At 72.3% G+C, this 57671-nt stretch carries 36 protein-coding genes; 14 read left to right on the top strand and 22 right to left on the bottom strand.

The features are described from left to right. Positions 1-50 precede the first annotated feature (50 nt). From ACWEPF_RS25630 to ACWEPF_RS25610, 5 genes are all read left to right on the top strand, one after another. Positions 51-1241 (top strand): ROK family protein, encoded by a 1191-nt coding sequence (locus tag ACWEPF_RS25630; protein WP_452174345.1) that lies wholly within the window; start codon positions 51-53, stop codon positions 1239-1241. A gap of 39 nt (positions 1242-1280) precedes the next feature. Then, entirely contained in the window at positions 1281-2306 is a 1026-nt protein-coding gene (locus ACWEPF_RS25625; protein WP_452174344.1) for an enolase C-terminal domain-like protein, read from the top strand. A gap of 14 nt (positions 2307-2320) precedes the next feature. Beyond that, positions 2321-3067: an SDR family NAD(P)-dependent oxidoreductase gene (locus ACWEPF_RS25620; RefSeq protein ID WP_452174343.1), complete on the top strand. Its 747-nt coding sequence runs from the start codon at positions 2321-2323 to the stop codon at positions 3065-3067. Positions 3068-3120: 53 nt separating this feature from the next. Further along, positions 3121-5169: a right-handed parallel beta-helix repeat-containing protein gene (locus tag ACWEPF_RS25615; protein ID WP_452174342.1), complete on the top strand. Its 2049-nt coding sequence runs from the start codon at positions 3121-3123 to the stop codon at positions 5167-5169. 70 nt (positions 5170-5239) lie between these two features. Continuing rightward, positions 5240-6046 carry an SMP-30/gluconolactonase/LRE family protein gene (locus ACWEPF_RS25610; protein ID WP_452174341.1) on the top strand — a complete coding sequence of 269 codons (807 nt, stop codon included), beginning with the start codon at positions 5240-5242 and terminating at the stop codon, positions 6044-6046. Here the strand turns inward: ACWEPF_RS25610 and ACWEPF_RS25605 are convergent. The 4 genes from ACWEPF_RS25605 to ACWEPF_RS25590 form a co-directional block, all read right to left on the bottom strand. After that, positions 6043-6855 carry a hypothetical protein gene (locus ACWEPF_RS25605; RefSeq protein WP_452174340.1) on the bottom strand — a complete coding sequence of 271 codons (813 nt, stop codon included), beginning with the start codon at positions 6853-6855 and terminating at the stop codon, positions 6043-6045. The genes ACWEPF_RS25610 and ACWEPF_RS25605 overlap by 4 nt on opposite strands. Then, complete coding sequence (locus ACWEPF_RS25600) at positions 6852-7346, bottom strand: SigE family RNA polymerase sigma factor (RefSeq protein WP_452174339.1); 495 nt, start codon at positions 7344-7346, stop codon at positions 6852-6854. The genes ACWEPF_RS25605 and ACWEPF_RS25600 overlap by 4 nt, the downstream gene beginning before the upstream one ends. 34 nt (positions 7347-7380) lie before the next feature. Next, positions 7381-8004, bottom strand: a complete 624-nt coding sequence (locus tag ACWEPF_RS25595; RefSeq protein ID WP_452174338.1) for a Pr6Pr family membrane protein — start codon at positions 8002-8004, stop codon at positions 7381-7383. Positions 8005-8104: 100 nt separating this feature from the next. Beyond that, on the bottom strand, positions 8105-8908 hold the full coding sequence (locus tag ACWEPF_RS25590) for an SDR family NAD(P)-dependent oxidoreductase (protein WP_452174337.1): 804 nt from the start codon (positions 8906-8908) through the stop codon (positions 8105-8107). 131 nt (positions 8909-9039) lie between these two features. Between ACWEPF_RS25590 and ACWEPF_RS25585 the strand changes: the two genes are divergently transcribed. After that, positions 9040-9657: a TetR/AcrR family transcriptional regulator gene (locus ACWEPF_RS25585; protein WP_452174336.1), complete on the top strand. Its 618-nt coding sequence runs from the start codon at positions 9040-9042 to the stop codon at positions 9655-9657. Positions 9658-9692: 35 nt separating this feature from the next. On the opposite strand, the gene ACWEPF_RS25580 is transcribed toward ACWEPF_RS25585, so the two are convergent. The 4 genes from ACWEPF_RS25580 to aspT (ACWEPF_RS25565) all read right to left on the bottom strand — a co-directional run bounded on the left by ACWEPF_RS25580 (position 9693) and on the right by aspT (ACWEPF_RS25565) (position 15721). Next, entirely contained in the window at positions 9693-10556 is an 864-nt protein-coding gene (locus tag ACWEPF_RS25580) for a universal stress protein (RefSeq protein ID WP_345286535.1), read from the bottom strand. Between the two features lie 106 nt (positions 10557-10662). Beyond that, entirely contained in the window at positions 10663-12312 is a 1650-nt protein-coding gene (locus ACWEPF_RS25575; RefSeq protein ID WP_452174335.1) for a bifunctional aspartate transaminase/aspartate 4-decarboxylase, read from the bottom strand. Positions 12313-12324: 12 nt separating this feature from the next. Beyond that, entirely contained in the window at positions 12325-14025 is a 1701-nt protein-coding gene (gene aspT / locus ACWEPF_RS25570) for an aspartate-alanine antiporter (protein WP_452174334.1), read from the bottom strand. Positions 14026-14047: 22 nt separating this feature from the next. Continuing rightward, positions 14048-15721, bottom strand: a complete 1674-nt coding sequence (aspT, locus tag ACWEPF_RS25565; RefSeq protein ID WP_452174333.1) for an aspartate-alanine antiporter — start codon at positions 15719-15721, stop codon at positions 14048-14050. Between the two features lie 201 nt (positions 15722-15922). Here aspT (ACWEPF_RS25565) and ACWEPF_RS25560 point away from each other — a divergent pair, with 201 nt between their 5' ends. Then, entirely contained in the window at positions 15923-18073 is a 2151-nt protein-coding gene (locus tag ACWEPF_RS25560; protein ID WP_452174332.1) for an MMPL family transporter, read from the top strand. 655 nt (positions 18074-18728) lie between these two features. Here ACWEPF_RS25560 and ACWEPF_RS25555 read toward each other — a convergent pair. Both ACWEPF_RS25555 and ACWEPF_RS25550 read right to left on the bottom strand, forming a co-directional pair. Beyond that, complete coding sequence (locus ACWEPF_RS25555) at positions 18729-19049, bottom strand: hypothetical protein (RefSeq protein ID WP_452174331.1); 321 nt, start codon at positions 19047-19049, stop codon at positions 18729-18731. A 33-nt stretch (positions 19050-19082) separates the two neighbouring features. Further along, complete coding sequence (locus ACWEPF_RS25550) at positions 19083-26603, bottom strand: ricin-type beta-trefoil lectin domain protein (protein WP_452174330.1); 7521 nt, start codon at positions 26601-26603, stop codon at positions 19083-19085. 533 nt (positions 26604-27136) lie between these two features. Between ACWEPF_RS25550 and ACWEPF_RS25545 the strand changes: the two genes are divergently transcribed. After that, positions 27137-31300 (top strand): LamG-like jellyroll fold domain-containing protein, encoded by a 4164-nt coding sequence (locus ACWEPF_RS25545; RefSeq protein WP_452174329.1) that lies wholly within the window; start codon positions 27137-27139, stop codon positions 31298-31300. A gap of 110 nt (positions 31301-31410) precedes the next feature. Here the strand turns inward: ACWEPF_RS25545 and ACWEPF_RS25540 are convergent, their stop codons facing one another. From ACWEPF_RS25540 to ACWEPF_RS25525, 4 genes are all read right to left on the bottom strand, one after another. Beyond that, entirely contained in the window at positions 31411-32790 is a 1380-nt protein-coding gene (locus ACWEPF_RS25540; RefSeq protein ID WP_452174328.1) for a M1 family metallopeptidase, read from the bottom strand. Positions 32791-32821: 31 nt separating this feature from the next. Further along, positions 32822-36700, bottom strand: coding sequence for a Pls/PosA family non-ribosomal peptide synthetase (locus ACWEPF_RS25535; RefSeq protein WP_452174327.1), 3879 nt, complete (start codon positions 36698-36700; stop codon positions 32822-32824). A 242-nt stretch (positions 36701-36942) separates the two neighbouring features. Then, entirely contained in the window at positions 36943-40635 is a 3693-nt protein-coding gene (locus ACWEPF_RS25530) for a BTAD domain-containing putative transcriptional regulator (protein ID WP_452174326.1), read from the bottom strand. Positions 40636-40671: 36 nt separating this feature from the next. Continuing rightward, positions 40672-41214 (bottom strand): group III truncated hemoglobin, encoded by a 543-nt coding sequence (locus ACWEPF_RS25525; protein ID WP_452174325.1) that lies wholly within the window; start codon positions 41212-41214, stop codon positions 40672-40674. A gap of 80 nt (positions 41215-41294) precedes the next feature. On the opposite strand from ACWEPF_RS25525, the gene ACWEPF_RS25520 reads away from it, so the two are divergent. Continuing rightward, positions 41295-42284: an aldo/keto reductase gene (locus ACWEPF_RS25520; RefSeq protein WP_380150514.1), complete on the top strand. Its 990-nt coding sequence runs from the start codon at positions 41295-41297 to the stop codon at positions 42282-42284. 55 nt (positions 42285-42339) lie between these two features. On the opposite strand, the gene ACWEPF_RS25515 is transcribed toward ACWEPF_RS25520, so the two are convergent. The 5 genes from ACWEPF_RS25515 to ACWEPF_RS25495 all read right to left on the bottom strand — a co-directional run bounded on the left by ACWEPF_RS25515 (position 42340) and on the right by ACWEPF_RS25495 (position 47688). Then, complete coding sequence (locus ACWEPF_RS25515) at positions 42340-42999, bottom strand: winged helix-turn-helix domain-containing protein (RefSeq protein ID WP_452174324.1); 660 nt, start codon at positions 42997-42999, stop codon at positions 42340-42342. A gap of 395 nt (positions 43000-43394) precedes the next feature. After that, positions 43395-43994: a GTP-binding protein gene (locus ACWEPF_RS25510; RefSeq protein ID WP_452174323.1), complete on the bottom strand. Its 600-nt coding sequence runs from the start codon at positions 43992-43994 to the stop codon at positions 43395-43397. Beyond that, entirely contained in the window at positions 43975-44352 is a 378-nt protein-coding gene (locus ACWEPF_RS25505; protein ID WP_452174322.1) for a DUF742 domain-containing protein, read from the bottom strand. The genes ACWEPF_RS25510 and ACWEPF_RS25505 overlap by 20 nt, the downstream gene beginning before the upstream one ends. A 7-nt stretch (positions 44353-44359) precedes the next feature. Continuing rightward, complete coding sequence (locus tag ACWEPF_RS25500; RefSeq protein WP_345283233.1) at positions 44360-44785, bottom strand: roadblock/LC7 domain-containing protein; 426 nt, start codon at positions 44783-44785, stop codon at positions 44360-44362. After that, positions 44782-47688, bottom strand: a complete 2907-nt coding sequence (locus tag ACWEPF_RS25495; RefSeq protein ID WP_452174321.1) for a nitrate- and nitrite sensing domain-containing protein — start codon at positions 47686-47688, stop codon at positions 44782-44784. Before ACWEPF_RS25495 ends, ACWEPF_RS25500 begins: the two co-directional genes overlap by 4 nt. Before the next feature lie 332 nt (positions 47689-48020). On the opposite strand from ACWEPF_RS25495, the gene ACWEPF_RS25490 reads away from it, so the two are divergent. Together ACWEPF_RS25490 and ACWEPF_RS25485 are read left to right on the top strand one after the other, a co-directional pair. Further along, positions 48021-49829 (top strand): AMP-dependent synthetase/ligase, encoded by a 1809-nt coding sequence (locus ACWEPF_RS25490; RefSeq protein ID WP_345289060.1) that lies wholly within the window; start codon positions 48021-48023, stop codon positions 49827-49829. A 244-nt stretch (positions 49830-50073) separates the two neighbouring features. Continuing rightward, positions 50074-51201, top strand: a complete 1128-nt coding sequence (locus ACWEPF_RS25485) for a polysaccharide deacetylase family protein (RefSeq protein WP_452174320.1) — start codon at positions 50074-50076, stop codon at positions 51199-51201. A gap of 84 nt (positions 51202-51285) precedes the next feature. On the opposite strand, the gene ACWEPF_RS25480 is transcribed toward ACWEPF_RS25485, so the two are convergent. From ACWEPF_RS25480 to ACWEPF_RS25470, 3 genes are all read right to left on the bottom strand, one after another. After that, positions 51286-52044, bottom strand: a complete 759-nt coding sequence (locus tag ACWEPF_RS25480) for an SGNH/GDSL hydrolase family protein (RefSeq protein WP_452174360.1) — start codon at positions 52042-52044, stop codon at positions 51286-51288. A gap of 239 nt (positions 52045-52283) precedes the next feature. Next, entirely contained in the window at positions 52284-52880 is a 597-nt protein-coding gene (locus ACWEPF_RS25475; protein WP_452174319.1) for a hypothetical protein, read from the bottom strand. Positions 52881-53037: 157 nt separating this feature from the next. After that, positions 53038-53928 carry a hypothetical protein gene (locus tag ACWEPF_RS25470; protein WP_449794671.1) on the bottom strand — a complete coding sequence of 297 codons (891 nt, stop codon included), beginning with the start codon at positions 53926-53928 and terminating at the stop codon, positions 53038-53040. Positions 53929-54108: 180 nt separating this feature from the next. Between ACWEPF_RS25470 and ACWEPF_RS25465 the strand changes: the two genes are divergently transcribed. The 3 genes from ACWEPF_RS25465 to ACWEPF_RS25455 all read left to right on the top strand — a co-directional run. Continuing rightward, on the top strand, positions 54109-54243 hold the full coding sequence (locus ACWEPF_RS25465; protein ID WP_452174318.1) for a hypothetical protein: 135 nt from the start codon (positions 54109-54111) through the stop codon (positions 54241-54243). 114 nt (positions 54244-54357) lie between these two features. Continuing rightward, positions 54358-55527 carry an exonuclease SbcCD subunit D gene (locus ACWEPF_RS25460; RefSeq protein ID WP_452174317.1) on the top strand — a complete coding sequence of 390 codons (1170 nt, stop codon included), beginning with the start codon at positions 54358-54360 and terminating at the stop codon, positions 55525-55527. Beyond that, positions 55524-57671 (top strand): AAA family ATPase (locus ACWEPF_RS25455; protein WP_452174316.1); only part of this gene is annotated, 2148 nt, incomplete at its 3' end. The genes ACWEPF_RS25460 and ACWEPF_RS25455, both read left to right, overlap by 4 nt.

Here is a 57671-nt window from a genome sequence, read left to right as displayed (position 1 = left end):
GTCGCATTAACTTTCTCAACGAAATTAACTCGAACGGAGGCAGCATCGCGATGACCACCCCCACGACCCGCGCGGTCCCCGCGGAGAGCGCCCGGCACAACGCCGCCGCCGTGGTGCGGACCGTGCTCGCCCACGGCCCGCTCCCCCGCCACCGGATCGCCGAACTCACCGGACTCTCCGCCGGCACCGTCTCCCGGCTGACCGGACGGCTCGCAGACAGCGGCCAACTGGTCGAGATGGAGCCGGAGTTGGGTCCGAGTGCGACCGGGCGGCCGCGGATCCCGCTGGACCTGCCGGTCGAGGAGACCGCCGTGGCCGGGGTGCACATCGGCGTGCTGCGCACCACCCTGGGCCTGGTCGACCTGCGCGGCGGGGTGCTAGCCCAGTGGGCCGTGCCGCGCGGGTCCACCGACCCGCGCGAGCTGGTCGACGAACTGGCGGAGGCCCTCGCCGACCTGACGGCCTGGCAGTCGCACCGGCGGCTGCTCGGCATCGGCGTCTCCACCGGCGGCTGGGTCGACACCGAGTCGGGGACGGTGGTCGAGCACGGCCCGCTCGGCTGGCACGACGTCCCGCTGCACGCCGCACTCGCCGAACGGCTCGACGCGCCCGTCCGGCTCGACGCCCTGGTCCGCGCGCTCGCGCTCGCCGAGGGCTGGTACGGCGCCGGGCAGGAGACCGACAGCCTGCTCGAACTCTTCGTCGGCAACGTGGTCGGCGCCGCCTTCACCGTCGGCCGCCGGATCCACCGCGGCCCGCGCTCGGCGGCCGGCGGCATCGCCCACCTGCGGCTGCCGGGGGTCGAGGGAGTGCTGTGCGGGTGCGGCGCCTCGGACTGTTTACAGGCCGTGCTGGCCGACGGTTCGGTCCTCCAACTGGCGCGCGAGCAGGGCATGGTGGGCCAGGAGGAGTCCTTCGAGGACCTGGTCCGGCTGGCCCGCGACGGCCACCTCGGGGCGATCCGCCTGCTGCGCACCCGCGCCCGCTCGGTCGGCCGCGCGGCGGCCGTCCTGCTCGACCTGGTCAACCCCGAGTTGCTGGTCCTGGCGGGCGGCCCGCTGAAGACCCCGGAGTACCTCCCGGACGTCCGCGCCGAACTGGCCCGCCACAGCTCCCTCGGCCCGGCAGCCGCTGGCCGCCTCGTCCCCTCCGGCCTCGGCGACCACGCCCTGGTCCTGGCCTCCGCCGCCGTCTTCCTCAACGCCTGGTTCTCCGACCCCCTCACCCACCACCTTCCCTGAGAGGCCTCCGTGCTCACCGTCGAACTGTTCCGCGCCCGTGTGTCCTCTCGGACCTCGTGGGACGTGGTGCGGGTCCGCGACGCGGACGGGGCGTTCGGGCTCGGTGAGTGGTCCGATGCCGGGCCCGGGGCCGAAGCCCTGTGGCCGTCGGTCACGGAGCGGCTGGCCGAGGGCGGGTCCGGCGGGGATGCGCTGGCCCTGCTCGATCAACTCGCGCTCCACGGGCAGCGGTTCGCCGCGCGGACGGTCCGCGGCGGGCTGGAGCAGGCCCTCACCGACCTGGCCGCGCGGCGGGCCGGGGTGCCGCTCTGGCGGTGGCTCGGCGGCCGGGCCGCGCGCCCGGTGCGGCGGTACGCCAACCTGAACCGGGCGCTGCGCCGACGCACCCCCGAGGAGTTCGCCGAGGTCGCGGCCGCCGCCGTGGCCGCCGGGTACACCGCGCTCAAGTGCGCGCCGTTCGACGGCCTCCCGGACAGGGAGCGGCTGGGCGGCGGTCTGGCCCGGGCCCGGGCGGTCCGGGCGGCGGCCCCGGACGCCGAGCTGATGGTGGACGCCCACGCGCTGCTCTCCATCGACCAAGTGCTGGAAACCGCGCCCCAGTTGCGTGCCCTCGACCTCCGCTGGCTGGAGGACGCGGCCCCGCTGGACGGGCTCGCCGCCGTCCGCGAGGCGGACATCGCCCCGCTGGCCGGCGGCGAGTTCGCCACCGCCCCGGCCGAGGTGCGCCCCGCCCTGCGGGCCGGACTCGGCTGGCTGCTGCCGGACGTCAAGCACGCCGGTGGCCTCGCCGCCGCCCGCGCCCTCGCCGAGCAGGCGCTGGCCGCCGGGGCCGGGGTCTCGCTGCACAGCCCGTCCGGCCCGGTGGCCACCGCCGCCGGACTGCACCTCGCGGTGGCCCTCGGCCCCTCCGTGGAGAGCGAGTTCGCCTTCGGCGAGGCCTCCTGGCGGCGGCACGCCGTGCACCCCGCCGAGACCCCGGACGGCCCCTGGCTCACCCTCCCCGAGGGCCCCGGCCTCGGCCTGGACCTCACCCCCGGCCACTGGCACCCCCTCACCCCGACCTGACAGGAACCAGCACCGTGCCCCTCCCCCTCGCCGACCGGATCGCCGTCGTCACCGGCGCCGCCCACGGCATCGGCGCCGCCGTCACCGCCGAACTCGCCGATCGCGGCGCCCTGGTGGTCGCCGTCGACCTGGCCCCCGTCCCCGCCGCCGACCGGGTCACCCCCGTCCGGGGCGACGTCACCGACCCAGCCACCCTCACCGCCGCGCTTGCCGCCGCCGACTCCCTCGGCGGCCCCGCCCGCATCCTGGTGCAGGGGGCGTTCTCCGGCACCCCGACCCCGCTCGACCAGCAGGACGACGGGAGTTGGGACGCCATGCTGCACACCGTGCTGACCGCCGCCCGCCGCTTCGACACCGCCTTCCTGCGCGCACTGCCGCCCGGCACCCCGGGCTCGATCGTGCACATCGCCTCGCCGCACGCGCACGGCGCCGTCCCCGGCTTCGCCGCCTACGCCGCCGCCAAGGCCGGGCTGCTGGCGCTCACCCGGGCAGTGGCCGTCGAGTGGGGCGGGCGCGGGGTGCGGTGCAACGCGGTGGCCCCGGGCTTCGTACCGGTGGAGCGGAACCGGCACGTGTGGAGCGATCCGCGGCTGGGCCCGGCCCTGCTGCGCGCCAATCCGCTCGGCCGCCACGGCACCGCCGCCGAAGTCGCCCGCACCGTGGCCTTCCTGGCCGGCGACGAGGCCTCCTTCGTCAACGGCACCTGCCTGGCCGTGGACGGCGGGGCGACCGCCATGCTCCCCGAAGCGCTGCTGCGCTGAGGGTCCGTCACCAACCGAGAAGAGAGCTCCGTGTCCATCACCCAGGAGGGCGAGTGTCCCGCCGCCTCCGGCTGCTCACCGCAGCCCTCGCCGCCGCTCTGCCCCTGACCCTGGCCGTCCCGGCCGCCGCCGAAGCGGCTCCGGTCACCGCCTACCTGGACTGCTCCGCCGCCACCAACGGCACCGGCACCCAGTCCGCCCCGTACAACACCCTCGCTGCCGTCAACTCCCTCACCCTGACGCCCGGCAGCGCCCTCCGCCTCAAGCGCGGCGCCACCTGCCGGGGCACCCTGGCTCCGGTCGGCTCCGGCACCGCCGCCGCGCCGGTCACCGTCGACGCGTACGGCACCGGCCCGCTCCCCGTCGTCAACGCCGACGGCGGCACCGAGGCCCTGCTGCTCGCGGACCTGGCGTACGTCGAGGTCCGCAACCTCGACCTGAGCGCGCCCGGCGACAACCGGTCCACCCGGCGCGGCGTGTACGTCCGGGCCACCGACGCGGGCACCCTGCCCGGGATCGTGCTCCAGGGCCTGGACGTGCACGACGTGCGCGGCAAGCTGCCCGCCGTCACGGGGGCGGGCGCGGGCACCGGCAAGTACGCCGACGCCTCCGGCGGCATCGTGGTGGAGGCCAGGGGCTCCACCACCCCCACCGCCTTCACCGGGCTGAAGATCCTCGACAACCGGATCCACGCGGTCGACCGCCAGGGCATCTACACCTGGTCCAACTGGTGCCGCAACACCCGGCTGGCCGCGTTCTGGAACAGCCTCTGCTCCGCCCCCTGGGCCCCGTCCACCGGCCTCGAGATCCGGGGCAACCGGCTCTGGGACATCGGCGGGGACGGCATCGCCCCGATGACCGGACAGCAGACCCTGGTGGAGCGCAACCTGCTGCAGGGCTTCAACGTCCGCTCCGGCTCCCCCAACGCCGGTATGTGGACCGCGAATTCGGTGGACGTGACCTTCCAGTACAACGACACCTCGGGCGGCCGCACCACCAGTGACGGCATGGCCTACGACGTGGACCACTCCACCGACGGCGTGGTGTTCCAGTACAACTACTCGCACGACAACCAGGGCGGCTTCTTCCTGCTCTGCCCCTACGACACCCCGACCAGCAACTTCACCATCCGCCACAACGTCTCGGTGAACGACCGGGCCCGGGGCTTCCAGGTCTGCCCGGGAGCGCTGAAGAACGGCCGGATCCACCACAACACCATCTACGTGGCCGACGGCATCAGCCAGCAGGTCGTCACCGAGGGCACCAACGCCACCCTGGACGTCCGCTTCACCGACAACATCGTCGCCAAGCACGGCAGCTCGGGAACGGTGGGCTGGACGCTCAACGACCCGGCCTTCACCATTGACCACAACGTGTTCTACGCCGTGCCGACCCCGGCGGGGGCGACCAACACGGTCACCGGCGCCCCGCTGCTCTCCGGCCGCGAGCTGGCCGACCCCTGGGGCTACCGCCTGCTGGCCGGCTCCTCCGCACTGGGCACGGGCGGCGCCAACACCGGCTGGTACCAGGGCCCTTCGGTCACCGCCCCGACCCTGGCCGCCCACCTCAACACCGACCCGGCCGGCTCCGCCCCCGCCGGATGGACCGTCACCGGCCCGGCCGCCGGGGCGGTGGTCGGCGCCGACCCGGGCGGCGGCTACGGGAACTCCCTGCTGCTCACCCGGCAGGCCACCGAGGTCAACGCCATCCGCCCCTTCCCCGCCGTCTCCGGCGAGACCCGGGTGGACCTGCGGGTCCGGGCCGGGCAGACCGGCGCCCCGCTCGGAGTGCACCTGCTGGACGCCGCCGGGGCACCGGCGGCGCAGTTCAGCCTGGCGGCCAACGGCAGTGCCGCCCTGACGGACAACGGGAGTTGGACCGACGCGCCGTTCGCCTACCCGCCGGGGGTCTGGCTCCGGGTCGCCCTCCTGCTGCACCCGGCCACCGGGACGTACGACCTGCTGGTCGACGACGTGCCGCTGGCCACCGCCAGGCTCACCGCCGGGTCGGGCCCGGCCGACCGGCTCCGGCTGCGGGTGCAGCCGGGAACCGGCGCCGCGACCTTCGCAGTTGACGATCCACTGGTCCAACCGCTCGACTGATCCCCACCACCCGGCCGCCCCGCACCGACACCGGTGCGGGGCGGCACCCCGTGCTTCCGAGGAGACCCGCATGCGTGCCGAACCCGCCGACAGCCACCGGCTCACCCTGGGCGAGGGCCCGCGCTGGGACGCCGACGCACAGCGGCTGTACTGGCTCGGCATCCCCGACCACGAGATCCGCTGGCTCGACCCGGCCACCGGCCACACCGACGGCCTGCGCCTGGACGTCACCCCCGGCTGCCTGGCCCCGGCCGGCCCGGACCGCCTGCTGCTGGCCACCGAACGCGGCTTCGAGAACCTCGACCTGGCCACCGGCACACCGGAGTTGGCCACCCCCGTGGAGGCCGAGGACGCCGGCCGCCGGATGAACGACGGCGCCGTCGACCCGTTCGGCCGGATGGTGGCCGGGACCATGCAGCGCGCCGAGCCGCGCACCGACGGACGGCTCTACCGCCGCGAACTCGACGGCACCGTCCGGCAGCTGCTCGGCGGGCTGGCCATCCCCAACGGCCTCGGCTGGCCGGAGCCGGACCGCTTCTGGCACATCGACAGCCCGAGCCACCGGGCCACCCTGTACGAGTACCCCGAGCACGGCCCGCTCGGCGCCACCGTCCGCACCCTGGAGCTGTCGCAGTACCAGGGCGAGCCCGACGGCCTGGCCCTGGACCCGGAGGGCAACCTCTGGATCGCCTTCTGGGGCGGCCACGCCGTGCACTGCTTCTCCCCCACCGGCACCCTGCTGGCCACCGTCGAGGTCCCCGTCCCCCGCGCCACCGCCTGCGCCTTCGACGGCTCCGGCAACCTGTGGATCACCACCGCCGCCACCGCCGACCACCCGGACTCCGGGCGGCTGTTCCGGGCGGACGGGGTGCGCTAGGGCTTCGCCGGGTACGGCGGGCGTGACGGCCGCTCGGTGAGGGTCAGGGCCACCTGCTGCCAGAGCGGGTCGAGGGCCAGCTCGGACAGCTGCTCCCCCGTCAGCAACGGGGCGTTCGGGTGGACCTGGGTGCCCTCGCCCGGGCCGGGGATGTTGCCGGAGGCTGCGGTCACCATGGTGCCGTCGGGGCGGCGCACGGTGGCCCGCCAGTCCTGCTCGCCGCCCACCGCCTTCCCGGGCAGGTAGAGCTGCAGGTGCCCGCCGTCCGGGAGGTCGGTGTCGGTGCAGCCCGGGATCGTGCACCGGACCACGTTGACCGGCCCGGTGGACGGGCGGTTGATGTCGATCCGGACGTTGCCGGTGGCACCGCCGTTGCGGACCTGGAACCCGACGTACTTCTGGTACGGCTGCTGCTCCGGCGCCCACGGGGTGCCGAGGCTGAGACCGGCCGGGATCCGGGTGCGGAGCGCCTCCAGCAGCTCCGGCCCCGTGGTCGGCAGCGGTGCCGGGGAGCTCGCGGCCGGGCTCGGCGTCGCCACCGCGCTCGGCGACACCGCCGGGAGCGCCGGGAGGCCCGGCCCGGTCGCCGCCGGGGCCGGCAGCAGGGCGACCGCCACGGTGAGCGCCGCACCGACGCCGACCGACGCCGCGGCCACCCGGGTGGCGGTGCGCAGTCGGCGGCCGCGGCGGCCCCGGTGCAGCAGCTCGGCCACCGGCACCGGCCCGCTGACCTCCTGACGGGCCGCCAGTTCCCGCAGGCCCTCGGCCACCCGTTCCTCGACCACCCGCTCCTCGTCGTGCACGCTCATCGGGTGGCCTCCTGGTGATCCCGCAGGGTGGTCCGCAGCCGGGCCATCGCCCGGGCGTTCTGGCTCTTCACGGTGCCGACCGAACAGCCCAGCGCGGCGGCGGTGTCCTTCTCCGACAGGTCCTCGACGTGGCGCAGCACCACCACCGTCCGTTGGCCCTCGGGCAGTTCGAGCAGCGCCCGGCGCAGCTCCTCGGTCTCCTCCGGGAGCCGCACCGGGGCGGCGGAGTCCGGGGGCGCGTCGGTGAGCAGTTCGCGGCGCCGGCGGCGCCACCAACTGACGTTGCCGTTCACCAGCATCCGCCGCAGGTAGGCGTGCGGGTCGTCGGTGGCGGCGCGGCGCCAGCGGACGTACAGCTTGACCAGGCAGTCCTGGAGCAGCTCCTCGGCGCGGTGCCGGTCGCCGGTGATCAGCGTCGCGGTGCGCAGGTGCCGGTGCCAGGCGGCCTCGACGAATGCCGCGTAGGCGGCGTCCTCGGATTCTCGACTCACGACGGACAGACGCGGCGGGGCCGGTGAAAGGTTGTCAGCTTGTACGACTCTTCCTGCGAGCGCCGAGCCGGTTGCCGGCCCACACCAGCACGGCGCCGACGCCGAGGAAGGCCACGGTGATCATCGCGGAGGCGACCGCGACCCGGGCGTAGCCGCCGTGGCGGCCGGGGTCGAGGAAGGGGTACGGGTACCAGTCGGTGATGCGGCCCCGGATCAGCGTGTAGGGCAGGTAGAGCAGCGGGAAGAGCAGCCAGCGCAGGGCCCGGTGGTACTCGATCGGGCGGCGCGGCGGGGCGGCCAGCCAGTCGGCCAGGACCACCAGCGGCATGATCCGGTGCAGCACGTCGTTGACCCAGGGCAGGGTGAGGCCGAGGCCCAGGCCCTGGAGGGCGACCAGGTAGACCAGGCCGGTGATGGTCAGGTAGAGCGTGGCGGCTCCGCGCAGCAGGTCGGGCACCGGCCTCCCGCCACGCAGTCCACGCAGGCCGCCGACCAGGAACACCGCCGCCCCCAGCACGTTGCTGAGGATGGTGAAGTAGCTGAAGAAGTTGCCGACGGAACCGCCCTGGACGCCCAGCCGGTACAGCTGGAAACCCAGGGCGGTGACCGTCAGCAGGCCGAAGGCCAACCGCAGTCCGTTGAGCACCCGCTCCGGCACGGGGCACCGCCTCTCGCTCGGGACGGTTCTCATCATCACGGGCGTGACGGTGGATCGGGCGGCAGCCCGAACCGGTGTGTCGGGTGCTCCGCCGGCCGGGTCAGGCGTGGGTGCCGCCGTCCACCCGGACCTCGGTGCCGGTGACGAAGGCGCCGTCGTCGGAGGCCAGCATGGCGATCACGCCGGCCACCGTCTCGGGCCCGGCGAAGTTGTACGCGTTGCCGGACTGCAGCGCGGGGGTGAGCTTGGCGTAGAGCGACATGTCGGCGTCGGCGGGCAGGCCGGGGCCGCGGTTCTGGCCGCTGGCGCCGGAGGCGTCGGTCATGCCGCTGCTGATCGAGCCGGGCGCGACCGAGACGGCGCGCAGGCCCTGCTTGGCGTACTCGACGGCGATGGCGTGGGTGAAGGACTGCACCCCGCCCTTGCTGGCGGCGTAGGCGGACATGTACGGGTGGGCGAAGCTGGCCGAGGTGGAGCTGAAGTTGACCACCACGCCGCGGCCGGAGGCCAGCAGCTCGGGCAGCGCCTCACGGGTCATCAGGAAGGTGCCGGTGAGGTTGACCCGCAGCACCGTGTTCCACAGGTCGAGGCCGGTGCGGTCGGTGTGCTCGGAGCGCAGGATGCCGGCCGCGTTGACCAGCACGTCGAGGCCGCCCAGCAGGCCGGTGGCCCGGGCGACACCCTCGATGACGGAGGCCTCGTCGCCGATGTCCACGGTGAGCGTGGTGAGGCGGTCGGCGGTGCCGTCGGCCTCGGCCAGCTCGCGGGTGGCGGCCAGGCCGGGCTCGGCGATGTCGGCGCCGACCACGGTGCCGCCCTCGGCCAGGACGCGGCGGACGGTGGCCTGGCCGATGCCCGAACCGGCGCCGGTGATCAGTACGCGGCGGCCGTCGAAGCGGTTCATGGTGCTCTCCTGCGGGGTTGTGCCGGATCTCGGACTTCGACTTCACGGTACGCCCGGATGGCACGTTGTGCCAACAACGCACTTCGTGCCATGTCGGCTGGTCGTGCACGGTGACCGACTAGACTCGGAGGGTGTCCGACCACCGCCCTTCCCTCACCGAGCGCCGCAAGGCCGCCACCCAGCAGGAGATCGCCCTCGCGGCCGCCCGGCTGTTCGCCGAGCACGGCGCGGCCGGCTGCACCGCCGAGGCCATCGCCCGGGCGGCCGGGGTCTCACTGCGCACCTTCTACCGCTACTTCCGCACCAAGGAGGACGCCGTCGCCCCGCTGCTGGCCGGCGGCGTCCGGCACTGGATCAGCGAACTTGCCATCAGCCCACCGGAGTTGACGCTCCCCCAGGCGCTGGAACGGTCCGCCCGGCAAGCCATGGCGCCCTCCCCCGAGTTCCCGCCCGAGGTGCTCGGCTGGGTCCGCGGCCTGCTCCGCCAGGCACCGGCCGAGCCCGACCTGCTGGCGGTCTGGCACCGCGTCCACCACGAGTCGGAACTCGCCCTGGTCCCCGTCCTCACCGCCCTGGCGGCGCCCGACACCGATCCGCTGGAGCTGCGCCTGGCGGCCGCCGCCGCCAACACCGCCATGCGGGTCGCCACCGAGACCTGGGCCGCCGAGGACACCCCGCCCGAGCAGGCCGCCGAACTGGCCGCCCGCTGCGTCCGCGAACTGACCGCCGGACTGCGACTCTGGTCCTGAGGCCCTGCTCCTGAGGCTCTGGCCCTGAGGCCCCGTCACACCGGCACGATCGCCACCGGGCAGTGGGCGTGGTGCAGGACGGCGTGCGCCGCCGTGCTCAGGCGCAGGCCCAGCCGCGGGGCCGGGGCGTGACGGGGCATCACCACCAGGGCGGCCTCCGCGGAGGCGTCCACCAGGGTGGCGGCCGCCGGGCCGGAGAAGTCCTCGGCCTCCAGGTCGAGCCCGGGGAACTCGGTGCGGACCGGGTCCACCGTGCGGTGCAGCAGCTGGCGGTGCAGGTCGGACTCCTCGCCGAGCTCGTCCAGCATCGGGGCGGCGTTGGTCACGTCGGCCACCACCGGGGACCAGACGTGCAGCACCCGGAGCGGGAGCCCGGCCAGCTCCGCCTCCCGGGCGGCGAACCGGACCGCCTCGGCGTCCCGCTCCTCGCGGACCGCGACCAACACCTGGTGCCCGTCCCCCGCGCGGCCCCGGACCACCACCACGGGGCAGCCGGCGTGCGCGCAGACCCGCAGGCTGACCGAGCCGAGCAGCAGCGAGGCGAAGCCGCCGTGGCCCCGGGTGCCGACCACGGCCAGCTCGGCGTGCTCGGCGGCGGTCACCACGGCGGCGGCCGGGTCCTTGGGCACCACGTCGCCGGTCGGCCGCAGCGACGGATGGGCGGCGCCCAGCTCGGCGAGGGCCAGGTCCAGCACCTCCTGCCCGTTCTTCAGGATCAGGTCGGTGAGGGCGGCGCCGGAGCGGGGCGGGACGGTGATGGTGCCGGTCTCGACCGCGTGCACCAGGTGCAGCGAGCACTGCCGCCGCTCCGCCTCCAGGGCCGCCCACTCCGCGGCGGCCGCGGCGTGCGCCGAGCCGTCCACCCCGACCACCACGCCCGCTGGGGGTCTGATCTCCATGGCCGCCTCCGGAGGGGTCCGCTGCCCCTGCCTCCAGCATGCGCCCCGAGAGCGCGGGGAGCCCCCGCCGTCGGGACGGCGGGGGCTCCCCGGAGCGGTGCGGCGGTCAGGCCTTGGACTGCTCCCACTCGGTGCGGTAGTCGAGGAAGATCTGCCGCAGGTGGTGGCCGATCTTCAGGTAGTCGAGGTCGTCGAGGTTGGCCAGGGAGACCCGGACGGACCACTCGGGGCCGTCGAAGCCGCCGCCGTTGAGGAGGACGACGCCGGTCTGCTCGGCGAGGCGGAAGAGCGGCTCGGTGGGCTCGTAGTTCTTCAGCAGGAACTCGGCGAACTCCGGCCCGGCGACCCGCTCGGCCTCCGCCTGGAGGTCCAGCTCGATGTAGTACCCGGCCCGGCCCGGGTCCTCCGCGATCTTCATCTCGGAGCCCTCCAGCAGCAGGGCGAGGCGCTGGTGGACGATCGCCTGGACCTTCTCCTTGTACGCCTGGCCCTCGGGGAGCAGGTCGAAGAGCGAGAAGAGCGTCATCTGCACCTGCTGCGGCAGCGAGAGCCCGGCGGTGTGGTTGAGCGCCACCTGCCGGGAGTCGGCGACCAGGCGGTCGATGAAGCGGATCTTCTCCGGCTCCAGGGTGAGGGTGCCGTACCGCTTGGCGAGCCGGGCCTTCTCCTCGGCCGGGAGCTTGGCGAGCATCTCGTCGATGACGTTGTCCCGGTGCAGGCCGATCACGCCGAGGCGGTGGCCGGTGCAGCCGTAGTGCTTGGAGTAGGAGTACACCAGCAGGGAGTTGCGCGGCAGGTCGGCGGCGATGGTGCGGAAGCCGTTGACGAAGGTGCCGTAGACGTCGTCGGTGACGATCAGCAGGTTGGGGTTCTTGGTCGCCACGATCTGCTTGATCTGGTCGGCGACCCGCTGGGAGAGCGCCAGCGAGGGCGGGTTGGAGGGGTTGACCAGGCAGACCAGCTTGATCGCCGGGTCCTCCAGCTTCGCCACCTCCTCGGTCGGGTAGCGCCAGCCGCGCACGCCGGTCTCGGCGAAGTTGGAGGCCGAGACCTTGACCACGTCGAAGTCGAAGGTGTCGAGTTCGGCGATCTCGATGTACGGGGTGAAGACCGGCACCATCAGGGCGATCTTGTCGCCCTTCTTGAGGATCCCGTTCTTCATCAGCGAGTCGAAGATGTAGCACATCGCGGCCGTGCCGCCCTCGGTGGCGAACAGGTCGAGCTGGTCGGCCGGCTGCTTGTTCTGCATCAGCTCCTGGTGCAGGTAGCCGCGGACGATCTGCTCGGCGTTGACCAGCATCCGGTCCGGCACCGGGTAGTTGTCGCCGACCTGGGAGTCGGCCAGCTCGTGGATGAACCCCTCCCGGTCCAGCCCGAAGCGGTCCACGGCCAGGCCGATCGAGGCGGTGAGCATCTCGATGCCGGGCAGCTCGGGGTGCGAGCGGGCGAAGCGGTCGTAGCGCTCGGCGATGCCGTGCTTCTCCGGCATCCCGCCGAGGTTGTCGGCGGTCCACACCCGGCGGCTCTCGGAGAGCGCGAAGTGACCGAGCGCCAGGTACGCCTCGCGCGGGCCGGTGGCGATCCAGTTCGGGTTCCCGCGCCCGGCGTTGAGCATGTGCGAGGTGGACTTGTCCTTCTGGCCCGGCTGGTCGGCCTGGTAGGCCTGGGCGAGCCGCATGAACTCGCCCTTCAGCTCGAACGGGCTCAGCTTGGACAGCCGCTGGATCTCTTCGCGGCTGATCGAGGGCTTGCTCATGTACGTGCTCTCCTAACCGAGCAGGGCGACGATGATGGCGCCCCAGATGGTCAGCAGGACGTTGCCTGCCGCGTACGGGATGGTGTAACCGAGCGTCGGGATCTGGGACTTGGACTCTTCGTTGATGGCGCCGATCGCGGCCGTGGTGGTCTGGGCGCCGGCCACCACACCCATCAGGATCGGGGTGCGGATCTTGAAGACGAAGTGGCCGACCAGGATGCCGACGATCAGCGGGATCACCGTGGCCACCGCGCCCCACAGCAGCAGGCCCCAACCCGCCTGGGAGAGACCGCTGCTGAAGCTCGGCCCGGCGTTGATGCCGACGATGGCGACGAAGGCGCACAGGCCGAAGGTGTCCATGAACCACTGCGCACCGGGCGGCACGTTGCCGTAGGTGGGGTAGCGGCCGCGGATCCAGCCGAAGATCAGACCCATGATCAGGGCGCCGCCCGAGGTGGAGAGCGAGATCGGCACGCCGCCGGCGGTGAGCGCCGGGATGCCGATGCAGCCGCCGAGGAAGATGCCCAGGCCGACCCAGATCATGTCGGTGGCGAAGCTGGTCGGCACCGGCTTGCCGATCGCCGCGGTGGCCGGGTCGACCAGCCGCTTGGGGCCGGTGAGCACCAAGGTGTCGCCGCGCTCGATCTCGGTGGAGAGCCGGTACGGGAACTCGGCCCCGGCCCGGTAGACCTTGTCCACGTAGACGCCCACCATGAAGGGCTCGCGCCGCAGTTGGGCCACCGTCTTGCCCAGGTGCTCCTTGTTGGAGGCGACCACGTGCAGGTGTTCGGTCTGGTAGCTGAGCAGGCCGGCGTCGTCGGTCTCCGGGCCGATCTGCCGGGCCGGGTCGAAGTCCACCAGGTCGTGCCGGAGCGCGGAGACCGCGATCGAGTCGCCGTGCTGGATGACGGTCTGCTGGGTGTGGTCGACGATCTCGCCGTCCCGGCGGACCCGGGTGATGTAGATCCGGCGGCCCTGCTCCTTCTGCTGGGCCTCGATGTCGTCGATGGTCCGGCCCACCAGGCTGTCGGCCGTCACCGTGAAGGCGCGCAGCACGACCTCGTAGTAGCCCTCGGCCAGGTCGGGGTTGGACTCGGGGGCGTCCAGCTCGATGGCCAGCTGCCGGGAGTCCTCGGCCAGGTTGCTCTTGAGCAGCCGGGGCGCGATGTTGGCCAGCAGCACCGCGCACAGGATGGTGCCGAGCGGGTAGGTGACGGCGTAGCCGACCGGCACCAGGTTCTGTTCGGCGGTGATCTGGTCGGGCGTCAGGCCCTGGATGTTGGCGATGGCGTCCTGGGCGACGCCGATCACCGCGGACTGGGTGAGGGCGCCGCCCAGCAGGCCGGCGCCGAGGCCCGGGCCGTAGCCGAGCATCTCGTCGAAGGCCCAGCAGACCAGCAGACCGGTGACGCAGACCACCACCGCCACCGAGACCTGCGGCAGGCCGTCCTTCTTCAGCCCGCGGAAGAACTGCGGGCCGACCTTGTAGCCCAGCGCGAACAGGAACATGATGAAGAAGACCGACTTCACCGTGCCGTTGACGCTGACCTCGGTCACCCAGCCGGTGAACAGCCCGGCGATCAGACAGCCCGTCACGGCGCCCAGCCCGATGGCCTTGTAGCGGATCTTGCCGACCAGGAAGCCGATGGCGATGGTCAGGAAGATCAGCAGCTCTGGGTACGGTTTGAAGACGTGGTCGGTGATCCAGTCCATCGTGGTCCCTCGCGCTCCTTCGTCAGAGGCCGATGATGCCGACCAGCACGGGGCCGGTGAGCGGTAGCAGGAAGTTCGAGATGGTGTAGGTGATCGTGTAGCCGAGCATCGGCACGCTGCTCTGCGCGACGTTGCTCACCGCCGTGATCGCGGGGGTCGAGCACTGTTGGCCGGCGATGGCGCCGATCAGGATCGGCTTCTCGATCTTCAGCAGCTTGCGGCCGACGAAGAACGACAGGAAGGCCGGGACCAGCACCATCAGGATCCCGGCGGCCGGGAGCAGCACCGGGTACTCCTTGAGCAGCGGGCCGGCGTCCGGGCCGGCCGCCATGCCGGTGACGGCGATGAAGATGGCCAGGCCCAGGTCCTTGGCGGTCTGCGCGGCCACCGGCGGGTAGGCGCCGAAGGTCGGGCGCTGGGCGCGCAGCCAGCCGAAGAACAGGCCGGCGATCAGGCAGCCGCCGCCGGTGCCCAGGGCGAGGTTGACGTCCCCGGCGTGGATGGTGACCTCGCCGAGCAGCACGCCGAGGCAGATGCCGAGGCTGATGTAGATGTAGTCGGCGGTGTCCTGACGGACCGTCGCGCCGACCTTGGCGGCGAACTTCTCCACCTTGGCGCGGGCGCCGACCACGGTCAGCGTGTCGCCCTGGTGCAGCTCGGTCTCGCCGACGGCCGGCAGGTGGTGGTCCACCCGCTGGATGTCGGTCAGGTAGACCCCGCCGACCGCCTCCGGCTCGCTCGCCCGGAGCTGGTTGACGGTCCGTCCGTTCAGCTCCTTGTGGGTGACGACCACCTCGCGCACGGCCAGCGGGCTGTCCAGCCCGGGCACGCCGGAGGTCTCCGGGCCGAGCTCGTGCCCGGCGTCCATCACGGCCTCGCGGCGGCCGACCACCAGGACGCGGTCCCCGCGCTTGAGCACCAGGCCGGGCTCGACGGTGAGCACCTGCTCACCGCGCTTGACGCCCTCGACCGAGACCAGCTGCTTCTCGGCCCGTTCGAAGTCGCCGACCTTGCTGCCCTCGCCCTGCGAGACCAGGTAGGTGCGGCCGACCAGGGCCGGCAGCGCGGCCTGCTCCCCGGCCTCCAGCCCGGCGTCGCCGCCGCGCATCCGCTCCCAGATCTCGCGGCTGGCGTCGGCCAGGTTGATCCGCATCAGCATCGGGAAGATCTGGCTGGTCAGCATGACGATGGTGACCAGGCCGAAGAGGTAGCAGACCGAGTACGCGGTGGCCACGTGCGCCTGGAGCTCCTGGGACTGGTCCGGGGTGATCCCGGTCAGCTTGGAGATGGCCTCCTGGGCGGTGCCGACCACGGCGGACTCGGTCGCCGCCCCGGCCAGGATGCCGGAGGCGGTGCCGACGTCCAGGTCGAAGCCGGTGGCGAAGCCGAGCGCCATCAGGATGACCACGCCCGCCTCCAGCACCGAGAGCACGCCGAAGCGCAGGCCCTTGGCGTTGAGGTTGGCGACGAACTGCGGGCCGGCCATGTAGCCGAGCGAGAAGATGAAGAGCGCGAAGGCCACGTTCTTCACGTCGGCGTTGACGGAGACCTTCTGGGCGCCGATCAGCATCGAGACGATCAGGGTGCCGCAGATCCCGCCGAGCTGGATCGGGCCGACCCTCAGCTTGCCGATCAGGTAGCCGAGGGCCAGGCAGGCGAAGAGCGCGAGGACGGCGTTCTCCCGGAGCAGGCTCAACTCCGGCACCCCCGTTCTGACGGGGGTTCAGACCAAGGTCGGATCATGAGAGCGATTAGATCCTAATTGTCAGCTTATGTCCGTTCCTGACACTCCGTTCGGACCAGTCACTTGGAGGACGGCCACGAACCACCCCAAGTGAGCTCCAAGTCGCGCGCCCGAGGCTGGCCCTGACCGATACTCCGCCGGAAGGCAACCGCGATGTCCTCACTCCTCGGCCGCCTCGGCGGCTCCGCCGCCGCCAGGCCCTGGCGCACCCTGCTCGGCTGGCTCCTCCTGCTGGCCCTCGCCCTCACCCTGGCCGGCACCCTCGGCGGCGAGCCGCGCGAGGACTACCGGGTGCCCGGCACCCGCTCCACCGCCGGCGCCGACCTGCTGCGCGAACGCTTCCCCGAGCTCTCCGGCGCCGGCGCCCGGGTGGTCGTCCACGACCGGGGCGGGCAGCGGATATCCGACCAGCCGCTGGCCGAGCTGCACGGACGGCTGGCCGCCCTCCCGCACGCCGCCTCGGCCGCGGCCCCGGTGCTCTCCGCCGACGGCGCCACCGCGCTGATCCAGGTCGACTACTCCGTCCCCGTCACCGACTTCAAGGGCTCCGAGGGGCTGGACGCGCTGCGCTCCGCCGCCGCGCCCACCGAGGCGGCCGGGCTCCAGGTCGCCTTCGGGGGCCAGCTGCCGGAGAACTTCTCCGCCCCCGACGGCACCGCCGAGATGGTCGGCGTGATCGCCGCCCTGATCATCCTGGTGGTCGCGCTCGGCACCCTGGTCTCGGCCGGGCTCCCGCTGCTGGTCGCCCTCGCGGGGCTCGGCCTCGGCACCGCGCTCACCACCCTGCTGGCCGCCGTCACCGACATCAGCGCCACCGCCCCGACCGTCGCCACCATGGTGGGCCTCGGTGTCGGCATCGACTACGCGCTGCTCCTGGTGAGCCGTCACGTCGAGGGCCTGCGACGGGGCCTGACGCCCCGGGAGGCAGCCGCCGAGGCCACCGCCACCGCCGGGTCCTCGGTGGTGATCGCCGGTGCCACCGTCCTGGTCTCGCTGCTCGGCCTGCGCCTGGCCGGGCTCTCCGTCTACTCCTCCTTCGGCTACGCCACCTTCGTGGTGGTCGGCGCCGTGATGCTGGCCTCGCTCACCCTCGTGCCCGCCCTGTGCGCGATGGCCGGGCACCGGCTGCTCCGCAAGGCCGAACGGCTCGGCCTCGCGGCGGGCACGGCGGCTCCCCGCGCCGGCTCCTCCGCCCCCACCCGCACCGAACGCTGGGCCCGGCTGATCGGCCGCCGCCCGCTGACCGGGGCGCTCGCCTCGCTGGTCGTCCTGCTCGCGCTGGCCGCGCCGGTGCTCGGCATGCGCACCTGGCCGCAGGACGCCGGCAGCCAGGCCGCCGACCACACCACCCGCCAGGCCTACGACCTGACCGCGGCCGCCTTCGGGCCCGGGGCCAACGGCCCGCTGGTCATCGCCGTCGACCTGCACACCCTGCCCTCCACCGAACTCCCAGCCCTGACCGGCAAGTTGTCCTCCACCCCGGGCGTCGCCGCCGTCACCCCGGCGGTGGTCAACCGGGCCGGGGACGCCGCCGTCCTCACCGTCCGGCCGACCACCGGACCGCAGGACGTCAAGACCAAGGAACTCCTCGACCGCCTGCGCGACGGCGTCCTCCCGGCCGGCGCCGAGGCCACCGGCGTGGTCGCCTCCTTCGCCGACATCTCCGACCGACTGGCCTCGCGCCTGTGGGTGGTGGTGCCGTTCGTGGTGGCGCTCTCGCTGATCCTGCTCACCCTGCTGTTCCGCGCCCCGGTCCTGGCGGTCAAGGCCGCCGCGATGAACCTGCTCTCGGTGGCCGCCGCGTACGGCGTCACCACGGCCGTCTTCCAGACCGACTTCGGCGCGGAGCTGCTCGGGCTGCCACACGCGGTGCCGGTCTCCAGCTGGGTGCCGATCCTGATGTTCACCGTGCTGTTCGGACTCTCGATGGACTACGAGGTCTTCCTGCTGGCCCGCGTCCGCGAGGACTGGCTGCTCACCAAGGACCCGCACGGCAGCGTCGTCCGCGGCCTCTCCGCCACCGGCCGGGTCATCACCAGCGCCGCCGCCATCATGGTCGCCGTCTTCATCGGCTTCGCCCTCGACCCGGACGTCACCGTCAAGATGATGGGCGTCGGCATGGCCGCCGCCGTCCTGGTCGACGCCACCGTCGTCCGCCTCGTCCTGGTCCCCGCCACCATGACCCTCCTCGGCCGCGCCAACTGGTGGCTCCCCCGCTGGCTCGACCGCCTCCTCCCCCAACTCAACATCGAGCACGGCACCGACCAGCCCGCCCCCACCCCCCGCGAGCCCGTCACCGTCTGACGCCCCGTTGAGCTAGAAAGACAGTCATGACGTCAGCATGCTGTCCCCACTCACCGCCCCCGGTCTTTAAGACCGGCGCACCCCGACCCCGACGCTCTGAACCGCTCGCCGTCGCCGAGGCCCGACGGTTCCTCACCACCGTCGAAGGCCACTGCCTGCAGGCCCTATTCGAGGTCGCACTCCGCACCCGACTGCGCACGCCTGAAGTCCTCGGCATGCACTGGGAAGATCTCACTCTGGTCATATCGCCAGCAAACGGATCAACAATGTCTAAGCTGCCTTCGAAGTTCCGCCAAGAGTGGCCACTGCCGAACGATGGTACGCCGAATGGAGATGCGTCGACCACTGCTCGCTCGGCGTAATCCTGAGGTTGAGCTGCCGCCACCGGCCCCGAACTAAACCGATATAAAAGCAGGTTCGGATCTGGAGTCAGTCCACCATCGTAGCGATCCGGTACTGGCGCGACCCCGGCTAGTACATATCAATGCAATCAGCGGATCTCCGACCATCCGCAACGGTTGCCAACCTTCAAACGCCTGGCACAAACAACAGCCGAAGGCCCGACTGGAATTCATTCCAGTCGGGCCTTCGGCTCAAAGAGAACCGCGCACTCGACGGATTAACTCAAATTCAACTCCGCTTCACCCCACCACGATCAGACGCCAGCGTCCCGCAGGGCTTCCCGCAGCCTACGAACCTCCGCAATGAGGCGTGGAATATCACTGCGGGCATAGGCAATAAAATCCAGGTCTGCATCGAGCTGAATATTCGGGCTCCGAATATCAGCTCCAGCAACAAAACGGCTAATGTAGAGCTCATCGTCAACTTCTGCCGTCTCAGGAGCGACCTGAATGCAGCTCCCCCCACCCGTAGCTCCGCGCGTTTCCAGGACCGGAACCCATGGCCCAGGCGTCGCCAGCGCTGCGCGCTTCTCTATTTCATCGATCTCATGAGATGTCAATGACTCAAAGGACATGGACTATTTTCCCCTCAAAGGCGGTCTTTGGTCCTAACCCCCACAGCGCGGGGATCCGAGGTGCTCATTGAGCTGCCGAGCCCTACCTGGGGCAACCGGGTTCTCGATTGGATCAGAGAACGGATCGCCCCCCGCACCGAGCTCAACGTTCGCGTGATTGTAGTTTATCCGCGGGTCATTCTTCGACCCACCCACCGGCTCTGGGGCATAATCTACCTTTCCACCGCCAGCCCGAATTTCTCCCGCAGTCGTCCACCGGATCTTTCCGTACGCATTTGCTGCACTAGCTGCCTCCAGCGTCCGACCGAAAGAAGTGGAGAACTGGCCGCTCATGTCAGGGTTACTACCGCCTCGGACAACTATGTAATCGTCAGGCACCCTCCACCCATTGTCGTTATGGACGAGAACAGGCGCATTGTTTGCCAGTACATAGTACGCATGGACGGCCGAGATCGTCAGATCATGCGCCACCCTAGGCGGGATCCGATAGCTCTTTACAGATTTAACAACGAGCAGCCGCCCGTCGGACTGTAGCACCTCGTCACCTACACGAAGGTCTGCAGCCTCCGTCCACTCCTGTGATGAAACGTTCCAGAACCGATGAGTCTGAGTCGAAGTGATCTCGCCAACAAGAACCTCGCCCTCAGGTCCTCCAGTCCGCACAAGGGACAAGTCGGTAAAATCTTGATCATCAGGAGTGGTGATCGTAGCAGCAACCGGATACTTGCCTGTCTCGCCGGTCTGCGGATTGGCTGCAAGCACCGCGTCGCCGACAGAGACTTTCTCAATTGCTCTCATGGTCCCGTCTGCCATGAGCACAAGGGTTCCAGGCAAGAAGCTGTGCGGCAGAAGACACTTCTCCAACAAGTTTAGCGGAGATTTTACCTTTCCTGCAGCCTCGGCCAACCTCGCGGCTCTCGCCGCCCTGACAGGTGGCAGGAAAGAAGCGACGAGAAACACAGAGTCTCCAGTCGCCTCGCCTGGCTGGCCGTTCTTGAAGCCGTCGTAGATTCCCTTTCCATCATTGACCAAGCCCATAACCATGCCCAGGCCGAACTCCGGATTGTTCGGATTCAGACTCCACTGCAAGGAAAGGTTGTTCTTGCATCCGGCCATCGAGCCCGTGATGCAATCAAATCCAGAAGAGACACCTTCCTGAATAACATCCCGAGCACTCTTGATTGGCTCCTTGATATTCTTGACGATGCTCCTGCCGAATCCGGCCGCATAGTTCAGAAAGCCGGATCCCTCCGCCTGCCTTCCGGTGCTCTTCGCCTGCTCCGTCGCCTTCTGCTCTTCAGCGGCTGCCCACTGCACGCAAGCATCTCTCGCACAGCCAGTGCTGGAGTCTGTTTCCCGCTTCAGGCCGCTGGGGTCGCTCTTGTTGATGGGGTCGTTGTCGCTGTAGGCGTATGGGTTCCACTGCTGTGGGTCCGCGTTGTCGATGATCGGGTCAGGACTGAGGAATCGGCCGGTGAGGGTCTGGTACTGGCGGGCACCGAGGTTGGTGAGCTTGGTGGTGTCGTCCTTGGTGCCGCCGACGAAGCCCTTGGTGCCAGCCCAGGTGCCGGGCTGGGTGCCGCGAGGTTGGCCGAAGGGGTCGGTGGGGCGGCGGGATTCGGCGAGGGTGGTGGCGTCGAAGGAGAGGTTGGCGGTGTTGTGGTGGTCGGTGATCTGGTAAGTGGACTTGGTGCCTTCCCGGACCAGGGTCAGGCCGCCGGGCATCGTGTAGTAGCGGGTGCCGGTGGTGGTGGCGGGGACGGTGGTGGTGTCGTAGGTGACCTCGTCCTGGCCGAGGGTGATGGTGGTCTTGCCGGGGTTGCGGCGCACGAGCAGGTTGCCGTCGGCGTCGTGGACGTAGGTGGTGTCCTTGTTGGGGACGTTCCACTTCTGGCCGGCCGCGACGGGGCCGGTGGTGCAGGTGGCGGCGGTGAGTGCGGTGCCGCTGGTGGCGTTGTCGGGTGCGGTGAGACAGAGGTTGGCAGCGCCGTTGAGGATGGTGCCGTCCGCGCGGGTGGTCCAGGTCTGGCTCGAGCGGCCGTCGCACCACTGGAGTTGGACCTGTGAGCCGGTGGTGGTGCCCATCGCGGTGACGCACTTGTTGAAGGTCTTGAGCAGGTTGCCACTGGTGTTGAACTTCTGGCCGCCGCCGCTGTGGCAGGTGGCGACCTGTTCCAGGGTTCCGTCGGCATCGGTACCGCCGCGGGTGTCGAGGCACAGGCCCGCGACGCCCTGGATCTGGACGGGCGGGTTGTAGGTGTCGAGCTTGCCCTCGGGACTCCAGTTGAGGGTGGTGGTGCCGTCACCGAAGGAGCGCAGGCTGGTGGCGTTCCCGGCTGCATCGTAGCGGGAGTAGGTGGTACTAGGGCTGCCCTCACCCACCGCTGACCCGGTCAAGGCGTGCGGGCCACCCGATCCACTGCCGTCGTTGAGGCTGCCCGCAACGGGGAACGTCTGAGTGGTGACGACATCCTGGCTGGTGTCACCACCGATGTGATGGTTCGTCAGGCTCTTGCGGTTGCCGGTGAGGTCGTAGGTGTAGTCCTGCCAGTAGGGGGCGCTACCGCCGACCGTGGTCTTGGCCGGCGCGACGGCTCCGCTGGTAGGTGTCGCGTTGGCGCAGGCGCCGCGGCCGCCGACGGCCGGCTGCGGTGCCATGGCCAGGGCGCCGGTGTCACTCCAGACAGTGGCGAGACGGTTGAGGTAGTCGTAGGTGAAGCACTGCAGGTCGGTGGCGGACGGGGTGTTGTTGGGGATGGTGCGTACTGCGGTGATGCGCCCCGAGGCGTCGTAGGCGAAGGTGGTCTGCTGGACCGCGCCGGTGGCGGCGGTCTGCTTGTCGATGTACTGCGCCAGCGAGCGGCCGGTGGATTCGTCGTAGGTATTCGTCGCGACGATCTGAGTACCCCACGGGTTCACACGGGTGCGGACCGGACGGCCGTAGGCGTCGTAGTCGTTCGACAAGTCGTAGACCGTGCTGGCGGTACCGTAGCCGTCGAGGAGCCCATACTTCTCGTAGCGGTAATTGACGGTCTCACTCGCGATGTTGCCGACCTTGGACCGGTTGTCGGACACCAGCAGACCTGTGACCTGGTCGTAGGTGGCCTGGTAGGTGAAGACGTACGGGTTCGGGGAACCGATGTCGGAGCCGGGGATCGTGATGGTGCTCTTGGTAGGACGGTACGACGCTCCGTCGTAGGCAAGGACCGCGCTGGTGTAGGCGGTTCCGGAGCGTCCGCCGACGTAACGGGTGGACTCAGAGGGTTGTCCCTTGAGGACCTTGTCGTAGGTGCGGGCGGTACGCTGCCTCGCCGGGTCGACCGCCAAGCCGTCATAGGTAGCGGTGTTGCGGCCGAGCAGGTCGTAGGTAAACGTCAAGCTCTGCCCGCGAGCGTCAGTGGTCGAGACCAACTGCCCTGCGCCGTCGTACCGCTTGGTCGTGGTGCCCGCATCCGGATCGGTTGCGGTGACCTGCCGACCCTGCACGTCGTAGCCGTAGGTCCAGGTGTTGCCCACCACATCCTTACGCGTCACCAACTGGCCTGCCGGGCCATAGGTGTACGAGGAGATGTCCGCGTCCGCCGGATTGCCAGTGGCCGTGGTGGTCTTGTACTGCCACAGCTGCGTGGTCTGCCCGCGGGCGTTCGTGACGGTGCTGGTCGAGGTCGTCCCGGTAGGCGGGGTGACGTCGGTTCGGTCGACACCCGGGTAGCTGGTCACCTTGGCGGACTGCACCACTCCAAGGGCCACGAACGAGGTCTTCACCGGGCGCGACTGACCGTCGTACTCGGTGTAGGTCTGGTTCGGTACCTCCTGTGTGGTGGTCTGGTACAGCTTCGTGCTCGGGCCGGCCGTGTCGTTGTACCAGCCGTTGTTGGCCCGGACCACGCGGCCGAAGGAGTCGTAGAACGTGTCGGCCAGCAGACGGCCGGTGTACGCCGAGACCGCCGGGGGCGTCTGCGTCTGGATGACCCGCCCCAGACCATCCATGATCTGGGTCGAGGTGACGGTCTGGTAGTTGGGACCGACACCGATCACGCTTGTGGTGGAAATACTGGGCGGGGTCACCGTCCGAGTCCGACCGTCCGCCGAGATGACGGGTTCTGTAACGGAGTATGAGTAGGCCGCCGTCGGGGTGTCGCTGGTGCTGCGGCCCGGCCCCCACACTCCGAGCGTCCGGCCCACCCGGTCGTAAGTGACCCTGGTGGTGCGATTGTTCGGATCGGTGACAGTCCGGGTCAAGCCGCGGGCCGTGTCGAAGACGGTGACGGTCGTTCGACCGCTGCCTTGGTCTGCCGCACCCACCGGCGCCGGCGTGGTCACCGACATGCTGCTGGGAAGCTCACCCACACCCGAGGCGGTGTATGCGGTGGTGACCGTGGAGCCGCCAGTGTGGCCGCTGTCGGTCGCACTCGGGTCTGTGAGGGAGAGCATGCGGCCGTACTGATCGTAGCTCTGGACTGCCTGGACTGAGAAAGCTGCGGAACTGCCGTTGAACTTGTCGAGCGTCTCGAGGGTGGTCTGCTCTGCAGCCTTGCCCGACTGCTTGAACGGCTTGCCGTCGTAGTAGGTCCGGGCCCAGGAGACGGTGTTCTGCTCGTTCGGCGCAGCGGTGCACGAGTTCGCCCCACTGACGCTCAGCTGCTCTGCCACCAAGGCGGTCACCTGCGGGTCCGGAGCCTCAACGTAGCCAGGACGGGAGCAGATCTCCGGGAGGTCGTCCGCAGTGGAGAGCGAGGTCGTCAGCCGGTTGTTCCGGCTCGGGTCCGTCGTGGTCGTGGTCGTCGCGGTTCGCCAGGAGCCGTCCGCCTTGGCGGACTTGACGGTCGATGTGCCGCTCGTCTCGCCGTAGCGCGCTACGAGGTCCGGCAGGCCGGTCCTCTTGTGGTTCGCGGTGGCGACTTCGCCGCTGCTTCGGTTCACCGTGTACGAGGTGACGTTCCCGCCGAGCTTGCTGTAGCTGTCCTCCTCCAGGACCCGGCCGGAGAGCCAGTCGTAGTCGGTGACGGGGCCACTGTTCGGGCCGGCGATCTGGACGTTGCGGACGGCACCACTGGAGGTGATGTCACCGTGCATGCCCTGGTGGTAGAACACGGACCTGCGGGACTTGTCCCCGTCCTGCCCGCTGCCCTTCACCGTGGTCACACTCGAGTAGCCCCGGAAGCCGTCCCAGGTACGGTCCTTGTTCTCCACGAACAGGGAGTCGTTGCGGTGCCAGGCCGGCGTGCCGTACGTGTATTCGGTGGTCATCGCGACCGAGCCGGGGGTGTTGGCGTTCAGAGTGACACTCTTGACCGGGTAGCGCTGGAACCAGTCGTCGACCGGGGTCGGATCCGGATCCGGGCCTGGCACACGCCACTTGACGTTGTAGCAGGAACGGTCGTTGTCGTCCGCGGCACGGGGCATCAGGTTGTTCACCCGCGAGCAGTCAGCCGGGTAGTAGTCGACGCCGATGGTGCCGCCGGTCTCGGTGGCGATCAACTGGATGCGCGGGCGGTTGTACATCGGGCGCGAGGGCACGAGGTTGGTGCCGTCGACCCGGTTGGACAACAGCATCTCGGTGAACTCGACCTTGGGCAGCCGGATGTCGGCGCCGGTGGCCTGCTGGTCCTTGCCGGTGCGGGTGATGGCACCGAACCACGGGACCCGGGTGCTCTCGGTGGTGTTGACCACATTGACGAAGCGGTGGTCGAGCTTGTACTGGTCGACGTCCTGATAGGAGCCGTTGAACCGGACCTGGGTGGTGATGCTGTTCAGCCACCAGGAAGTCCAGTAGGTGGGGCTGTAGTTGGCACAGGAGCCGGTGGACTGGCACTGCTGGTCCAGCGGAACGTCCGGCCAGTCGGTGGCGTGCCCCTCGTTGCGGTTGCCCGCATCACATGCGCTTCCCGCCGAGACACAGCGCTCGCCGCTGTCGAAGACGACCTTCGCGGCAGGGTTGTGCCCACCGCTCGCCGCGATCTGGTCCGAGAGCAGCTGCCCGTACCCGATGACCTTCAGGACACCACCACGGGTGTAGGGGGTGTTGGTGCCGTTGCCGTTGTTCTGCCCACCACCGAGCCCGTAGTAATTGGTCTCCGGCGTGTAGGTGTAGGTGGTCAGGTTCCCGTGCGGGTCCACCACATGGTCCAGGTTCCAGCGCCAGGCCGTCCGGCACCACGAGGCCTTGCCCTTGGCCGCGTCGTAGCACGGGTCGCCGCTGTTGGGCGAGAACACCGGAACCGTCCACGCCGAGCCAGTGTCCGGCCCCTTGTCCGAGGGGTTGCCGTTCGCGTCCGGCAAGTGCGCCAGACCGAAGTAGTAGATGGTGCCACCGGTGTCGGTCAGCTTGATGAAGGAACCGTTCCAGGTGCCATTGCTCGCACCGGTCAGGAACTGGACCTTGCTCCCGTCGTCACCCTTCAGCCGCCAGGTGCAGTCCGACTGCTCCATGGCAGCCGCCGCCCCCGTCTTGCAGGAGGTGTCGTCCGGCACCAGCTCACCCGAGTGGCCGGCCAGCGAAATGGTCAGGTTGGCACCTGCCCAGCACTGGTCCCCCGAGTTCGCGATCCCCGCCTTCGCACAGGGCTTGTAGGTGCGCTCGATGAAGCCCGGGCTGTACTCCCAGCCATCGCCCACCCACGAAGCCTGCGAGTTGGTTGCTGACGTCTTGCCGTCCACCGACGCCGAGTCATACGACAGCGACACAGCAGGAGCCGCACCACCCAACGCCGGCGGCACCTGGACCGGGTAGCTGTAGGTGAACGATCCCGAGGCCGAACCCGCTGTCCAGGCCTGTGAGCTGCTCAGCGGCGTCGCCGTGTAGTCACCCGCGCCACCCGACGGCGTGGCGACCGCCGCCAGCACCGTCGCGGACGAGATGGGCGCCGACGGTGCCGCCAACGACTGGATCTGCGTGCGCACCTCGGCACCGGGCAACGAGACCTCGGCGGTGACCTTGCCCGTACTCGCGTCCCGCTTCGACGCGATGGGCGTCTGCTGTCGGCACTCGGGCTTCTGAGGATCCGTCAAGGAACAACCGGGCAGGGCCACCAAGTGCACCCGGGAGGCCCAGTCGGCCCCATAGGCCTCGGCCAGCTCGCCGACGTCGACGGCGACCCGGACCGGGCCCGCCACGCCCGCCCGCTCCCGAGAGAGTGAGAAGACGTACCCGGGAAGCCCGGCTTCAACAGCGACCTTCGGATCGGCGGCCGCAACACGCACGGACTCGTCGGCGACGGACGAGCCCTCGATCGGAGTCAGCGCGACCGGCAACGCGCCTGCCACGGACTCCTTGCCGGCCTTCGCCTGCTCACCGGACGGCGGCGATGCCCCGAGCCGGACCTCGGCGCTGCCCCCCTTCAGCACGGTCGACGGGTTGGGCTGCCAGGTCGGCGGGACCGCGTACTTCGGCTTGGCCGTCGCGACAGGGGCGACCTCCGCCCCCTTCACCGACTTGGTCTGCGGCAGAGCGGTCCCGGTAGGAGACCACTTGCGCGAGAAGTCGGGCCCAGCGGCAGCAGCCATGGAGACCGGCGCCAGCAGAGAGCCCACCACCCCGGCCACCACAACCATCGAGACTTTTCGGAAATGCGGTGATCTCACCCTTCGGTGACGATCAGTACTGCGCGTCAAAAACATGGACACAACCCCCAATTGACGGTCAGGCATCCCAAAGTGGATCGGCCCCGAAGGACCGAACGCAGCACGGTAGCAAGCCGCCGTTCCCTCTGGCAGGCAGACAGCAGGAACGTACGGAGTGGCTCACGTCACACGGCCAGCAAATCCCGCGATAGCGGCAAATCGGGCCCACCGAAGGCGATTTGAGTTGTGCACTGTCAGAGGTCTTCGGAAGGGTAGGTGGGAGCTCTGCACGAACGCACTTGATGCGCCATCCGCACTTCAGGAGCCCGAAATTGACTACACATCGCCGCAAGTCACCCCCACCCCGCCCCGTGATCATGGGATGCGCCCTCGTCGTCACGGTGGGACTGGCCAGCCCCACCGCACTCGCCGCCGAGTCCTCTACTTCCCTCTCGAGCACTGGCGTTCTGGCTGTTGCCGAGCAGCGTGCGAAGCAGCGGCCGGAGACCGAGGTGGACCGGGCCATGGCAAGGGCCAAGGCCTCCCGGCAGAAGGTGGTGATCGACGGGCTGACCACCGAGTTCAGTGAGACGTCGGCGACCCCCGAAGGGCATCTGGCCACCACGTCGCACCCGGACCAGCAGAGGGTCAGGCGCGGCGCCTCCTGGGTGCCCCTGGACGCGACGCTGGCCAGGCAGGCCGACGGGTCGTACGCGCCCAAGGCGGCAGCCGGTGACGTGGTGCTCTCCGGTGGCGGCAGCGGCCCGGCCGTGACGATGACCAGCCCGGACGGCAAGAAGCTCGCGCTGACCGCTCCGTTCGCCCTCCCGGCGCCGGCCCCGGACGCGGACGGCGACGGGCTCGTCTACCCGAACGTCGTGCCCGACATCGACCTGAAGGTCACCGCGACGAAGTTCGGCGGCGTAACCACCGTCTTCGTCGTCAAGACCCAGGCCGCAGCGGCCAGTCCTGCCTTGCAGAGGCTGCGCTTCACCACCACTACCGACGGCATCACCATCACCGCAGCCGAGGACGGTGCCCTCACCGCGAGCGCCGCGGACGGCAAGCCGCGGTGGATCGCCCCGGCCTCCAAGATGTGGGACAGCTCCACCAGCACCGGATCCGCCAAGACGGGCGCCGCTCCCAAGGTCCTGCGCGCGGCCCCCGGCGCCAGCGCCGATGGGGGTGCTGCCGCAGAGGCGGCAACGGTCAGTTCGGCCGACGGCCCGGCCGAGTCCGCCACCGTCGCGACGATGCCCGTCACCGCCGATGCCTCCGGTCTCACCCTGACGCCCAGTCAGGAGCTGCTGTCCAAGGGCACCGCCCCGTACTTCATCGACCCCGAGTGGAAGCGCTGGGACGCCAACAACCAGGCGAACGCCTGGACCTGGGTCCAGTCCGCCTACAAGACTGATGCCTCCAACTGGGGCAGCACCTCCAAGAACTCCGGTGCCGGAAAATGCGGTACCTACCCCGTCGGCAGCAACAACTGCTCCCCCGAGTCGGTCTACCGCAGCTTTTACCAGTTCAATACCAACCCGCTGCGCGGCACGGTGATCCACTACGCGCGTGCCGACTTCCAGCAGGTCCGCTCCGCGAACTTCGACTGCAACACCAAGTACCCGCTCGACCTCTACCACGTCGGCGCGATCAGCAGCGGTACCAACTGGGACAGCCAGCCCGGCCAGATCGACTTCCTGGGGCGCAGGGACGTGGGCGGCTCCGGAAACGCGGGCTGCAACGGCGTTGTCCCGTTCAGCTACGACATCACCGGCCTCATCCAGCAGCGCGGCACCACCCAGGACACCGTCACCCTCGGCCTGTACGGCAACGAAGGCGACATCTACGCCTTCAAGCGCTTCAACAACCAGCCTGCCCTGTACGTCGAGTACGACCGCGTTCCCAACCCGCCCACCGAGCCCGCCGTCCGCCCCGCGCCGAAGACGGTCAGCCCGTCCCAGGACAACCTCCAGTCCTGCGGAAACGGCGACGCCAGCACCTGGGGTTGGCTGGGGGCCGGCAGTGACCAGAACGGCGCTGTCGCTCTGACCGCCAGGGTCTCCAGCCCGGAGCAGGCCCAGCTCTACTCCTGGAACCACATCTGGGACTACAGCCTCAACGGCACGCCCGAGGTCGACAGCGGCTACTCCGGCCTCGTGCCCAGCGGGCAGACCGCATCCTGGACCGTCAAGCCGGGCGTCATCAAGGACGGCCACGCCTACGGCTACAGCATCTTCGCAACCGACCGACTGGAGGGTGTCGGCTGGGCCGGCCCCACCCCCACCTGCTTCTTCAAGGTCGACCTCACTCCGCCCACCGTCTCCTTCCCCAACCGTGTCAGCGACCTGAACACCCAGTTCCCGCCCTCCGGCAACGGCGAGACCACCAAGCTGACCACGGGCCAGAACGGCTTCATCCCGGTGAACGTCGCCGACGACAACGGCGGCCCCAACCGCTCGGGCGTGGTCTGCCTGCGATGGAGCTTCGACCCCCAACTCTCCAACGAGGCCTGGCGCTGCGGTGACGCCATGCCCAGGAACCAAATCCCCGTGACCCCCACACGATGGGGCACCAACATCCTCTACATCGAGGCCCGGGACAACGCCGGCAACCGGTCGCCCGTCGCCCAGTACGCGTTCTACGTCCCGTGGAACCCCAATGGGCCCGCCCCGACCTTCGGTGACGTCACCGGCGACACCGTCCCCGACATCCTCACCCACGACCAGGCCGGCAACCTCCGCGCCTACACCGTCCCCGTCAACCCCCTCGCCGTCTCGGCCTCCGCGACCGTCGCAGCCGCCAAGACGATCTCTCCAGACGGTGACACCTGGGCCAACTACCAGACGACTCACCGAGGAAGCCTTACCGGCGGCACCAACATCGACGCGCTGCTGGTCCACAAGGCGAGCTCTCCCGACCTCTGGGTCTACCGCAACCCCGGCAAGGACTCAGTGCCCGGGGTCTTCGACATCTCGACGAAACTGGCAAAGCCCGCCTGTACGGTGTCGGCCCTGAACCCCGACTGCAGTGGCTACAACACCACCTGGGCCGGCACCCGGCAGATCGCTGCCCTCGGCGACCCGGCCACCACCGCGCTGGACACCTCGACGAAGAAGTTCCAGAACCGCACCGGACTGCTCACCGTCGAACCCGCCCCCAACGGCGACGCCGCCCTCTGGTACTACCCCACCGTCAGCGACACCACCCTGGGTGCACCTATCCGACTGGCTTCCACCGGGTGGAAGGACGTCGACCTGCTCTCCCCCGGTGACTGGGCCGGACAGGGCCACCCCGGCCTGTGGGCACGCAACCGCCTCACCGGCGCACTGAACGCCCACACCTTCAACCTCGCCACTGCCACGATCACCGACGAGTACGGCGAGGAGACCAGCTACCCGCTCATCACCGGGGTCGCCAGCACCACCCAGATCGCAACCGGACTCACCCCGGACAACTTCCCGAGGATCGGTTCCGACGGTGACCTAACCGGCACCGGAAAGCCCGCCCTCTGGGGCATCACCCCCAGGGGCCAGGTACAGATCCGCACAGGTGAGCGCACCAATGCCGGCACCGCGAACCCCGGCTACACCTTCACCTCCACACAAGACAGCGTCCTCAATACGCTCGCCAATCCCAGCAGTTGGTCGCTCGGAGCAGCCAGCACCAGTAACGGCACCGCAACCGACAGCACCGGACCCAACCCGATGAACGTCCCCAGCGGCGCCACCTGGACCACAGACCACAAGGGCAACACCAACGGTGCGGCCGAATTCAAGAACGACGGCTCGATGTACTCCACCAAGACCACAAGCACCTGGACCCGCACCGTCCTCACCAAGGGCATGGCCCTCAGGTCCGGCCAGCGCATCACTGCCGTCACCACCACCCTGACCATGCAGAGTGACGGAAACCTGGTCCTCGCCGCCCTCAACTCACCTGTGCCGCTGTGGGCCTCGGGCACCTGGGGTCATCCTGGCGCGACCGCCGTCATGCAGCCCGACGGCAACTTCGTCATCCGCGAGCCCAACGGCACCCCGATCTGGCACACCAACACCTGGAACAGCGCCAACAGCACCATCGAGCTCCAGCCGGACCGCAACCTCGTCCTCTACAACGCCGCCAAGCAGCCCATCTGGCACAGCGGCACCTTCAACCCCACCTTCAACACCGCCATCGACGTCGCCGCCAACGGCCCCGGAGTCGACACCAGCGGCAGCTACACCCTCGCCGCCTGGGCGAAGATCGACTCCTCCACCGACAACGACCAGACCGTCGTCTGCCAGAACGGCGACACCCGTCCTCCGATCAACCTCCAGTACAACAACAACAGCCGGTCCTGGGGCGTCTTCGCACCCACCCAGGACGACCTGTCGATGGACTTGCCCAACACCCGCTCCGGAGACAACAGCGTCTCCTACGGCCAATGGGCCCACCTCGCCGTTACCTACGACGCCGAATCCCATGCCCTGACGCTCTACGTCAACGGCCAGTTCGCCGGAGCCACCACTCAGCCCTACCCCTGGGGCGCGGGCGACACCGCCAACGCCGCCCGCGCACTCACCGTCGGCGGCTGCTACATGAACAACAAGAGGGACATCATCAACAAGCTCAATGGTGCCGTCAGCGATGTCCGCACCTACCCCTACACCCTGACCCCCACTCAGGTCACCGCTCTCGCCGCCGGCTGACCACAGCACGGAAGCCCGGTGATCCGGGTGGCGGACACCCGCCGAAACCTGGAGGTCCCGCCCGGCCGTCGCGGCCGGGCGGGACCTCACGTCGTCGGTGTGTCGGTCCGCTACACCTGCGGCGGGTGTGCCGGCCGCGGGGGCGGGAGGGCGGGCAGGGGCGGGAGTTCGGGGCGGCGGAGCCAGGTGTCGAAGAGGGTGTCGAGGGGGGTCGCCGCGTAGCGGTCGGCGTGGGCCAGGAAGTCGGGGGTGGAGACGACGCCGTGGCGGTTCAGGACGGCCCAGTCCTGGACGAGGCGGAAGAAGGGCTGGTCGCCGACGGCGGCGCGCAGGGCGTGCAGGACGAGGCCGCCGCGTTGGTAGAGGCGGTCGTCGAACATCAGGCGCTTGCCCGGGTCGCCGAGGATGAGGTCCTGGGGTTGGCCGGCGAGGAGGGCGTGGGCGGAGGCGGCGTGGGCGGAGGCGCTGCGGCCGCCGGAGTGCTCGGCCCAGAGCCACTCGGCGTACTTGGCGAAGCCCTCGTTCAGCCAGATGTGGCGCCAGTCGGCGATGGTGACGCTGTTCCCGAACCACTGGTGGGCCAGCTCGTGGGCGACCAGGCGTTCGGAGCCGCGCTGCCCGCCGAGGTGGTTGCGGCCGAAGGTGGCCAAGCCCTGGGCCTCGACCGGGACGTCGAGTTCCTCGTCGGCGACCACCACCGCGTACTCGCCGAAGGGGTAGGGGCCGAAGAGCTCCTCGAAGAGGTGCATCATCCGGGTCTGGCGCCCGAAGTCGGTGCCGAACTCGGGCAGCAGCCGCGGCGGCAGGTAGGCGGTCTGCGGGACCGCGCGGCGGGTCTCGCCCGGGTCGCCGCCCTCCACCAGCCGGACCGTCTCGTAGAGGCCGACCGAGACCGAGACCAGGTAGCTGGAGGTCGGGGCGGCCTGCTCGTAGACCCAGGTGGTGGAGGAGGAGCGGCTGGTGCGGGCCAGCAGCCGGCCCGTCGCGACCACGGTGAAGGGGGAGGCGGTGGTGATCGAGATCAGGTAGCTCGCCTTGTCGGCGGGCCGGTCGTTGCACGGGTACCAGGAGGAGGCGCCGATGGGTTGGCTGGCCACCAGGGCGCCCTCCTCCAGCTCCTCCCAGCCGAGCCCGCCCCAGGGGCTGCGCACGGGCTTGGGGTTGCCGGTGTAGTGCACCTCGACGGTGAACGCGGCTCCGGCCGCCGGCGCCTTGGCCGGGCGGATGCGGAGCTTGCCGCCCCGGTGGGTGTAGCGGGCGGCCTTGCCGTCCACCAGCACCCGGCCGATCCGGAAGTCGGCCAGGTCGAGCGCGAACTCGGCCAGCGCCGAGCCGCCGGCCACCGCGAGGATCCGGGCCGAGCCGCCGAGGCGGTTCGGCCCGGGCCGGTAGTCGAGCGTCAGCTCGTAGCGGTGCACCCGGTAGCGCGGGTCCCCGTGCTCAGGGAAGTACGGGTCGACGCCGGGGGACGGCACCTGCTTGGGACTCAACGCTTCGTACGCTCCTGCTCCAGACGGACCGTCAGGACTGCCAGGCCTCGATCGGATTGCCCAGCCAGCGGGTGTCCGCCGGCACCGACTCGGCCCGCATCACGAGCGAGGCCGGGCCCAGGGTGCTGCGCGCGCCCACCGAGCTGCCGGGCAGCACGATGCCGCCCGGGCCCAGGGTGGCCCCCTCGTGGAGGACCACAGTATCCATGCGCATGATCCGGTCGTGGAAGAGGTGGGTCTGCACGACGCAGCCGCGGTTGATGGTGGCCCCGTCCCCGAGGGTGACCAGGTCCGCCTCGGGCAGCCAGTAGCTCTCGCACCAGACGCCGCGGCCGACCTTGGCACCGAGCGAGCGCAGCCAGAGGTTGAGCACCGGGGTGCCGGGGACGGCGCCGACCAGCCAGGGCACGGCGAGCACCTCGACGAAGGTGTCGGCCAGCTCGTTGCGCCAGACGAAGCCGCTCCAGAGCGGGTGCTCGACCGCCTTGAAGCGGCCGACCAGCAGCCACTTGGCGGCCGCCGAGACCAGGCAGGCGAGCAGGCCGGCGCCGATCAGCACCGGGCCGGAGAGCAGCGCGACGGCCCAGAGCGGCAGCGCCCCGGCCAGGCCGGCCAGCGCGGCGAGCACCAGCACCAGCAGGCCGGTGGAGGCGACCACGGGGACGAAGCGGCAGACCTCGACCAGACCGCGGGCCCAGAGCAGCCGGGCCGGCGGGTCGTAGGTGAGGCTCTGGTCGGCCTGGTCGGCCGAGCGGGGCAGCCTGACCGGCGGCATGCCCAGGTAGGAACTGCCCTTCTTGGCCTTCTTCGGGGTGGCCGAGAGCACGCCGACCAGGCCCCGGTCGGGGACCGCGCGGCCGGGGGCGGTCATCCCGGAGTTGCCGAGGAAGGCGCGCTTGCCGATCTCGGCCTGGCCGATCTTCAGCCAGCCGCCGCCGAGCTCGTACGGGGCGATCAGGGTGTCGTCGGCGAGGAAGGCGCCGTCGCCGACGGTGGTCAGGCTGGGCAGGGCGAGCACGGTGGAGACCTCGGCCCGGGCGCCGATGCTCATGCCGAGCGCGCGCAGCCAGACCGGCGTGATCAGCCCGGCGTAGAGCGGGAAGAAGATCTCCCGCGCCTGGTCCATCAGCTGACTGACCGTCCAGGCCTGCCAGGCGATCCGGCCGTGCAGCGGGTGGACGCCCGGCTCCAGCCCGATCGAGAGCAGGCGGACGGCGGCCAGCAGCAGCCCGGCGTGCACCATGCCGTAGGCCAGGGTGGCCGGGACGAGGGCGAGCAAGGCGCCGGTGAGCGCGTCCTGGAGGCCGTCGCCGGGGTGGACGAACTGACCCGTCACCAGCAGCGCGGCGGCCAGCGGGAGGACGGGGAGCAGGGTGAGGCCGAGGCCGCTGATCCCGTACAGGGCGGACCAGAGCGGCTTGCGCGGCGGGCGCTGCTTGGGCCAGTTGCGCTCGGCCTTGCCGAGCTTGACGGCGGGTGCGCCGGCCCAGCGCTGGCCGGTGGGGACCTGGCCGGTGACGCCGGAGCCGGGGGCGACCTGGGCGCCCTTGCCGACCTTGGCGCCGGGCAGCAGGGTCGAGCGGGTGCCGACCACGGCGCCCGCGCCGACCTTGACGGCGCCGATCTCCAGCCGGTCGCCGTCCAGCCAGTAGCCGGAGAGGTCGACCTCGGCCTCGACGGCGGCGCCGCGGCCGAGCTTGAGCAGGCCGGTGACGGGCGGCAGCGAGTGCAGGTCGACGTCCTCGCCGATCTTGGCACCGAGCGCCCGGCCGTAGCGGACCAGCCAGGAGCCGGAGAGCGAGGTGGCGCCGCTGACCTCGGCGAGGCGTTCGGCGGTCCACAGCCGCAGGTGCACCGAGCCGCCGCGCGGGTAGCGGCCGGGGCCGACGCCGCGCAGCAGCAGCCGGGCGCCGCCGGCCGCGAGGGCGAGGCGGCCGGGCGGGCTGAACAGCAGGACGGCGGCCGCGCCGATCAGCCACCAGGAGGCGGTGGGCGCCCACGGGTAGTCGCCGAACCAGGCCAGGACGTTGCCCAGCGCCAGCAGGCCGGTCGCCCAGCGCAGGCCGGTGAGGGTGAACAGCGGCACCAGCAGCAGGAGTTGGAGCAGCTTGGCGCGGGCCGGGACGGGCGCGATCTCGCGCTGCTTCCCGTCGCCCTGGCCGCTCTGCTCCAGGTGGCGGGCGAGCTTGCGCAGGGTCGGGTACTGGTAGAGGTCGACCACGGCCACCGACGGGTAGCGCTCGCGCAGCAGGGTGGTCAGCCGGGCGGCGGCCAGGCTGCCGCCGCCGATGGCGAAGAAGTCCTCCCGGGCGCTGCCGACCGGCACGCCGAGGATCTCCTCCCACTGCTCGGCGAGCCAGGCCTCGGTGCCGTACAACTGCTCGACCGGGCCCGCCGGTTCGAGGTCGGCCAGCGGCCAGGGCAGCGCGTTGCGGTCCACCTTGCCGGAGGTCCGGGTGGGGAGGGAGTCGACGGGGGCGAGCAACGGGACCAGAGCGGCCGGGAGTTCGGCCCGCAGGCGCTCCACGGCGGCCGCCCGGTCGAAGCCCTCCTGGGTGACCAGGTAGCCGACCAGCAGCTGGTTGCCGCCCTTGGCGGTGCGCACGGCGGCGGCCGCGCCGGCCACCCCGGGCAGCGCCTGGAGCGCCGCGTCCACCTCGCCGAGCTCGATCCGGCGGCCGCCGAGCTTGATCTGCTCGTCGCCGCGCCCGAGGAAGAGCAGGCCCTCGGGCTCGGCCTGCACCACGTCGCCGGAGCGGTAGGCGCGCTCCCAGCCGAGCGATTCGAGGGGGGCGTACTTCTCCGCGTCCTTGGCCGGGTCCAGGTAGCGGGCCAGGCCGACGCCGCCGATCACCAGCTCGCCGGTCTCGCCCATCTTCACGGGCTGTCCGTCGGGGCCGACCACCACCAGGTCCCAGCCCTGGAGCGGCAGGCCGATCCTGACCGGGCCCTCGCCGTCCAGCAGCGCGGCGCAGGCCACCACGGTGGCCTCGGTCGGACCGTAGGTGTTCCACACCTCGCGGCCCTCGGTGACCAGGCGCTGCACCAGCTCGGGCGGGCAGGCCTCACCGCCGAAGATCAGCAGCCGCACTTCGTTCAGCGCCTCGGCCGGCCAGAGCGCGGCCAGGGTCGGGACGGTGGAGACCACGGTGATCTCCTGCTCGGCCAGCCAGGGGCCGAGGTCCGCGCCGCCGCGCACCTGGGAGCGGGGCACCGGCACCAGGCAGGCGCCGTGCCGCCAGGCCAGCCACATCTCCTCGCAGGAGGCGTCGAAGGCGACCGAGAGCCCGGCCATCACCCGGTCGCCGGGGCCGATCGGCTCCTCCTGGAGGAAGAGCGCGGCCTCGGCGTCCACGAAGGCGGCCGCGTTGAGGTGGGTGACGGCGACGCCCTTGGGCTTGCCGGTGGAGCCGGAGGTGAAGATGATCCAGGCGTCGTCGCCGGTGGCGGGCACCTCGCCGGTGCGGCCGCCGGGTTGACGGCCCGTCAGGGCCAGCGCGCGGCCCGCGCCGAGCACGCCGACCGCCTCCGCCTCGCCGAAGACCAGCTCGGCCCGCTCGTCCGGATCCTCGGCGTCCACCGGGACGTAGGCGGCACCGGCGGCGAGCACGCCGAGGATGGAGACGTAGAGGTCGTTGCTGCCGGAGGGCACCCGGATGCCGACCCGGTCGCCGCGGCCGATCCCGGCGGCGGCCAGCCGGCGCCGCACGGACTCGATCTCGGCGCCCAGCGCGCGGTAGGTCAGGACGGCGCCGCCGTCGTCGAGCGCGGGCTCGTTGGGGTGCGCGCGGGTGGTCGCCGCCAGCACGTCGAGCAGGGTGCGCGGCTCGGGAACCGGCCCCGCCACGTACCGGGCGGTGGGCCCGGTCCCCTCATCCTGCGGTGTCGTCACCTGTGTCAGCACGGCCATGTGACACGATGCTAATGCGTCATGGTGACGGCGCCCGTCGAGTGGATCACCTCCGGGCTCCGTGCGTCCCCGATCGGACGCACCGTCAGTACGCACCCGATCGATGCCTCCCACCTGCGGGATCCGGCCCTCCGCACCCCGCCGGAGCGACCCTGGGGGCGTGCCCCGGCCGTGTGGCGGACGGCACATCCGGTTGTCCGGGAGTTCCGGCCGAGTTCGTCCGCCGTTCATGCCGCGGCCGGTCAGCGCGCCAGGGAGGCCCCCTGCCGCGGCAGCCGGGCGATCAGTTCCTCGGCCTCCCGGCGGTGCGCGGCCGCCTGTTCCGGTTCGTCCAGGTAGGTGGCGAGCTCGGCGAGGGTGAGCGAGACCGGGCGCAGCGCGATGGAGGTGGAGGCGGCCCCGGCCACCATGCCGCGGTGCGGCAGCAGGTCGGCGTAGACCCCGGCCGCCTCCTCCCGCTCGTCCAGGGCCATCACGGCGAGCGCCCGCAGGGTGAGGAAGAAGGAGCGGTAGTAGTCCGGCGGGATCGGCCGCCGTTCCACCCGGGTGGCCCGCACCTCCTCCGCCGGGCGGCCCGCCTGCAGCAGGGCCAGTGCCCGGATGTCCTCCACCAGCGGGCCGTAGAGCTCGGCGCCGCGCTCGATCAGCGGCAACTCCTCGACCAGCATGCCGCGTTGGAAGGCCCGAGTGAGCCGGTAGAGCGCGTCGAAGCCCTCCGCGTGGATCGAGTCCCGGGAGTACAGGCCCGCGATGGCGGCCCGGAAGCGGGCGTCCGCCTCCTCCTCCCGGCCCTCGATCAGCGCCAGCATGCCGAGCTGGCAGCGGCCCACGTCCACCAGCTCGGGCAGGTGGTAGGCCTCGGCGATCCGCAGCCCGGCCAGCGCGTGCTCGCGCACCCCGGCGAAGTCGCTGCGGACCGCAGCCGCGGTGCACCACAGGTGCTCGGCCAGCCAGCGGTAGGCGGGCAGGTCGTGCTCGGTGGCGAGCGCGGACAGCTCGGCGGCGATCGAGGTGCGCAGCTCGATCTGCAGCTCGTAGTCGTGCACCCGGGCCTGGGCGGCCAGGGCGTGCGCCAGCAGCACCGGATCGCCCTCCCGGCGGGCGATCGCCACCGCCTCGGCGGCCGCCGCCCAACCCTCCGGGCTGCCGGAGCAGTCGAGCTCGTAGGAGAGCGCGTCGAGCAGGTGGCAGCGGGTGGCGGGCGGCAGGTCGGGGCGGGCGAGGAGCGCGTTCAGCGCCTCGACGGCGGCCTGGTCGACCGTGCCGTAGGCGTGCGCCACCCACGGGGTCGGCTCGGTCCAGGACGTCCAGGCGGCGACGGAGAGCTCGAACCGTCCGCTCTCCCGCGCCTGCTGGATGGCGGCGGCCCGGGTGGCCAGCGCGGCCCGGATCGCCCCCGCCCGCACCTGGGCCCGCAGCAGCGCGCCGAGCAGCTCGATCCGGCGGGCCTGATGGTCCACCAGCTCGGCGGGGACGAGATCGAGCAGCTCGACGGCCTGGCGGAGCAGGGCGGCGCAGGTCTCGTGGGCGTAGCGGCGCTCGGCCGCCTCGGCGGCGCGGACGGCGTACTCCACCGCCAGGTGCGCGGTGGCGGGGCCAGCCGAGTGGGCGAAGTGGTGGGCGAGGGCGGAGAGCTGGGTGGGGCGGCGGGTGCGGAGGGCTTCGGCGACCCGGCCGTGCAGGCGGGAGCGGCGCAGACGGGTGAGGTCGCCGTAGAGCGTGTCGCGGACCAGCGCGTGGGTGAACCGGACCACGCCGGGGGCGGGTTCGGTCAGCAGGCCTCCGCCCAGGGCAGTCTCCAGGGCGGCGTGCAGGCCGTCCTCGTCGTCCTGGGTCCGGTACGGGGCGGTGAGTGGCCCGTACTGCGGGATGTCGCTCACCGCGTGCTGACGTACGGTCTGCGGCTCGTGCTGGGCGACGGCCGCCAGCAGGACGTCCACCTCCGCCTCCCGGCCCACCACCGCCGCGAGCCGGAGCACCTCCAGGGTCTCCGGCGGCAGCCGGTCGAAGCGGCGGCGCAGCACGTCGCCGACGCCCTGCGGCACCTCAGTGACCGCCACCAGCGCGCCCTCGGCGGCCAGCAGCCGGGCGCTCTCCCGGAGGTAGAACGGGTTGCCGCCGGTGCGTTCGGCCAGCGCCGCCACCGTTTCGGGCTGGACCGGTGCCGCACAGACCGCCTCCACCAGCCGCCCGGCCTCGGCCGGGGCCAGCCCGCGCAGCGGCAGGCGGCGCGGCGAGAGGCGGGCCAACTGGCCCAGCGTCTCGGTGAGTTCACCCTCGCCCGGGCGGTGTGCCAGCACGAGCAGCAGTCCGGGCACGGACTGGCCGGTGGCCAGCTCGCCGAGCAGTGCCCTGGTCTCCCGGTCGGCGGCGTGCAGGTCGTCCAGCACCAGCACCACCGGGCGGGCGGTGGCGACGGTCCGCAGCCAGTCGGCCACCGCGCGGTGCAGCCGGAACCGCCCGGCGAGGGCGTCCTCCGGGCCCGGTACGGCTGACGGCCCCTCGGTCTCCAGCAGCGGCGCCAGCAGACCGGCGAACGCCGGGTCCGGGGCGCTGGCGGCCGCCAGCGCCCGCAGCGCCTCCGTCCAGGCCCAGGCCGCCGGCGCCCCCTCCGTCTCCGGACAGCGCCCGGCCGCCACCAGCCAACCCCCGCCGGCCAGTTCGACCCGAAGGCGGTGCAGCAGGGTGCTCTTCCCGGCCCCGGCCTCCCCACTGACCAGCACCACCCCGCTCCCCCCGCCGGCCACCTGGACCGCCACCTCCCGGACCGCGCGCAGCTCGTCCTCCCGCCCGACGAACACCTCGCGGGGGTCGAGGGCGACGAGGCCGCCCTGGGCCGGGCGATGGGCGAGGCCCTCGGCCGCACCGGACGCCGAACGGAGCCCGGCCCCGGACGCGGCGGCCCGCTCGCGGTCAACTCCTCCGGCGGAGCGGTGCGCGAGGCCGACACCCTCCGTCGCACCGGACGCCGGTCGGGGCCCGTCCCCGGACCCGGCGGCCGCCTCGCCGCCGACGGCCGGAGCGACGGTGCGCGGCTGCGGTACGCCACCGGCCGCCGTCCCGCCGGGCCGTTCGCCCTCGGTCGATCCCGCCGCCCGGCCTCCGTCGCCCGAACCACCCTCCGCCATCAGGTCATTGAGCCGCACCTGCCCCCTGGCCCGCGGCGGCAGCAGCTCGGTGTGCTGGTGCAGGACGGCCGACTCCAGCGCGGCCAGGGCCGGGCTCGGGTCCAGGCCGAGCTCCTCGCCGAGCAGGGTGCGGGCGCGCCGCAGGGCGTCCAGCGCCTCCGCCTGCCGGTGCCCGGCCCAGAGCGCGAGGGCCAGCAGCCGCCAGCCCTCCTCCCGGTACGGGTGCTCCTCGGTCAGCGCCAGCGCCTGCGGCACGGCCACCGCCGACTCCCCCTGCTCCAACTCCAGCTCGATCAGCAACTCCCGCGCGGCCAACCGCAGTTCACCGAGCCGCGCCACCTCCCGGACTGCCCACGGCCGGTCCGCGAACTCCCCGTACGCCTCCCCGCCCCACAGCTCCAGCCCCTCCCGGGCCGGGCCCGGACGACGCAGCTCACGGGCCCGGACCAGCAGGCGTTCGAAGTCCCGGGCGTCCAGCGCCCCGCTGCTGCGCGGCAGCCGCAGCGCGTACCCCTGCCCCTCGCTGACCAGCAGCCGAGCCGCCTCGCGCGGACCGCGCGCGGGCTCCAGCAGCCGCCGCAGATTGGAGACGTACGCCTGCAGCGAGGCACTCGCCTTGGCCGGCGGACGCCCCTGCCACAGCCCCTCCACCAGCCGGTCGGCGGGCACCACCGCACCGTCGGCGACCAGCAGTTGACCCAGCACCGCGCGCTGGTGCGGCCCGCCCAGCCGGACCGGCAGCCCGTCCACCTCGACCCCGAGCGCCCCCAGCACCCGGACCCGCACCGCCCCCGCGTTCCGCTCCATCGCCCGAGCTTAACCCGCCCTGACGTAGGGTCCCGATCAGCCCCGGAGGCCCGCCGACGCCTCGTCGGCGAACGGTCCCGACCGTTCGTGCCGGACCGGTGCGGAGTCGGTCGGCACCGATGCGGAGCCGGTCGATCCCGCCCCGCTGCGCAGCAGCACCGCGCTGAGCGGGACGAAGCCGCCCGACCCGCCCGTGGCGGGGTCCTCGCCGGAGAGACGTCTGAGCAGGGCGACCGCGATCCGCTGGCCCTGGGCCTTGGCCCGCTCCGCGCGCGGGCCGGTGTACAGGCCGTCGACGGTGGCCTGCCAGAGCTGGACCCAGCGGCCGAAGTGTTCGCCGGTCAGGGGCTGTTCGGCGTGCAGGACGGCGTGCGGTTCGAAGACGTCGCGGCGGTACTCGGCGGACCGCAGCAGGGCCCGCTCCCAGAAGTCGGCGATGTGCGGGAGGTGCCGCTCCAGCCGGGTTCCGGCCAGCGCGGTGAAGTACGGGCCGATCAGCGGGTCGGCGAAGGCCGCGCCGTAGAAGCGGCGGAGCAGCAGCTCCAGATCGGCGCGGTCCCGGATGTCGGTGCGGTCCACGCCGCAAGGCTATGCCGGGGCCGCGGAACGCGGCAGGGTAATAGGTCCCGCCCACCGACCTGAGCTGGCAGGATGCAGGCATGACCTACCTCCCCGCCGCTGACCGCTACTCCTCGATGACCTACCGCCGGGCCGGACGGAGCGGGGTGCTGCTCCCCGCCGTGTCGCTCGGCCTCTGGCACAACTTCGGCGACACCCAGCCGCTGGAGGTGCAGCGCGCGGTGCTGCGCCGCGCCTTCGACCGGGGCGTCACCCACTTCGACCTGGCGAACAACTACGGCCCGCCGTACGGCAGCGCCGAGAAGAACTTCGGGACGCTGTACGCGCAGGACTTCCGCCCGTACCGGGACGAGCTGTTCATCGCCTCCAAGGCCGGGTACGACATGTGGCCCGGCCCGTACGGGGACGGCGGCAGCCGGAAGTACCTGCTGGCCAGCCTGGACCAGTCGCTGGGCCGGATGGGCCTGGACTACGTGGACGTCTTCTACTCGCACCGCTACGACCCCACGACTCCGCTGGAGGAGACCATGGGGGCGCTGGACACGGCGGTGCGCTCCGGCCGGGCGCTGTACGCGGCGATCTCCAACTACCCGGCGGAGCAGCACCGGGAGGCGGTGGCGATCCTGCGCGAGCTGGGCACTCCGGTGCTGCTGAACCAGGCCCGGTACTCGATCCTGGACCGGGGCGTGGAGGACGGTGTGCTGGAGGCCGTCGGCGAGACGCAGACCAGCCTGATCGCCTACTCCCCGCTGGCCCAGGGCCTGCTGACGGACCGCTACCTGTCCGGCGAGGTGCCGGTGGGCTCGCGGATGTCGGTCGGGCACTTCCTCAAGGAGGAAGCGCTGACCGGGGCGAAGCTGGAGCAGCTGCGCGCGCTGGCCAAGGTGGCCGAGCGGCGCGGGCAGTCGCTGGCCCAGCTGGCGCTGAGCTGGGTGCTGCGGGACGAGCGGGTCTGCTCGGTGATCATCGGGGCCAGCAGCGTGGCCCAACTCGACCAGAACCTGGACGCGTTGGCGGCCGGGCCGCTCACCGCCGAGGAGCTGGCGGAGATCGACGCGCTGACCCGCTGAGCGCAAGGAGGCGGTGCCGCCCGGGGAAGCAGCCCCCGGGCGGCACCGCCCCGGATCAGGACGCCGGGGTGTACTTGTAGCCGACCCGGCGGACGGTGACGATGCTGTCGCGGTGCGCCGCGCCGAGCTTGCGGCGCAGCCGGGCGACGTGGACGTCCACGGTGCGGCCGTCGCCGACGTGGCCGTAGCCCCAGACCGCGGTGACCAGGTGGTCGCGGGTGTGCACCCGCTGCGGGTGGGCGGTGAGGTGGGCGAGCAGCTCGAACTCGAGGTAGGTAAGGTCGAGCAGGCGCCCGTCGACGTGGGCACTGCGGCGCTCGGCGTCCACCACGATGCCGCGGCCCGGGCGGGCCACCGGGGCGGTGGCGGACGGGGTGGTCGCGGTCGGGACGGCGGCGAGCTGGGCGGCGGCGAGCTGGGCGGCGGGCGCGGGCTCCCCGGCCGGCACCAGCACCAGGTAGCCGACCAACGGGTGGCCGGCCGTCTCGACGCCGGGGAACTGGGCCCCGTACTGGGCCAACAGGCCCTGCGGGATGGCGGATTGGGGCAGGGCCGCCACCACGGTGGCGCCCTCGGGCAGCGCGGTGAGCAGCTGCTGGGTGGGCGCCGGGACGGCGGCCACGTGGCGGCGCTCGGCGGGCGAGGTGACGGAGCGCAGGGCCCGCAGGTGCGGGGTGGCGGAGGGAGCGGTCAGGGTGGCGGTGGAGGAAGACATGGTGTGCCGCTTTCGCGTGTGACGGAATGGGTGGTGGTCGCACGGGCGGGCCGGCTGTGCACGTTCAGCCGAGAAAGAAAGTCGGTGCCGCCAAGCGGAGGGCGCACGGAAGGGACCGTTCACCTGGAGGCGGCACCGGGGTTCGAACGACGTGCGGTCGGGCCCGGGGTCAGCGACAACAGGCGCTGGAACACAGCGCCTGGTCGATGTACCGACGCATGGTCAGGACCGGGATCACCGGCGCGGGTTGCTTCACCGCGCAGTACTGCACTGCTGCCATGCTCTGGTACCTCCCCCCGGGAACGCCGCGACGAACTGTCCGCATGAGCGTTCCATGCGGACCGCCCCGGCGGCAAGCCGGTTGACGCAAAACGTCCACTCCGTGGGACGACTTCTCAAGGTGTGGGACTGCGCCGCTCCAGGGCGTGCTCGGCCAGCCGGACGAGCAGCTCCTTGCCGTCCTCCCGGCGCCGCGCGTCGCAGAGCAGCACCGGCACCCCGGGGTCCAGGTCGAGCGCGTCGCGGACGTCCCCGGGGGCGTAGACCTCGGTGCCCTCGAAGCAGTTCACCGCCACCACGAAGGGGATGCCGCGCCGCTCGAAGAAGTCCACCGAGGGGAAGCAGTCGGCCAGGCGCCGGGTGTCGGCCAGCACCACGGCACCGAGCGCGCCGTGCGCCAACTCGTCCCAGGCGAACCAGAACCGGTCCTGCCCCGGGGTGCCGAAGAGGTAGAGCGACAGCCCGGGGCGGAGGTCCAGGCGGCCGAAGTCCATCGCCACCGTGGTGGTCCGCTTGGCCTCCACCCCGGCGGTGTCGTCCACCCGCTCGCCGGCCGCGGTGAGCTGCTCCTCGGTGCGCAGCGGGCGGATCTCGCTCACCGCGCCGACCAGGGTGGTCTTGCCGGCCCCGAAGCCGCCGGCGACCAGGATCTTCACCGCCACCGAGCTCCACGGCGAAGCAGGGCCCAAGGGTCGGTCAGAGTGCACGGAGGCCATTGATCACGTCTCGCAGCAGACGCTCGTCCGGCAGCTGGGCGAGCGGAACGGGCCGGGTGACGGAGATCAGCCCGGAGTCGTGCAGATCGCCCAGCAGCACCCGGACCAGGCTCACCGGAAGGTCGGTGAACGAGCCCAACTCCGCGACGCTGAGCGGTTCGTCGCGGCAGAGGTCGAGGATCGCCCGGTGCTCCAGGTCCAGGTCGGACTCGCCCGACCCCTCCCGGTGCACGGCGGTGATCAGCGAGATGAGGTCGAACAACCCCTCCTCGGCGGGCCTGGTCCGCCCCCGGGTCATCGAGAACAGCCGGACCACCGGCCCGGCCTCGTCGTCGAACCACTGATCCTCGACGGTCATCTGACGGTCATCTCCCCGGCGGCGGAACGGCGGAATCGGTGCGCGGCTCGGCGGACAGGTGCTCGCCGACCCGCTTGACCAGCAGGGCCATCTCGTAAGCGATCTGGCCCACGTCGGACTCGGCCTCGCTCAGCACCGCCAGGCAACTGCCGTCGCCCGCCGCGGTGATGAAGAGGAAGGCCTCGTCCAGCTCGACCATGGTCTGGCGGACACCACCGACCTGGAAGTGCCGCCCGGCGCCCTTCGCCAGGCTGTGGAAGCCGGCCGCGACGGCGGCCAGGTGCTCGGCGTCCTCGCGGCCGAGGCCCTGCGAGGCGCCGGTGGCCAGGCCGTCGCTGGAGAGGATCACCGCATGCCGCAGCGCCGCGACCCGCCCCACCAGATCGTCCAGCAGCCAGTTCAGCTCTCCCGACGGCTGTGCCGTAGCGGTCATGATCGGTTTCCTTCCGTTGGTGCAGGCTGTGCGGGCCGTACGTGTTGTGCGTGTTGCTCGGGTTGTGCGGGTTGAGCAGGTGTCACGGAGCCGGTGGGCCCGGCCGGGAGGGCCTGGGGCCTTGGCGGGGACGCCAGTTCGGCGCGTCGGCCGCCCGGGGCCACCGCGAACGGCAGCCCGGTCGAGGGTACGGCGGGAGGCGGCACGACGGTACCGCCGGGAGCGCCGGGCACCGGGTCCGGGACGACGGTGAGCGAGGCCGGCTGGAGCCGGTCGCCGCGACCGCGCTGGTAGCCGCGCTGGAAGGAGGCGAAGGCCGAGCGGGCCTCCTCCGGCGAGCGCTCGCGCGAGCTCTGCTCCGGCTCGGGGGCGGCGTCCTTCAACTGCGGTGCCAGGTTGGCCTGCCGGACCCGCCGGGGAAGCAGACCGCCGGCCGGTGCGGCAACGGGCCGTGCGGCGGCGGGCGGTGCGGCGGCGGGCGGTGCGCCGAGCGGGGACGGCCCGGGCACCGGGGACGGCGCGGAGCCGTCCTCGCGGGGGCTGTCCGCGCGGCGGTGCCGGCCGGTGCCTACCGAGTCGGCGGGCACCAGGACCGGGCCGCTGCCGGGGACGCCGGGCGTGGCGGGGCCGCCGGAGCGCCGCCGGGGCAGACCGCCGGGGGTGCGGGCCGGGTCGGCGGCCGAGGGGCGGGGGCCGCCGGCCGCACGGCTGTTGGCGCGGGCGAGCTCCTCGGCGGCCTGGCCGCGGCGGCGGCCGTTGCCGCCCTCCGGCCCTCCGGTGTCCTCCGGGGACGGGTCCGGGACCGCGACCAGGTCGGGGCGGCCGAACGCGGCGGGCGCGGCAGCGGGCGGGGCGGTGGACGGGGTGGCGGCGGAGGACGGGGCGGCGGGCGAGGGGACCGCGGCCAGGTCCGGGCGGCCCGGGGTCGGCGCGGGGGCCGGGCGGGGGGCTGCGGTCGGCTCGGCCAGCAGGTCGGGCGCCTCGGCCAGCAGTTCGCGCGGGATCAGCACGATCGCCGTGGTGCCACCGTACGGCGAGGGCCGCAGGTGCACCCGGATGCCGTGCCGCCGGGCCAGCCGGCTGACCACGAAGAGGCCCAGCCGGTCGGTGTCGGCGAGGTCGAACTCCTGCTCCACCGCGAGGCGTTGGTTGATCTCGGCGAGCGCGGTCTCGCTCAGGCCGAGGCCGCGGTCGTCGATCTCCAGCGAGAAGCCGTGCGCGACCACCTCACCCTGCACCGTGACCTGGGCGTGCGGCGGCGAGTACACCGCGGCGTTCTCCACCAGCTCGGCGATCAGGTGGGTGACGTCGGCGACCGCGCTGCCGAGCAGTCCGGTGCCGGGGAACGGACGGACGATCACCCGGGCGTAGTCCTCGACCTCGCCGACGGCGGCGCGGACCACGTCCACCATCCTGACCGGCTTGCGCCAGGCCCGGCCCGGTGAGCCGCCGGAGAGGATGATCAGGCCCTCCGCGTGGCGGCGCATGCGGGTGGTGAGGTGGTCGAGGCGGAACAGGTCCTCCAGCTCGGCCGGGTCCTCGGTGCGGCGCTCCATGGTGTCCAGCAGGGTGAGCTGACGGTGCAGCAGCACCTGGCTGCGGCGGGCCAGGTTCACGAAGACGGCGGAGACGCCGCGGCGCAGCTCGGCCTGCTCGACGGCGGCCTCCACGGCCACCCGCTGGACCTGGTTGAAGGCGCGGCCGACCTCGCCGATCTCGGCCGGGCCGAACTCCAGCTCGGGCGCCTCGGCCGCGATGTTCACCGGCTCGCCGCGCCGCAGCTTGAGCATCACGGCGGGCAGGCGGGTGCCGGAGAGTTCGAGTGCGGAGTTGCGCAGGCCGATCAGCTCGCGGGCCAGGCCCCGGCCGATCCGGTAGGAGATGACCACCGAGGCGACCACCGCGATCAGGCCGATCAGACCGGCGATGCCGCCGCGCACCAGCTGGTTCACCGCGTACGAGCGGGCCCGGGCGCCGATCTCGCCGACCAGCCGGGTGTTGAGGGTGGCCAGCTCCTCCAGGCCCCTCTCGGCCGGGCCGTTCCAGGAGACCGGCGGGATGCCGAGCACGGCCTGGCGCGGGTCCGGCGAGCCGAGGAAGAGGCCCTCGGACTCGGCCAGCGCCGAGAGGCTGTTGCCGTTGCGGACGGCGAGGTAGTCGACCCGGTCCTGCTCGTCCAACTCGGGGATGTAGACGGTGAACAGCGCCTGCTCGTTGTGGAGGGCGTCCTTGGCCACCTGGTACATCGCGGGGGTGGGCTCGGGCCGGTCCTTCGGGCTGGCCTCCTTGAGGTCCAGCATCAGCCGCAGCGCCCGGATGCCGGTCTCGCCCTGGGAGAGGTACTCACGGGCCCGCACCAGCTCCGTCAGGACCATTCCCTGGCGGGGCAGTTGGCCGGTCTGCCGGCTGACGAAGGCGGAGCGGAAGGAGAAGACCGGCAGCACCAGCTTGCTGTACTCGGTGACCACCACGTCCCAGTCCTTGAGGCGCTGGTCCACCACGTCGCGCAGCGGGGCCAGGCCCTCGGCCGCCGTGAGCATCTCGGCCAGCCGGAGCTGCTGCACCGCGTCGAGCTTCCCCTTGTCGGAGGAGTCGGCCTGGTAGCGCAGCAGTTGCAGCGAGCGGTCGGTGATCGTCCGGGCCTGGAGGTAGCGCTCCTGGAGCTCCTTGTCCCGCGGGTCGGCCAGCCGGAGCACCGCGGCCCGGCGCTCGTTCTGCACGTCGCGGGCGTACTGGTCGGTGGGGGTGCCGAAGGTCCGGTACGCGGTGGAGACGTCCAGCTGGGCCCAGACGTCGCCGGTGGTCACCATCGTCGCGTACACCCACAGACCGGTGAGGGCGACGATGGGCACCAAGAGCAGCGCGATCATCTTCGCGCGGATCGAGCTGCTGCGCAGACGCATGGAGTCCTCGGTGCAGGGAGGGGGTGCGGGAGGCCAGTCATGGACACGGAAAGGAGTGTTCGGGCACGTCCTCTGCCCGAGATCTGCGTCACCTTACTACTCCCTGACCACTCGTTCGAAGGGTCGAATGGCCAGCCGGAACCAAACGGTGATGTTCCTCCCGGTTTCTGACACTTGCACAGGTCTGTCCTGCCGGGCGCGACACCGGCACGTGCCAAGAGTGCCTGACGGTGCGGCAGCTCTGGGCAGGGCCGCGACGATCCGGTAGCTTCGCCGCATGCCGCGCCGGGGCGGCGGGCCCGGCCCACGGGCCGGGGCGGACGGGGGTGGCCTTGCGGCAGTTCAGCGGACCGGCGGCCCCTCCCCCGGCGGTCGGTGGACTGGCGGACTCGCTGTACGACACCGCCGACCGGACGCCCGGACTGGTGCAGCTGGCCCTCCCCGGGCCGGACGGCTGGCGTCCGCTCTCCGCGCTGCGCTTCCGCGACGAGGTGCTGGCGCTGGCCAAGGGACTGCTGGGCCACGGGGTGCGCTACGGCGACCGGGTCGCGGTGATGTCCGGCACCCGGTACGAGTGGACCCTCTTCGACTACGCGCTCTGGTCCGTCGGCGCCGTCCCCGTGCCGGTCTACCCGACCTCGGCCCCCGAGCAGGTGCGCTGGATCCTGGCCGAGACCCAGGCGGTGGCCTGCGTGGTGGAGCACGAGGACCACGCCATGACGGTCGGCGCGGTCTGCGACGCGCTGCCCGGGCTGACCGCGATCTGGCAGCTGGACCAGGACTGCGTGGCCGAGCTCTCCCGGGACGGCCGCGGCCTGCCCGACTCCCTGGTGCACCGTCAGCGCCTCGGCGTCACCCCGGACTCGGTGGCCACCGTCATCTACACCTCCGGCACCACCGGCCGCCCCAAGGGCTGCATGCTCACCCACGGGAACCTGGCCGCCGAGGCGGACGCGCTGCTGACCGGCTGGGCCCAGGTGCTGGCCGAGGGCGGCGGACAGCCGGCCACCCTGCTGATGCTGCCGATGGCGCACGTCTACGGCCGGGTGGTGCAGATCGCGGCGGTGCGCGGCGGCATCCGGCTGGGCCACCACGCGGAGCTGACCACCGACTCGCTGCTCCCCGCGCTGGCCTCCTTCCGGCCCACCTTCCTGCACCTGGTGCCGTACGTGCTGGAGAAGGTGGCGCAGCGGGCCCGGCAGGCCGCCGAGGAGGCCGGGCGCGGCGAACTCTTCGAGCAGGCCCGGCAGGTGGCCGTGGAGTGGGCCGCCGCCCGGGAGCAGCGGGCGTTCTCCACCGGCCCCGGCCCCGGCCCCGCCCTGCGACTGCGGCACGCCGGGTACGACCGGCTGGCCTACCAGCGGCTGCGGGCCGTCTTCGGCGGCCGGGCCCGGGCCCTGATGTGCGGCGGCTCCCACCTCGGCCGCGAGCTGGGCCTGTTCTTCACCGGGGCCGGGATGACCGTCTACGAGGGCTACGGCCTGACCGAGACCGGCGCCGCGATCACGGCCAACCCACCGGGCCGCACCAAGGCCGGTACGGTCGGCCGGCCGCTGCCCGGGGCCGAGGTGGCGATCGGCCCGGACGGCGAGGTCTGGGTGGCCGGCCCCACGGTCTTCGCCGGCTACCTCAACCACGCCGAACCGGCCGTCCACGGCGGCTGGTTCGCCACCGGGGACCTGGGCGCGCTGGACCGCGACGGCTACCTGACCATCACCGGCCGGAAGAAGGAGCTGATCGTCACCAGCAGCGGCAAGAACCTGGCGCCCGGACTGCTGGAGGAGCGCGTCCGGGCCCATCCGCTGATCTCGCAGTGCCTGGTGGTCGGCGACAACCGCCCCTACGTGGCCGCCCTGCTGACCCTCGACCCGCTGGCCCTGGCGCACTGGCTGAAGGCCAACGGCCGGGCCCAGCTCGATCCTTGGGCGGTGCTGGCGGACGAGGCGCTGCACGCCGAGGTGCAGCGCGGCATCGCCGCCGCCAACTCCACCGTCTCCCGGGCCGAGTCGATCCGCGCCTTCCGGCTGCTGCCGCGGGAGTTCACCGTGGCGGAGGGCCTGCTGACGCCCTCGCTGAAGCTGCGCCGCTCGGCCATCCTGGCCCACTGGGCGGACGACGTCGAGGAGTTGTACACGGGCTGACGGCCGTGACGCTTCCGTTTCCGGGAGGTGGACGAACCGTGGTGACGGGATGCCGGGGGCATGATCGGGCAAGCCGGGGCAAGGTGCCCCCGCCGGGCCCGCGCACCCTTGACGGGCCGTCTGGTCCAGTCCAATGTGGGGCCCCGGCCGGTACCCAGGCCCGGCCCGGACGTGCGGCGGGCCGTCCCCTCTTCCCCGCCCCTCCGGGGAGTGCAGCGTCCTTCCCCCACACAGGAGTTCACTCGTGCACACCTCTCTGCGCCGGATCGCCTGCGCCGCCGTCGGCGCCCTCACGGTCCTCGGCGCCGCCGGGCCCACCGCCGCGCACGCCGAGACCGCTCCGGCCGTCAACCTGGCCACCAACCCGGGCTTCGAGATCACCACCCTGCCGCTGGCCGACTGGGGCACGATCCCGGGCTGGCAGTGCGTCCCGGGCGAGGCGTTCATCCGCGACACGGCGGCCCGCACCGGCGCCGCCGGCCTCACCGTGACCCCGGCGAACGACCACAGCAACGGCGAGTGCGCCCAGACCGTGGCCGTGCGCCCCAACACGACCTACAGCTACTCGGCCTGGGTGCGCGGCAACTACGTCTTCCTCGGCGCCACCGGCACCGGCAACGACGTCGCCCCGTCCTGGACCGAGACCACCAACGGCGGCTGGCAGAAGCTCACCACCCGCTTCACCACCGGCCCGAACGCCTCCACCGTCCGCCTCTACCTGCACGGCTGGTACGAGCAGGGCGCCTTCTCCGCCGACGACGTGGAGCTCGGCGGCCCGGCCGTCGACCCGGCCTGGGCCACCTGGAACGTGCCCTACCCGGCCGCCGTCCAGGACAAGAAGGTCTTCTTCACCGTGGACGACGGCTGGCAGCGCACCCCCGACGTGGTGAACTTCGTCGAGGCCAACAAGCTGCCCGTCACCGCCTTCCCGCTGCCGATGCCGGTCGGCTTCGAGCCGGACTTCTTCAAGCGGGTCACCTCGGCCGGCACCGGCGGCTCGGTGGAGGTGCACAGCGTCTCCCACCGCGACCTCACCACCCTGCCGCTCGCCGAGCAGCAGGCCGAGATCTGCACCGCCCGGGACGCCGTCGCCCAGCGGTACGGCACCGCCCCCAAGGTCTTCCGCCCGCCGTACTTCGCCTTCAACGCCGACACCCTGCAGGCCGCCGCCAACTGCGGCCTGCGCACCGTGATGACCGCCACCGCGGACTACAGCTGGGGCGCCTCCACCAGCTACCGCGGCGGCCTCCAGGCCGGTGACGTGGTGATCTTCCACTTCTCCGACACGCTGGCCACCGACCTCCAGCGTGCCCTGGCGGACGTCACCGCGGCCGGTCTGACCGTCGGCGGCCTGCGCTCCTACCTGCCCTGACGATCCCTCACGCCGCAGAGCCCGTACCCCCGCCGCCCGCGTCTCGGGGCAGGGGGTACGGGCTCACGCCGTCTACCGGACGGCTCACACGCCGCCGGAGAAGGCCGGCAGGTAGCCGCCGGACTGGCCGGACGCCTTCGGGTGGTAGCTCTCGTCCACCGGCAGCACGGTGGAGTTCAGCCAGGTGGTGCCGGAACCGCAGATCTCGTGGGTGGTGAACAGGCCCCGGACGTCGCGGTAGGTGAAGCCCGCATTGGCCGCCCGCTTGGAGATCACGTCGTCCAGCAGGTCCGCCGCGCTGTTGATGGCGGCCCGCTTGGTGTCGCCGATGCCGAAGACGCAGTCGCCGCCGACCTTGTAGAGGCGCGGGTAGCCGATCACCACCACCTTGGCACTCGGCGCCTTGCTGCGGATCTGCGTGTACACCTGGTCGAGCTTGCCGGGCAGCGTGTTGGTCGCGTACGCCTTCGCGTTGTCGACCGCCGTCAGGCAGGCGCTCTCGGAGTTGAGCACGCAGGTCTGCATGGTGCTGGCGAAGCCGGCGTCGTTGCCGCCGATGGTGATCGACACCAGCGTGGTGGTCGAGTTGAGGGTGCCGAGCTGGTTGGCCAGGACGTCACCGGTTCTCGCCCCCGAACAGGCCAGGAAGGAGAACGAGGCGGGCGCGTTGGCGTTCTTCCACAGGTACGGGTACGCGTTGGTGCTCCGCTTGCAGCTACCGCTCTCGCTGGTGTAGCTGCCCGCCCCCACCCCTGCGGAGTAGGAGTCGCCGAGGGCGACGTAGCGGGCCCCGGCGGCGTGGGCCGCGGGGGCGACGACGAGGGTGGTCAGGGTGAGCAGCATCGCCGAGAGGGCGACGGAGACAGCACGGACTGGACGCACGGGCACCTCCACTGGAGTGACGCAGGTCACGTGACGCGGGTCACATTTTTGATACCAGGGAGTAGCTACGCCGGATAGTGGCCATGCCAAAGTTGTTGCGAGGATTAGCCCGTGTGACACCGTCAGTCCGACGCGGTGTCAGTTCCCGCTCACACCCGGGCGGCTCGCGGCCGACTCGCGGCCGGGGCCGGCTCCGGGTCTCAGTCGAGGACCGCGCCGTCCGCCGGGAGCTCCTCGATGGTCTCGTTGGCGGCCGTGGGTATGCCCAGCTGCCGGACGGCCACCTCCACCGCCGCGCGCGCCTGCCGCAGGCCCGGCCCGCCCCAGCCGAGCAGCTCCACCGCCAGCCCCGGCGCCACCAGCAGACGGCGGTAGTGCCGCCCCGAGGCCGGGTCGGGAGCCGTCGGCCCGACGGCGTGCAGCGGGGCCGCCATCCGGACCCGGGCGCACTCGTGGCCGCCGTTGGCCGAGCCGATCCGGTCGTAGAGGTAGCCCAGGTAGTGCGCGGTGCCGATCACGGCCTGCGCCTCCTCCCCCGCCTCCCGGGCCAGTGCCAGCGCCGGATCCCCCTCGTCCTCCGGCTCCAGCGAACCGCCCGGCAGGCTGACCACCCCGTCCCGCGGGTTCACCAGCGTCAGCACCCGGCCGTCGGGCACGAAGAGCCAGCCCCAGGACTGCTTCACCGGCAGCCCCTGCGGCACCGGCTCGCCCGGCCGCCAGGGCCACCCCGCCGTCGGGCGGCGGCGGACGCGGCCGAGCAGCTCGGCGATCTCCGCGCTGTACTCGATGCTGCCCATGCGTCCCCCTCCCTCGGTCTCGGGTGCCGGCGGCGATTCGGAGTCGATGCCTCCGACTGTTGATCTTCCCCGAACATTCGGTCGATGAACAGTCCTGGCCGCCGCCCGGGGCACGGCAGTCCGCCCGGGGTTCAGCTCCCGGCCACCCCCGGGACGGTCACGGCATCGGCAGCGGGAAGCCGGGGCACCCCAGGACCCCGCCCTCCCCCACCGGCAGCTCGGGCCCCAGCACCCCGGCCCCGGCCGCCCCCAGCTCCAGCACCGCGCCGGTCTCCGCCGCCGTCATCGGCCGCAGCCAGCCGTCCACCAGCACCCACCCGTGCACCGCGCCGTCCGCCCGGTACAGCATCAACTCCCCCGAGCCGCACCCCGCCACCGCCGCCGCCAGCGTGACGCAGAACGCCTCCACCTCCCGCCCCACCCCGTCCGGCAGCCCCTCCCGCACCACCAGCCCGGCCACCGCCGTCAGCTCCTCGCCGTCCAACAGCCCCAGCGAACGGAGCGTCAGCCGGTGCCGCCCGTCCCCCGCGCCCTCGGCCAGCGCCAGCACCACCTCCGACACGTACCCCAGCACCGCCGCCACCCGCTCCTGCGGGCTCGACTCCCACCCCACCGCCGCCAGCAGCGCGGCGCACCCGATCGAGATCCGCACCCGCGCCCGGTGATCCTCCGTCAGCACCGGCAGCAGCTCCGCCAGCCCCTCCCCCGCATAGGCGAACGGCTCGCCGGCCAGCTCCGGATCGGCCGCGTACGCCACCTCCGCCACCGGATCCGCCGGGTCCAGCAGGTGCTCCGCGCAGAAGTCCTCGAAGTCCACCGGCTCCAGCACCCGCAGGTGCACGTCCACCCCCGTCCCCCGCAGCGCCCGAAGCCGGCCCTCCGTGCACCGCAGGTACGCCCCGAAGTCCACCCCCTCGAACAGCCCGCACCGCCGCAGCCGCGCGTACGCCGCCGCATCCGTCGCCACCGCCAGGGCGACCGTCTGCCGCACCTCCCCGCACGCCCGCCGCCCCGCCGTCCGCCGCCGCGCCCCGTACTTCCTGGCCATGCAGATCCCCTCCCAGGGTCGAACCGCCGACCCCCGACGGGTGCCGACGACCGAAACGTACACACGGTCACCGACAGAACACATGGAGCAACCATCCGAACGAGGCCCTCCCCGCCGAGCAGAGCGAATCCTTGGGAGGCGACAACACCTGGGTCCTGACGCAGAAGGTCGCGGTGGAGGGTGACCGCGACGCGGCCGTCACCCGGGCCGAGGAGGACGATCAACAACCAGGTGCAGGTCAGCGTCGCCGAGCTGGTGCACTCGGTGGAGACCCCGCCCGCCCCGCAGGCGAAGCGGCCCTGGCGGCGCGGCTGAGCCCCTCCGCCACCGGCCCGGTCGGGTACGGACGGCGGATTCCCGGGTTGTCGGTGCGAGCTGGGATACTCGGGGACGGTCCTGGTGAGTGCGAGACGTGTGGGGGTTGGGTACGTGCGACTGCTGCACACCTCGGACTGGCACCTCGGGAGATCGTTCCACCGGGAGAACCTGATCGCCGCGCAGCGCGGCTTCCTGGAGCACCTGGTGGAGGTGGTCGAGGAGCGCGGGGTCGAGGCGGTGCTGGTCGCCGGGGACGTGTACGACCGGGCCCTGCCGGGGCTGGACGCGGTCGAGCTGTTCGACGAGGTGCTGCACCGGCTCGCGGAGCTGGGCGTGCCGACGGTCTTCATCAGCGGGAACCACGACTCGGCCCGCCGGCTCGGCGTGGCCTCCGGGCTGATCGACCGGGCCGGGATCCACCTGCGGACCGACCCCGGCGGAGTGGCCGAGCCGGTGGTGCTGGCCGACGAGCACGGGCCGGTGGCGGTCTACGGTCTGCCGTACCTGGAGCCGGCGCTGACCAGGGAGCGGTTCGGGCTGGCCAAGGGCGGGCACGAGCAGGTGCTGGCGGCGGCGATGGACCGGGTCCGGGAGGACCTGGCGGAGCGGCCGGAGGGGACCAGGGCCGTGGTGCTGGCGCACGCCTTCGTGGCCGGCGGCGAGGCCAGCGACAGCGAGCGGGACATCACGGTGGGCGGCATCGCGGCGGTGCCCTCGGCGGTCTTCGACGGGGCGCACTACGTGGCCCTCGGCCACCTGCACGGCTGCCAGACCATCGCCCCGCACCTGCGCTACAGCGGCTCGCCGCTCGCCTACTCCTTCTCCGAGACCACCCACCGCAAGAGCATGTGGCTGGTCGACCTGGCCGCCGACGGCTCGGTGGAGGCCGAGCGGGTGTACACCCCCGTGCCCCGCCCGCTGGCCCAACTGCGCGGCAGGCTCGACGATTTGCTCGAGAACGAGAAGTACGGGAAGCACACCGACTCCTGGGTGCAGGCCACCCTGACCGATCCGGCCCGCCCGGCGAAGCCGATGGAGCAGCTGCGCACCCGCTTCCCGCACACCCTCCAACTGCTCTTCGACCCCGAGCCGGTGGAGGGCGAGCGGCCCGAGTCCTACGCCTCGCGGGTCAGCGGCCGGACCGACCAGGAGGTGGCCGAGGGCTTCGTCCGGCACGTCCGGCCCGGCACCGAGGCCGACCCCGCCGAACGGGACTGGCTCCGCCAGGCCTTCGAAGAGGTCCGCCAACTCGACCAGCAGAAGCAGGAGTTGCCCCGATGAGGCTGCACCGGCTGCGGATCACCGCGTTCGGCCCGTTCGCCACCACGGAGCAGGTGGACTTCGACGAACTCGGCGCCTCCGGCCTGTTCCTGCTGCGCGGCGCCACCGGTGCGGGCAAGAGCAGCGTGCTGGACGCGGTCTGCTTCGCCCTCTACGGCGAGGTGCCCGGCGCCCGCAAGGGCAACCCGCTGCGCAGCGACCACGCCGAGCCCGGCCTGCTCACCGAGGTCGAGCTCGAACTCACCCTGGGCGGGCAGCGGTTGAAGGTGGTGCGGCGGCCCGAGCAGCTGCGCCCGAAGAAGCGCGGCACCGGCATGACGCCGGAGAAGCCGGAGACCCTGCTCAGCGAGTGGGTGCCGGACGCCGGGGAGGGCGCACCGGGCTGGCGGGCCGTCAGCCGCTCGCACCAGGAGGCCGGGGAGCAGATCCACCGGCTGATCGGGATGAGCCGCGACCAGTTCTGCCAGGTGGTGCTGCTGCCGCAGGGCGACTTCGCCCGCTTCCTGCGGGGCGACGCCAACGAGCGGGCCAAGCTGCTCCGGCAGCTCTTCGACACCGGCCGCTTCGAGCAGGTCGAGCGCTGGCTCACCGAGCAGAAGACCCGCCAGGAGGCCGCGGTCCGGGCCGACCGTCAGCAGCTGCACGCCCTGGCCACCCGGGCCGAGCAGGCCGCCGGGCCGTCCGCCGAGCCGCTCACCGCCTGGGTCCCGGAGTCGGCCGGGCCGGCGGCCTTCCTCGGCTGGGCCGCCCTGCTGCGCACCGACGCGGCGGAGCGCTCGACGGTGGCCTCGCTGGCCCTGGCCGGGGCGGAGCAGGCGCACGAGCGGGCGCGGGCCCGGCTCCGTACGACCCAGGAACTGGCGGAGCGTCAGCAGCGGCACGCCGAGGCCGTCCGGGCCGCGGCAGAGTCGGCGCTCGGCGCCGAGGCCCACCAGCGGGACGCCGACCGGCTCGCCGTCGCCCAGCAGGCCGCCACCGTCGAGCCCGTCCTGCGCCACCACGCCGCCGCCACGACCGCCCTGGCCACCGCCGAGGCGGCCGAGCACCGCGCCCGCGCGGCCCTCGCCGAGCAGGCCCCGGCCGGGGCGGACGGCCCCACCCGGCCGGCCGTGGCCGGGGAAGGCGATCCCACCGAGGAAGGCGGCCCCACCGAGCAGGACCGCGTCGCGCCCACACCGGCCGGAGCCGACCTTCCCGTCGGCGCCGTGGCCGCGGCGGGCCGCGCCGCCACCGACGCGCGGACCCCGCTCCACCGGGCCGGGGCCGAGCGCCTCGCCGAGGCGGAGCGCGGCCTGCGCGCCGACCTCGGCCGCCTCGACGCCGCCCGGGCCGACGAACGCCGCCTCCCCGAGGCCCTGCGCGAGGCCGAGCGGACCAACCATCAGCTGGGCCTGGCGCAGGAGGCCGCGGATGACGCCGCCGACTGGCTGCTGGACTTCGACACCCGTCTCAAGGAGCTCCAGGAGCAGCAGGCCGCCGCCCGGGCAGCCGAGGCCCGGGTCGAGCAGCTGGACGCCCGCCGCGCGGAGCTCCGTACCCGGCTGACCGCCGCCGCCGAGCGGGACCGCCTCCGGGGCCGGATCGCCACCGCCGAGGGCGAGTTGGCCACCCTGCGCGAGCGGGCCGGTGACGCCCGGGAGCACACCCTCGACCTGCGGGAGCGCCGCCTCGCCGGGATGGCCGCCGAGCTGGCGGCCCAGCTGGCCGACGGCGCGCCGTGCCGGGTCTGCGGAGCGACCGCGCACCCCGCCCCCGCGCAGCCGACCGGTGCGCCGGTCGGCCAGGCCGACGAGGAGCGGGCCCGGGCCGCGCAGCAGCGGGCCGAGCAGCACCGGGACACCGCCGCCCAGGAGCTGGCCACGCTCCGGGTGGCCGAGGCGGCGGCCGCCACCACCGCCGGCGAGGACTCCGCCGGGCAGCTGGCCGACGCGCTCACCGAGGCCGACGCCGCGCTGCGCCGCACCCTCGCGGAGGCCGACGCGCTCGGGCAACTCCAGCGTCAGGCCGAGCAGTTGACCCACCAGCAGCAGGCCCGCCAGGCCGAGCAGGAGCAGGCCCGGATCCGCGCCGCCGCCCTCACCAGCAAGCTGCAGACCCTCGCCGAGGAGCGGGAGCGGCTCACCGCGCGGGTCGCCGACGCCCGG

The sequence above is a fragment of the Kitasatospora sp. NPDC004289 genome (assembly GCF_053602875.1).
Note: the sequence above shows the minus strand (reverse complement) of the source record. Positions and strands in the feature narration are given on the sequence as shown.

Coding starts and splice junctions, on each gene's coding strand:
- ACWEPF_RS25575 (WP_452174335.1), bottom strand. CDS start 12,312: ATGAGCAAGCCCTCGATCAGCCGCGAAGAGATCCAGCGGCTGTCCAAG.
- ACWEPF_RS25555 (WP_452174331.1), bottom strand. CDS start 19,049: ATGTCCTTTGAGTCATTGACATCTCATGAGATCGATGAAATAGAGAAG.
- ACWEPF_RS25605 (WP_452174340.1), bottom strand. CDS start 6,855: ATGAGCGTGCACGACGAGGAGCGGGTGGTCGAGGAACGGGTGGCCGAG.
- ACWEPF_RS25550 (WP_452174330.1), bottom strand. CDS start 26,603: ATGGTTGTGGTGGCCGGGGTGGTGGGCTCTCTGCTGGCGCCGGTCTCC.
- ACWEPF_RS25475 (WP_452174319.1), bottom strand. CDS start 52,880: ATGGGCAGCATCGAGTACAGCGCGGAGATCGCCGAGCTGCTCGGCCGC.
- aspT (WP_452174334.1), bottom strand. CDS start 14,025: ATGGACTGGATCACCGACCACGTCTTCAAACCGTACCCAGAGCTGCTG.
- ACWEPF_RS25535 (WP_452174327.1), bottom strand. CDS start 36,700: ATGGCCGTGCTGACACAGGTGACGACACCGCAGGATGAGGGGACCGGG.
- ACWEPF_RS25480 (WP_452174360.1), bottom strand. CDS start 52,044: ATGCTGCTCACCCTGACCACCCTCGTCGTCGCCCCCGCGGCCCACGCC.
- ACWEPF_RS25610 (WP_452174341.1), top strand. CDS start 5,240: ATGCGTGCCGAACCCGCCGACAGCCACCGGCTCACCCTGGGCGAGGGC.
- ACWEPF_RS25495 (WP_452174321.1), bottom strand. CDS start 47,688: ATGCGTCTGCGCAGCAGCTCGATCCGCGCGAAGATGATCGCGCTGCTC.
- ACWEPF_RS25530 (WP_452174326.1), bottom strand. CDS start 40,635: ATGGAGCGGAACGCGGGGGCGGTGCGGGTCCGGGTGCTGGGGGCGCTC.
- ACWEPF_RS25515 (WP_452174324.1), bottom strand. CDS start 42,999: ATGTCTTCCTCCACCGCCACCCTGACCGCTCCCTCCGCCACCCCGCAC.
- ACWEPF_RS25500 (WP_345283233.1), bottom strand. CDS start 44,785: ATGACCGCTACGGCACAGCCGTCGGGAGAGCTGAACTGGCTGCTGGAC.
- ACWEPF_RS25630 (WP_452174345.1), top strand. CDS start 51: ATGACCACCCCCACGACCCGCGCGGTCCCCGCGGAGAGCGCCCGGCAC.
- ACWEPF_RS25545 (WP_452174329.1), top strand. CDS start 27,137: ATGGCAAGGGCCAAGGCCTCCCGGCAGAAGGTGGTGATCGACGGGCTG.
- ACWEPF_RS25590 (WP_452174337.1), bottom strand. CDS start 8,908: ATGAACCGCTTCGACGGCCGCCGCGTACTGATCACCGGCGCCGGTTCG.
- ACWEPF_RS25580 (WP_345286535.1), bottom strand. CDS start 10,556: ATGGAGATCAGACCCCCAGCGGGCGTGGTGGTCGGGGTGGACGGCTCG.
- ACWEPF_RS25520 (WP_380150514.1), top strand. CDS start 41,295: ATGACCTACCTCCCCGCCGCTGACCGCTACTCCTCGATGACCTACCGC.
- ACWEPF_RS25505 (WP_452174322.1), bottom strand. CDS start 44,352: ATGACCGTCGAGGATCAGTGGTTCGACGACGAGGCCGGGCCGGTGGTC.
- ACWEPF_RS25510 (WP_452174323.1), bottom strand. CDS start 43,994: ATGGCCTCCGTGCACTCTGACCGACCCTTGGGCCCTGCTTCGCCGTGG.
- ACWEPF_RS25560 (WP_452174332.1), top strand. CDS start 15,923: ATGTCCTCACTCCTCGGCCGCCTCGGCGGCTCCGCCGCCGCCAGGCCC.
- ACWEPF_RS25470 (WP_449794671.1), bottom strand. CDS start 53,928: ATGGCCAGGAAGTACGGGGCGCGGCGGCGGACGGCGGGGCGGCGGGCG.